Consider the following 56,314-nt stretch of genomic DNA (forward strand, 5'->3'; position numbering starts at 1 on the left):
TGCCGGGCGACAACGTGTCGATCACCGTCAAGCTGATCGCTCCGATCGCCATGGAAGAGGGCCTGCGCTTCGCCATCCGCGAAGGTGGCCGCACCGTGGGTTCGGGCGTCGTGGCCAAGATCCTCGCTTAAGTCAAGGGATCGAAGGGGTATAGCTCAATTGGCAGAGCGTCGGTCTCCAAAACCGAAGGTTGTAGGTTCGATTCCTACTGCCCCTGCCACCTGAGGGTGGCCCCAAAAACGAGCCCGTCACGCGTGACGGGCTTCGGCGTCTGAAGAAGGCGCATGGAATTGAAGGCCGAACAGGCCGCAGGAATATTTGCCCAAGATGGCTTCTACTCAAATCGAAACCGTGAGCACCACTGCAGACAAGGCCAAGCTGGCCGCGGCTGTCGTGCTGGCGGTGGGCGCCATCGTGGCGTTCTACTTGCTGTCGCGCCATGGTGGCGTGGTGCAGTGGATTGCGCTGCTGGTCGGCCTGGCTGCGGCTGTTGGCGCTTTTGCCGCGTCCGAGCATGGCCGCCAGCTGCTGGCCTTTGGGCGCGATTCGTGGCGCGAGGTCAAGAAGGTCGTGTGGCCAACCCGCAAGGAAGCCATGCAGATGACGGGCTACGTGTTCGCCTTCGTCGTCATCATGTCCATCTTCCTCTGGCTCACCGACAAAACGCTGGAATGGGTGTTTTTTGACCTCATCCTGGGCTGGAGAAAATAATGACCGACGCGGTTGAAACGACAACATCGCCGATCCTGGCGCCCGCCGCCAACCCCGACCTTCGCTGGTACGTGGTGCATGCCTATTCGGGCATGGAAAAGGCCGTGGAACGCAACATCATCGAGCGCATCAACCGCGCCGGCATGCAGGACAAGTTCGGCCGCATCCTGGTCCCGACCGAGGAAGTGGTCGAGATCAAGAATGGCCAGAAGCGCACCACGGAGCGCCGCTTCTTCCCGGGCTACGTGCTGGTCGAGATGATCATGGACGATGAGAGCTGGCACCTGGTGAAGCACACCAACAAGGTGACCGGCTTCGTCGGTGGTGCCAAGAACCGCCCGGCCCCGATCTCGCAAAAGGAAGTCGAGGACATCGTCAGCCAGATGCAGCAGGGCACCGAGAAGCCCCGCCACAAGGTGGAGTTTGTCGTCGGCGAATTCGTGCGCGTCAAGGAAGGCCCGTTCACCGACTTCAACGGCACCGTCGAGGAAGTCAATTACGAGAAGAACAAGGTGCGCGTGTCCGTGATGATCTTCGGTCGCGCCACCCCGGTCGAACTCGAGTTCGCTCAGGTCGAGAAAACCTGAGGCATTGCGGGACAGACCACGCGAAGCGTGCTCTGTCCTCAACTGATTAAGTGGGCTGCGCGTTGTCCGACTCGCGCGCGGCCTTGACAGAAGAAGAGTCGTTCAACCCCGGGGAGCCACGGCATCGTTCGTGGCGCTATCACCCGCAAGGAGTAAGTCATGGCGAAAAAAATCGTCGGCTTCATCAAGCTGCAAGTGCCAGCTGGTAAGGCCAACCCGTCCCCGCCGATCGGCCCAGCACTGGGTCAGCGCGGTCTGAACATCATGGAGTTCTGCAAGGCGTTCAACGCGCAGACCCAGGGCGTCGAGCCCGGTCTGCCGCTGCCGGTGGTCATCACCGCGTTCGCTGACAAGAGCTTCACCTTCATCATCAAGACGCCGCCGGCGATCACCTTGATCAAGAAGGCCATCAAGCTGGACAAGGGCTCGGCCCGTCCGCACACCGACAAGGTCGGCAAGATCACGCGCGCCCAGCTCGAAGAGATCGCCAAGACCAAGATGAAGGACCTGACCGCTGCCGATCTGGACGCCGCGGTTCGCACCATCGCCGGCTCGGCCCGCTCGATGGGCGTGAATGTGGAGGGCGTGTAAATGGCCAAGATCACCAAGAAGCAAAAGGCCCAGGTCGGCAAGGTCGACAGCAACAAGCTGTACCCGCTGACCGACGCCATCGGCATCGTCAAGGAAGCCGCCACCGCCAAGTTCGATGAATCCATCGACGTGGCCGTGCAGCTGGGCATCGACGCCAAGAAGTCCGACCAGGTCGTGCGTGGCGCCGTCGTGCTGCCCAACGGCACCGGCAAGACCAAGCGCGTCGCCGTGTTCGCCCAAGGCGCCAAGGCCGAGGAAGCCAAGGCTGCCGGCGCCGACATCGTCGGCATGGACGACCTGGCTGCCATGGTCAAGGCGGGCGACATGCCCTTCGACATCGTGATCGCCGCCCCCGACGCCATGCGCGTCGTCGGTACCCTGGGTCAGATCCTGGGCCCGCGCGGCCTGATGCCGAACCCGAAGGTCGGCACCGTGACCCCGGACGTGGCCACCGCCGTCAAGAACGCCAAGGCTGGCCAGGTCCAGTTCCGCGTCGACAAGGCCGGCATCATCCACGGCACGATCGGCCGTCGCTCGTTCGACACCGACAAGCTGCAAGGCAACCTGGCCGCTCTGATCGAAGCGCTGGTCAAGGCCAAGCCGGCATCGAGCAAGGGCGTGTTCCTGCGCAAGGTGGCGGTGTCGTCGACGATGGGTGTGGGCGTGCGCGTCGACATCCAGTCGATTGCCCAGGCCTGATGCAAAGAATGCACCGCACCTCGGCCGCAAGCTGAGGGGCGGTGATGTGGTGGGTCGTCGCGGCAAGCAATGCGCGACGGGCCATCCAAGACCGCTGGCGTGCAGCCTCATCGCTGCACTTAATCACCGAAAGGTGGCCAGCGCAGATGGCGACCCCACTGCAAGAGATCTCTTTTGGATTTCGAAACAGTTGGTCGCTGCATGAAGCGCGCTCTCGAGGCCTCAAAGCCGAAGAGCGCTTTTAAAGGAGTAGACCTTGAGTCTGAATCGCAGTGAGAAAGAAGCGGTCATTTCCGAAGTGACCAGCCTCGCCGCAAAAGCTCAAACGCTCGTGATGGCGGAATACCGTGGCATCACGGTGGCCGACATGACCCGTCTGCGCAACGATGCCCGTGCCAAGGGTGTGAGCCTGAGTGTTCTGAAGAACACCCTGGCCCGCCGTGCCGTGGCTGGTAGCGCATTCGAAGTCATCGGCGACCAGATGACCGGCCCGCTGATCTACGGCTTCTCCGAAGATGCTGTGGCCGCCGCCAAGGTGGTGGCCGATTTCGCGAAGACCAACGACAAGCTGGTCATTCGCGGCGGCGCCTTCGGTGGCAAGGCCCTGGACGTCGACGGCGTGAAGCAACTGGCCAACATTCCTACTAAGGAAGTTCTGCTGGCACAGCTGCTGGGCTTGATGCAGTCCCCCATTTCCCGCACCGCCCGCGTTCTCGCGGCACTCGCGGAAAAGCGTGGTGGCGGCGAAGCACAAGAAGCGGCTCCGGCCGATCAAGCCGCTTGAGCTTGAGATTACGAAATTCATCCCAATTGTTAGGAATCCAAAATGGCATTCGATAAAGACGCATTTTTGACCGCGCTGGACAGCATGACGGTCATGGAACTCAACGACCTGGTCAAGGCCATCGAAGAGAAGTTTGGCGTGAGCGCCGCAGCCATGTCCGCTCCGGCCGCCGCCGGTGGCGCCGCTGCCGCTGTGGTCGAAGAGAAGACCGAATTCAACGTCATGCTGATGGAAGCTGGCGCGAACAAGGTCGGCGCCATCAAGGCCGTCCGTGAAATCACGGGCCTGGGCCTGAAGGAAGCCAAGGACCTGGTGGAAGCCGCTCCCAAGGCCGTCAAGGAAGGCCTGTCGAAGGCTGACGCTGAAGCCGCCAAGAAGAAGCTGGAAGATGCCGGCGCGAAGGTTGAGTTGAAGTAATTCAACTCGTCCGATAGGGCTGGAGGTGCTTGTAAAAGCCCTCCAGCCTTTGCCGCTTTCAGAGCGCACCCAAAAGCCGCAGAAGTTTTGCGGTTTTTGAGTGTCTTCTGATCCCGACTGCAGAAGACCCCTTGGTTCGGGCGACGTGCAATGCGTCGCCGTCCGCCATCGGCTGGTAGTGGCCAGCCGCCAAGCAGCGCGCAAGCGCTGATGACAAGTCGCGCTAGACATCAAGCCCGGAGCTCTCATGGCCCAAACGTCCACGTACAGTTACACCGAACGCAAGCGCATCCGAAAAAGTTTCGGCAGCCGCGACAGCGTTGTTGAAATCCCCTACCTGCTGCAGATGCAGAAAGACGCGTACACCGCGTTCCTGCAAGCAGGCGTTGCGCCGAAAAAACGCACCGTAGAAGGTCTGCAGGCCGCCTTCGATGCCGCCTTCCCGATCGTCTCGCACAACGGCTTCGTGGAAATGAAGTTCCTCGAGTACAACCTGGCCAAGCCGGCCTTCGATGTGCGCGAGTGCCAGACCCGTGGCCTCACCTTCGCCTCGGCCGTGCGCGCCAAGGTGCAGCTGATCATCTATGACCGCGAGTCCTCGACGCCGCAGTCCAAGGTGGTCAAGGAAGTGAAGGAACAAGAGGTCTACATGGGCGAAGTGCCGCTCATGACGGACAAGGGCTCCTTCATCATCAACGGCACCGAGCGCGTGATCGTCTCGCAGCTGCACCGCTCGCCGGGCGTGTTCTTCGAGCACGACAAGGGCAAGACCCACAGCTCCGGGAAGCTGTTGTTCTCCGCTCGAGTGATCCCCTACCGCGGCTCCTGGCTGGACTTCGAGTTCGACCCGAAGGACATGCTGTACTTCCGCGTCGACCGCCGCCGCAAGATGCCGGTCACGATCCTGCTGAAGGCCATCGGCCTGAACCCGGAATCGATCCTGGCGAACTTCTTCGTCAACGACAACTTCCGCCTGATGGACAGCGGCGCGCAGATGGAGCTGGTCTCCGAGCGCCTGCGCGGCGAAGTCGCGCGCTTCGACATCACCGACAAGTCGGGCAAGGTGGTCGTGGCCAAGGACAAGCGCGTCACCGCGCGCCACACCCGCGACCTGGAGCAGTCGGGCACCACGCACATCAGCGTGCCGGAAGACTTCCTGGTCGGCCGCGTGCTGGCCCGCAACATCGTCGACCCGGATTCGGGCGAGATCCTGGCCAAGGCCAACGACGAGCTGACCGAGGCCCTCCTCAAGAAGCTGCGCGCCGCCGGCGTGCTCGACATCCAGTGCATCTACACGAATGAGCTGGACCAGGGCGCCTACATCTCGCAGACTCTGCGCATCGACGAAACGGTGGACGAGTTCGCCGCCCGCGTGGCCATCTACCGCATGATGCGCCCCGGCGAGCCGCCGACGGAAGACGCGGTGCAGGCCCTGTTCCAGCGCCTGTTCTACAACCCGGATACCTACGACCTGTCGCGCGTCGGCCGCATGAAGTTCAACGCCAAGGTTGGCCGCGACGAAGCGACCGGCCCGATGGTGCTGACCAACGAGGACATCCTCGCCGTGGTCAAGATCCTGGTTGACCTGCGCAATGGCCGCGGTGAAGTCGACGACATCGACCACCTGGGCAACCGCCGCGTGCGTTGCGTCGGCGAACTGGCCGAGAACCAGTACCGCACCGGCCTGGCTCGTATCGAGAAGGCCGTGAAGGAGCGTCTGGGCCAGGCCGAGCAAGAGCCGCTGATGCCGCATGACCTGATCAACAGCAAGCCGATCTCGGCTGCACTGAAGGAATTCTTCGGTGCCTCGCAGCTGTCGCAGTTCATGGACCAGACCAACCCGCTTTCGGAAATCACCCACAAGCGCCGCGTGTCGGCTCTTGGCCCGGGTGGTCTGACGCGCGAGCGCGCCGGCTTCGAAGTGCGTGACGTGCACGTGACCCACTACGGCCGCGTCTGCCCGATCGAAACGCCTGAAGGCCCGAACATCGGTCTGATCAACTCGCTGGCCCTGTACGCCCGCCTGAACGAATACGGCTTCATCGAGACGCCGTACCGCCGCGTGGTCGACAGCAAGGTCACGATGGACATCGACTACCTGTCGGCCATCGAAGAAGGCAAGTACGTCATCGCGCAGGCCAATGCGGCTCTGGACAAGGACGGCCGCCTGACCGGCGATCTGGTGTCGGCACGCGAAAAGGGCGAATCGATCCTGGTGGGTGCCGAGCGCATCCAGTACATGGACGTGTCGCCCGCGCAGATCGTGTCGGTGGCTGCCTCGCTGGTGCCCTTCCTGGAGCACGACGACGCCAACCGCGCGCTGATGGGCGCCAACATGCAGCGCCAGGCTGTGCCGGTGCTGCGTCCGGAAAAGCCTTTCGTCGGTACCGGCATCGAGCGCGTCTCGGCTGTCGACTCGGGCACCGTGGTCACCGCCACGCGCGGCGGCGTGGTCGACTATGTCGATGCCACCCGCATCGTGGTGCGCGTGAACGACGCCGAAGCGCAAGCCGGCGAAGTGGGCGTGGACATCTACAACCTGATCAAGTATCAGCGTTCCAACCAGAACACCAACATCCACCAGCGTCCGATCGTCAAGCGCGGCGACAAGATCGCCAAGGGTGACGTGGTGGCCGACGGCGCATCGACCGACCTGGGCGAACTCGCCCTGGGCCAGAACATGCTGATCGGCTTCATGCCCTGGAACGGCTACAACTTCGAAGACTCGATCCTGATCTCCGAACGCGTGGTGGCCGACGACCGCTACACCTCGATCCACATCGAGGAGCTGGTGGTGATGGCGCGCGACACCAAGCTGGGCGCCGAAGAAATCACCCGCGACATCCCGAACCTGGCCGAGCAGCAGCTCAACCGCCTGGACGAGTCCGGCATCATCTACGTCGGCGCCGAAGTGCAGCCCGGCGACACGCTGGTGGGCAAGGTCACGCCGAAGGGCGAGACCACGCTGACGCCTGAAGAGAAGCTGCTGCGCGCCATCTTCGGCGAGAAGGCTTCCGACGTGAAGGACACCTCGCTGCGTGTCGACCAGGGCTCGCAAGGCACCGTGATCGACGTGCAGGTGTTCACCCGCGAAGGCATCCAGCGCGACAAGCGCGCCCAGCAGATCATCGATGACGAGCTGAAGCGCTTCCGCCTGGACCTGAACGACCAGCTGCGCATCGTCGAGGCCGACGCCTTCGACCGTATCGAGAAGCTGCTGACCGGCAAGGTCGCCAACGGCGGCCCGAACAAGCTGGCCAAGGGCACCAAGCTGGACAAGGCCTACCTCAGCTCGATCGAGAAGTTCCACTGGTTCGACATCCGCCCGGCGGAAGACGAAGTGGCTTCGCAGCTCGAGTCGATCAAGAACTCGCTGGAGCAGACCCGCCACAGCTTCGACCTGGCTTTCGAAGAAAAGCGCAAGAAGCTCACGCAAGGCGACGAGCTGCCCGCGGGCGTGCTCAAGATGGTCAAGGTCTACCTGGCCGTCAAGCGCCGCCTGCAGCCCGGCGACAAGATGGCCGGCCGCCACGGCAACAAGGGTGTGGTGTCCAAGATCGTTCCGGTCGAAGACATGCCCCACATGGCCGACGGCACGCCGTGCGACATCTGCCTGAACCCGCTGGGCGTGCCCTCGCGGATGAACGTGGGCCAGGTTCTGGAAGTGCACCTGGGCTGGGCCGGCAAGGGCATCGGCCAGCGCATCGGCGACATGCTGCAGCAAGAGGCCAAGGCGGCCGAGCTGCGCAAGTTCTTCGACGAGTTCTACAACAGCACCGGCCGCAAGGAAGACCTGACGAAGTTCAGCGACACCGAGATCGTCGAGATGGCGCACAACCTGTCGACCGGCGTGCCCTTCGCAACGCCCGTGTTCGATGGTGCCTCGGAAGACGAAATCCGCGCCATGCTGAAGCTGGCCTTCCCGGACGACATCGCCAAGCTCAAGGGCTTGACCGACACGCGTACCCAGGCCTACCTGTTCGACGGCCGCACCGGCGAGCAGTTCGAGCGCCCCGTCACCGTCGGCTACATGCACTTCCTGAAGCTGCACCACCTGGTGGACGACAAGATGCACGCCCGCTCGACCGGACCGTACTCGCTCGTGACCCAGCAGCCGCTGGGCGGCAAGGCGCAGTTCGGCGGCCAGCGCTTCGGTGAAATGGAAGTGTGGGCGCTGGAAGCCTACGGCGCTGCCTACGTGCTGCAGGAAATGCTGACCGTGAAGTCCGACGACGTTCAGGGCCGTACCAAGGTGTACGAGTCGATCGTCAAGGGCGAACACGCCATCGAAGCCGGCATGCCGGAATCGTTCAATGTGCTGGTCAAGGAAATTCGTTCCCTGGGCCTGGACATCGAATTGGAACGTTCTTAATTCAAGGGGATAGGTTCTATGAAGTCACTACTCGACCTGTTCAAGCAATTCACGCCGGATGAGCATTTCGATGCCATCAAGATCGGCATGGCTTCGCCCGAGAAGATCCGTTCGTGGTCTTTCGGCGAAGTGAAGAAGCCCGAGACGATCAACTATCGCACCTTCAAGCCCGAACGCGACGGCCTGTTCTGCGCCAAGATCTTCGGCCCCATCAAGGACTACGAGTGCCTGTGCGGCAAGTACAAGCGCCTGAAGCACCGCGGCGTGATCTGCGAGAAGTGCGGCGTTGAAGTCACGCAGACCAAGGTGCGCCGCGAGCGCATGGGCCACATCGACCTGGCCGCGCCCTGCGCCCACATCTGGTTCCTGAAGTCGCTGCCGTCGCGTCTGGGCCTGGTGCTCGACATGACGCTGCGCGACATCGAGCGCGTGCTGTACTTCGAAGCCTACGTCGTCACCGACCCCGGCATGACCCCGCTGAAGAAGTTCAGCATCATGTCCGAGGACGATTTCGACGCCAAGCGCAAGGAATACGGCGACGAGTTCATCGCCAAGATGGGCGCTGAAGGCATCAAGGATCTGCTGGAAGGCATCGAGCTCGACACCGAGATCGAGAAGCTGCGCGGCGACCTGACCGGCTCCGAAGTCAAGGTCAAGAAGAACTCCAAGCGCCTGAAGGTGCTGGAGGCCTTCCGCAAGTCGGGCATCAAGCCCAACTGGATGGTGCTGGACGTGTTGCCCGTGCTGCCGCCGGACCTGCGTCCGCTGGTGCCGCTGGACGGCGGCCGCTTCGCGACCTCCGACCTGAACGACCTGTACCGGCGCGTCATCAACCGCAACTCGCGCCTGCGCCGCCTGCTGGAGCTGAAGGCTCCGGAAATCATCGCGCGCAATGAAAAGCGGATGCTGCAAGAGGCGGTCGACTCGCTGCTGGACAACGGCCGCCGTGGCAAGGCCATGACGGGCGCCAACAAGCGCGCGCTGAAGTCGCTGGCCGACATGATCAAGGGCAAGAGCGGCCGCTTCCGCCAGAACCTGCTGGGCAAGCGCGTCGACTACTCGGGCCGTTCGGTCATCGTGGTCGGCCCGACGCTCAAGCTGCATCAATGCGGCCTGCCCAAGCTGATGGCGCTCGAGCTGTTCAAGCCCTTCATCTTCTCGCGCCTGGAAGCCATGGGCATCGCCACCACCATCAAGGCGGCGAAGAAGGAAGTCGAATCCGGCACGCCGGTGGTGTGGGACATCCTTGAGGAAGTGATCAAGGAACACCCGGTGATGCTGAACCGTGCACCGACGCTGCACCGCCTGGGCATCCAGGCCTTCGAGCCGATCCTGATCGAAGGCAAGGCGATCCAGCTGCACCCGCTGGTTTGCGCGGCCTTCAACGCCGACTTCGACGGCGACCAGATGGCTGTTCACGTGCCGCTGTCGGTGGAAGCGCAGATGGAAGCCCGCACGCTGATGCTGGCCTCCAACAACGTGCTGTTCCCGGCCTCGGGCGAGCCTTCCATCGTTCCTTCGCAGGACGTGGTGCTGGGCCTGTACTACACGACCCGTGACCGCATCAACGGCAAGGGCGAAGGCCTGATCTTCTCCGACATCGGTGAAGTGCAGCGCGCGCTGGACGCCAGCGTGGTCGAGTTGACCTCGAAGGTCGCCGTGCGCATCACCGAGTGGAACAAGAACAAGGAAACGGGCGAATTCGAGCCCTCGACCTCGCTCGTGGACACCACCGTCGGCCGCGCCCTGCTGTCCGAGATCCTGCCCAAGGGCCTGGCCTTCTCGAACATCAACAAGGCGCTGAAGAAGAAGGAAATCTCCAAGCTCATCAACGCGTCCTTCCGCAAGTGCGGCCTGAAGGAAACGGTGGTGTTCGCCGACAAGCTGCTGCAAAACGGCTTCCGCCTGGCCACCAAGGCCGGCATCTCGATCGCCATCGACGACATGCTGGTGCCGGCCGAGAAGCACCAGATCATCGACGCCGCTTCCAAGGAAGTGAAGGAGATCGAGCAGCAGTACGTCTCCGGCCTGGTGACGTCCGGCGAACGCTACAACAAGGTGGTGGACATCTGGGGCAAGGCGGGCGACGCCGTGTCCAAGGTGATGATGGCCAAGCTGTCCAAGCAGAAGGTCATCGACCGCCACGGCAAGGAAGTGGAGCAGGAGTCCTTCAACTCCATCTACATGATGGCCGACTCGGGCGCCCGCGGTTCCGCCGCGCAGATCCGCCAGGTGGCCGGCATGCGGGGCCTGATGGCCAAGCCGGACGGCTCGATCATCGAGACGCCGATTACCGCGAACTTCCGCGAAGGTCTGAACGTGCTGGAGTACTTCATCTCCACCCACGGTGCCCGTAAGGGTCTGGCCGACACGGCGCTGAAGACCGCGAACTCGGGTTACCTGACGCGCCGTCTGGTCGACGTGACGCAGGATCTGGTCGTGACCGAGCAGGATTGCGGCACGCACGGCGGCTACTTGATGCGAGCGATCGTCGAAGGCGGCGAAGTGATCGAGTCGCTGCGCGACCGTATCCTGGGGCGTACCGCGGCCGACGACGTGCTGCACCCGGAAAACCGCTCGGTGCTGCTCAAGGCCGGCGAGATGTTCGACGAAGACAACATCGAAGAACTCGAAGCGCAAGGCGTCGACGAGGTACGCGTGCGCACCGCGCTGACCTGCGAGACGCGCTACGGCATCTGCGCCAAGTGCTATGGCCGCGACCTCGGCCGCGGTGGCCTGATCAACATCGGCGAAGCCGTCGGTGTGATCGCCGCCCAGTCGATCGGCGAGCCCGGCACGCAGCTGACCATGCGTACCTTCCACATCGGGGGTGCGGCGTCGCGTGCGGCCATCGCCTCGAGCGTTGAAGCCAAGAGCAACGGCGTGATCGGCTTCAACGCCACCATGCGCTACGTGACCAACTCCAAGGGCGAGCTGGTGGTGATCGCGCGTTCGGGCGAGATCGTCATTCATGACGAGCACGGCCGCGAGCGCGAGCGCCACAAGGTGCCTTACGGCGCGACGCTGACGGTGAAGGCCGACCAGCAGATCAAGGCTGGCCAGATCCTGGCCAACTGGGATCCGCTGACCCGCCCCATCATCACCGAGTTCGCCGGCAAGACCCTGTTCGAGAACGTCGAGGAAGGCCTCACGGTTGCCAAGCAGGTGGACGAAGTCACCGGCCTGTCGACCCTGGTCGTGATCGATCCGAAGCGCCGCGGCGCGACCAAGGTCGTGCGTCCGCAAGTGAAGCTGATCGACGCTTCGGGCAACGAAGTGAAGATCCCCGGCACCGATCACTCGGTGACGATCGGCTTCCCGATCGGTGCGCTGGTCCAGATCCGCGACGGTCAGGACGTGGGCCCCGGCGAAGTGCTGGCCCGCATCCCGGTCGAAGGCCAGAAGACGCGAGACATCACCGGCGGTCTGCCGCGTGTGGCCGAGCTCTTCGAAGCCCGTTCGCCCAAGGACAAGGGCATGCTGGCCGAAATGACCGGTACCGTGTCCTTCGGCAAGGAGACCAAGGGCAAGATCCGCCTGCAGATCACCGATCCCGAAGGCAAGGTCTGGGAAGACCTCGTGCCCAAGGAAAAGAACATCCTGGTGCACGAAGGCCAGGTGGTGAACAAGGGCGAAACCGTGGTCGACGGCCCGGCCGATCCGCAGGACATCCTGCGCCTCTTGGGCTCGGAAGAACTCGCGCGCTACATCGTCGATGAAGTGCAGGACGTGTACCGCTTGCAGGGCGTGAAGATCAACGACAAGCACATCGAGGTGATCGTTCGCCAGATGCTGCGCCGCGTCGTGGTCGAAAGCGCCGGCGAGTCGAACTACATCGTCGGCGAGCAGGTCGAGCGTTCGGAGATGCTCAACACCAACGACGCCCTGCGCAAGGACGACAAGATCCCCGCGACCTTCACCAACCTGCTGCTGGGCATCACCAAGGCCTCGCTGTCGACCGACTCGTTCATCTCCGCGGCTTCCTTCCAGGAAACCACGCGCGTGCTGACCGAAGCGGCGATCATGGGCAAGCGCGACGAGCTGCGCGGCCTGAAGGAAAACGTCATCGTCGGCCGCCTGATCCCCGCGGGCACCGGCATGGCTTACCACCAGGCACGCAAGGCCAAGGACCTGATGGACGAGGCCGAGCGCCGCGCCATCGCCGACGCCGAAGCCGCCGAATTGGGCGCCATGGCATCCGCCACCACCGATGACGCCGGTGACGGCGCCAGCACGGCGGACGCCAGCGAAGGCGCGGCGACCGAGTAAGGGCGCACGCTTCGTTGCGGCCCATGACCGGCCCCATGCGCCCCCCTGCCGCCCGCGGCCGGGGGGCGCTTTTTGTTTCCGGCGCCGCCGAGGAGGGTGCAGTTAGATGAGCACCTTGCCCGAATCGATCTCCTGGTGGATCGGCGGCGCGCTGCTGCTGTTCTGGTTTGTCGGCGCGCACAACCGCCTGGTACGGCTGCGCTCTGCGGCCCTCGTCGCCTATGCCGCGCTCGATGCGGCGCTGGGCAAGCAGCTCGACTACGTGCAGGCGCGCAGCACGCGCGCGCTGGCCATCAGCGGCGTTGCCAGGCGCGATGCCGCGGCCGAGAGCTCGCTGCTGTCCTCGGTGGCGCAGCTGTCGGCCATGCTGGCCGTGACCCGGCTGCGTCCGCTGGAGCCCTCGCGCATTGCCGCGCTGGGCACGGCCTTGCATGTCATGCTCAACGCCTGGGAGCGCGTCTATCCCGGCGAGGTGCTGAGTTTCGATGCCGAAGGCACGCTGTCGATGCCTGCGCCTTTGCCGGGCGAGGCGCCAGTGCCGGCGCTGCCGGCCGCCTCGCAATTTGCCTGGCCCGAACCCTCGGCCGCCGCGGAAATCGCGCGCGGCCAGTTCAACCAGGCGGTGCTTGCATACAACCATGCGATCGGCCAGTTCCCAGCGCTGATCGTGGCCTGGGCATTCCGCTTGCGTCGGGCCTCCGCGCTCGTCTGACTTTTTTTTCCCGCGGCCAGCCCGGCGAGAGGCTGGCCCTATCAGCCTTACCATCGCCTTCAAGTTGGCCTCTTCTTCCGATCACCATTCCCCCCCGAATTCCGACACGGTCCCGCATGAGCAGCCGCCGCTGTGGCGCCAGTTGCAGCAGTGCGCCGCCGTGCTGGCCGCGGTGCGCGCCGGCACATCCGGCGCCGTTGCCTTCGACGCGGTCGATCCGGTGCTGCGGCCGGGCGTGCAGGCCCTTGGTTTCCAGGTGCTGCGCTGGCTGGGCCGTGCCGAGGCATTGCGCCGCCAGTTGGCGCGCCGCACACCGCCGCCGGCGGCCGATGCCCTGCTTTGCAGTGCCCTGGCCCTGGCCTGGCAGCCGGAAATCGCGCCTTATGAGCCCTTCACCCTGGTCGACCAGGCAGTGGAGGCCGCCAAGCGCGACGGCGGCATGCGGGCCCAGGCCAGCTTCATCAATGCCTGCCTGCGCCGCTTCTTGCGTGAGCGCGAGGCGCTGGTGGCAGCCACCGAGCGCGAGCCCGTGTCCCAGTGGAACCATCCGCGCTGGTGGATCGAGCGGCTCAAGCACGACCATCCGCGCGCCTGGCAGAAGGTGCTGACGGCCGACAACGCGCAGGCCCCGATGACCTTGCGCGTCAATCGGCGCAGGACGAGCGTGGGCGAATACCTGCAAGCCCTCGAGCTGGCCGGCCATCCGGCGGTTGCGGTGGGTGCCAGTGGCGTGCAACTGGAACGCGCCCGCCCAGTGCGCCAGCTGCCCGGCTTCGACACCGGCGACTTCTCGGTGCAGGATGCTGCCGCCCAATTGGCGGCCCCGCTGCTGCTCGACGGCCTGGCCGCGCCCGCGGCCGGCGTTGGCCCGCTGCGGGTGCTCGACGCCTGCGCCGCCCCTGGCGGCAAGACCGCGCATTTGCTGGAACATGCCGGCCAGCAGCCGATCGAGGTGACCGCCCTGGAGGTCGATGCCGCGCGCAGCCGCCGCATCGACGAGACCTTGGCGCGCCTGGGCCTGGCGGCACAGGTGATCGTGGCCGACGCCTCGCGCCCGTCGCAGTGGTGGGACGGCCAGCCCTTCGACGCCATCCTGCTGGACGCGCCTTGCACCGCCTCGGGCATCGTGCGCCGCCATCCGGACGTGCGTTGGCTGCGGCGCGAAAGCGATGTGGAACAGCTGGCGGTGCAGCAAGCCACCCTGCTGGCAGCGCTCTGGCCACTGGTCAAAGCAGGCGGCCGCCTTCTCTATTGCACCTGCTCCGTTTTCCGGGACGAGGGAGCGCACCAGATTGATGCGTTTCTTGCACACAACACCGATGCCCGTTTGCTGCCTTCCCCGGGTCATTTGCTGCCGCAAAGCGGGCGGATTGCCGGTGGGCTCCCGGACAATCCCTTGGGTGAGCACGACGGTTTCTTCTACGCCCTGCTGGAAAAGCACCCTGGCTGAGGCTCGCCGGCCGGCTTGGCTGTCCTGGAACCTGACACTCGTCTTGGCGCTGTGGCTGGCCTGCTGGCAGCCCCCGGCGCTTGCCGATGCCGCCAACACCGAGGTCACCCAGCTCAAGCTGGAGCGCGGCGACGACGGGATCTACCTCAGCGCCATGGTCCAGTTCAATCTGCCGACCCTGGTGGAAGAGGTGCTCGAGAAGGGCATTGCCGTCTATTTCGTGGCCGAGGCCGAGGTCTACCGCGAGCGCTGGTACTGGGTCGACACCCGGGTGGCCCAGGTGGCGCGCCACATGCGGCTGGCCTACCAGCCGCTGACGCGCCGCTGGCGCCTGAACGTGTCGCCGGTGCCGATCACCAATGCCGGCTTCGGCGCCTCGGTCGTCCAGAACTTCGATTCGCTCGAGGATGCGCTCGACGCGGTCAAGCGCATCGGCCGCTTGCGCCTGGGCGATGTCTCGGAGATCGGCGACGATCCCGTGCAATCTGTGGTGTTTCGCTTCAGGTTGGATACTTCCCAGTTGCCCCGGCCCTTCCAGATTGGTGTGGTCGGCCAATCCGACTGGAACATTGCCGTCGAGCGCAGCGTGAAGCTTCCCATGGAGAAAAGCAGGTGACTGAACCCCCGCGCGGGCGCGTCCGCGCGCCGGCGACGCCGGCTGCGCGCCGCGCCAAGGCCATGCGCTGGGCCATCGGCGTGGGCGCGGCGCTGGTCACCGCCATCGGCCTGGTGCTGATGTTCCTGTTGGCCCAGGCCACCAACAACCGGGCCCTGTACGAGCGCAACTATGCGCGCCTGTTCGGCATCAACGTGGTGGTGGCGGTGCTCCTGATGCTGGTGATCGGTTGGGTCGCCTTCCGGCTGATCCAGCGGCTGCGCCAGGGCAAGTTCGGCAGCCGCCTTTTGATCAAGCTGGCCGCCATCTTCGCGCTGGTGGGGGTGGTGCCGGGGGTGCTGATTTACGTGGTGTCCTACCAGTTCGTGTCGCGTTCCATCGAAAGCTGGTTCGACGTCAAGGTCGAAGGCGCGCTGGACGCCGGCCTCAACCTGGGCCGGGCCACGCTCGATTCGCTGACGCAGGACCTGTCCAACAAGGCGCGCGCCGCCGGCGCCCAGCTCGAGAACGTGCCCGACGCCAGCGCCGGCCTGACGCTGGAGCGCCTGCGCGAGCAGATGGGCGCCAGCGACGTGGTGCTGTGGACCGGCGGCGGCCAGTTGATTGCGGGCACCGGCACCGCGCGCTTCCAGCTCAGTCCGGCCCGCCCGACGGCGCAGCAGCTGCGGCAGGCGCGCAGCGAGCGTGTGGTGGCGCACATCGAAGGCCTGGACGAGAGCGAGACCGCCCAGGTCGGCACCGGTCCGCCGGCCGCCAGCGTCCGCGCCCTGGCCCTGGTGCGCAGGCCGGGCTTCGATTTGGGCTCCGACACGCGCTTCCTGCAGATCACGGTGCCGCTGCCGCCCGCGGTGGTCGCCAATGCCCTGGCGGTGCAGGAGGCGAACCGCGAATACCAGGAGCGCGCCCTGGCGCGCGGCGGCCTGCTGCGCATGTATATCGGCACCCTGACCCTGAGCCTGTTTCTCGCGGTGTTCGGCGCCGTGCTGCTGGCGGTGCTGTTCGGCAACCAGCTGGCAAGGCCGCTGCTGGTACTGGCCGACGGCGTGCGCCAGGTGGCCGGCGGCGACCTGCGGCCCACCGCCGTGCTGCCCGGCAAGGATGAGCTGGGCGGCCTGACCCGGTCCTTTGCCATGATGACGCAGCAGCTGGCCGATGCCCGCGGCGCCGTCGAGAAGACGGTGGGCGAGCTGGACGCGGCGCGCGCCAACCTGCAGACCATCCTGGACAACCTGACATCGGGCGTGATCGTGCTGGACGAGGCCGGCACCATCATCTCGACCAACCCGGGCGCCACCCGCGTGCTGCGTGCGCCGCTGGCGGCCTACGAAGAACAGAAGCTGTCCGAGGTGCCGGGGCTGGAGGCCTTCGGTCAGAGCGTGCATCAGCAGTTTGCAGAGTTCGAGGTCGAGCACGCGCAGCACGGCCTGGACCATTGGCAGCATGCCTTCGAGCTGCATCCCGGCGGGGGCGGCGGCGGTGCCGACGACACGGTCAACATCGTGGCGCGCGGTGCGGGGCTGCCCGGGCGGGCGCGCCTCCTGGTGTTCGACGACATCTCCGAGATCGTTTCGGCCCAGCGGGCCCAAGCCTGGGGCGAGGTGGCGCGCCGGCTGGCGCACGAGATCAAGAATCCGCTCACCCCGATCCAGCTGTCGGCCGAGCGGCTGGAGCACAAGCTGTCCGGCAAGCTGGCCGGCGTCGAGCAGGCGTTGCTGGCCAAGTCGGTGAAGACCATCGTCGACCAGGTCGACGCCATGAAGCGCCTGGTCAACGAGTTCCGCGACTATGCGCGGCTGCCGGCGGCTGAGCTGAAGCCCGTCGACCTCAATGGCCTGGTGGCCGACGTGCTGCACCTGTACGACAACGAAAGCGGCCATGCGGTGAAGGTGAGCGCCGAGCTCGACCCGCGCTGCAAGCCCATCCGCGGCGACGCCCAGCAGCTGCGCCAGGTCATTCACAACCTGTTGCAGAATGCGCAGGACGCTACCGAGGCGGCGGCCGTGGCCCATCCGCAGGTGCCGCCCAGCCCGGTGCTGGTGCGCACACGCCTGTCGGATTCCGGCGAGCGGGCGCGCTTGACGGTGCAGGACGGCGGCGCCGGCTTTGCCGAGAACATCCTCAAGCGGGCCTTCGAGCCTTATGTCACCACCAAATCCAAGGGCACTGGCCTGGGTCTTGCGGTGGTCAAGAAAATAGCGGATGAGCACGGCGCCCGCATCGAACTTTCCAATCGCGTCCAAGACGGGGCTGTGGTAGGAGCACAAGTCTCGTTATCATTTGCGGTGGCGCCGGAACGGCCTGCCGTTCTCATTCCGCCTTCCGAAGAAAATACCGTCGCCTGAGCGCGCACCTATAAGCATTCATGGCAAACATACTCGTGGTCGACGATGAGCTGGGCATCCGCGACCTGCTCTTCGAAATTCTCAATGATGAGGGCCACAACGTCGAACTGGCCGAAAACGCGGCCGAGGCACGCGCCGCGCGCCAGCGTGCGCGCCCCGATCTGGTTCTGCTCGATATCTGGATGCCCGATACCGACGGCGTCACCCTGCTCAAGGAGTGGTCCACCGCCAACCTCCTGACCATGCCGGTCGTCATGATGAGCGGACACGCCACCATCGACACGGCGGTCGACGCCACCCGCATCGGTGCCTTCGCCTTCCTCGAGAAGCCGATCACCATGCAAAAGCTGCTCAAGGCCGTGGAGCAAGGGCTGGCGCGCGAAAGCGCACGCCGTGCCGCTGCGGCCGTGGTGCCCACCACCAATACCTTTTCGCCGGTGGTCACCACCACGGGCGAAAGCGCGCTGGTTCCGGCGCCGTCGATGTCGCCCCTGCCCGACCCGGGCCCGCAATCGACCCAGAGCTTCGACCTGGACCGTCCGCTGCGCGACGCGCGCGATGGCTTCGAAAAGGCGTACTTCGAGTTCCACCTTGCCATGGAGAACGGCTCCATGACCCGCGTGGCCGAGAAGACCGGCCTGGAGCGCACCCACCTGTACAGAAAGTTGAAGCAGTTGGGCGTCGATCTTTCGAGGGGGCGCAGAAGCGCTGTATAATCGTGGGCTCAACCTGATCCGTCAGGCTTGAGCGTCTCTTAAAAAAAGAAAAAGAGAGAATGGCCCGGTAGCTCAGTTGGTAGAGCAGCGGATTGAAAATCCGCGTGTCGGTGGTTCGATTCCGCCCCAGGCCACCAAATACCAAGCCCCTGATTCACGAAAGCGAGTCAGGGGCTTTTTGTTTTGAACTTTCGGATCATCTTGACGCTAAGGGCGCCTCACGGCCAGCTCGTACGCGTCCTGCAATTCCGCCAGCACAGAGCGTTTCGGGCGCCGCGCGCCCAGATGAAGATGGCGCAGTTCAGTCATGAACGCTTCCCAAAGCCGGGGGCCGCCTGCCTCCAGAAGCTCGGCGCGTATCGATAACTCGGTGCTGGGGTTCGTGTGCCGGCGGCCCCAGGCCGCCATGTTGGCCAGAAGCGGCACCAGCTGGATGGCCGCTTCGGTGAGGCTGTAGATCGCCTTTTGGCGATGTTGCGGATCAGGTTCCTTGGTCAACAGCGCGGCCTCGGTGAGGCGCTTGAGCCGGTCCGCAAGAATGTTCGAGGCGATGCCTTCTTCGCTTTCCGCCAGCAGTGCGCCATAGCTTCGTCTGTTCCCGAACATGACGTCGCGAATGACGATCAGACTCCAACGGTCGCCCAGCAGCTCAAGCGTCAGATTGATCGGGCAGCCTGAGCGCTCCGTTTGCGGCATCTCGGTTCTCTTTTCTCGGAATGAAGGACTTGCATTATGCAAGTGGTATGAGTATGGTGCTGCCACTTGCAATGTGCAATCAGTTGAACGAACAGGTGATCCCGCAATGTCTCTGGTGCTCTATGGCCATCCCTTTTCCTCGTACACGCAGAAAGCCCTGGTCGCGCTGTACGAGAACAACACGCCGTTTGAATTTCGCTGCCTGGGGCCAGACACGCCCGAGCACTCGGCCGATTGGCTGCGGCGGTGGCCGCTGGGCAAGTTCCCGCTGCTGATCGACGGTGGCCGCAGCATTGCCGAGACGAGCATCATCATCGAGTACCTGCAGCTCGCCCATCGCGGTCCGCTGGCATTGCTGCCAAGCGAAGCGATGGCGGCACTGGACGTGCGCTTCCTCGACCGCTTCTTCGACCTCCACGTGATGACTCCGATACAGCATGCTGTTGCCGGGGCGCTGACGGGCGACGCTGGGAAGCGCCAGGACGGCCTCGTGGCCGCGGTGGAGAAGCTCGAGCGCGCATACGCCTGGCTTGAAGGGCATCTGGCCGACAGGCGGCCGTGGGCGGCAGGCAAGGACTTCACGCTCGCGGACTGTGCGGCGGCGCCCTCGCTGTTCTACGCCGACTGGACGCACCGCATCTCCGATGCCTATCCCGTGCTGAAAGCGTATCGCGCGCGTCTGCTGGCGCGCCCCTCGTTCGCCCGGGCCGTCGAGGAGGCCAGACCGTATCGACCGCTCTTCCCACTCGGCGCGCCAGACCGTGATTGAGGCGGTCGTCGACCGCGCACGCCTTGTTCAGCGGCTCGACGGGAAGCTGAACACCGCCCCCTCCCGCACCCCGGCCGACGGCCAGCGCTGCGTGATGGTCTTGCGCTTGGTGTAGAAGCGCACCGCGTCCGGCCCGTACGCATGCAGATCGCCGAACAGCGATCGCTTCCAGCCGCCGAAGGAGTGGTACGCCACGGGCACCGGCAGCGGCACGTTCACGCCGACCATGCCGACCTGGATGTTGTCGCCGAACCAGCGCGCGGCCTCGCCGTCGCGGGTGAAGATGCAGGTGCCGTTGCCGTACTCGTGTGCATCGATCAGGTCCATGGCCTCTTGCAAGGTCTTCACGCGAACCACGCCGAGCACCGGGCCGAAGATCTCTTCTTGATAGATCGACATGCCAGGCTTCACGTCATCGAACAGGCAGGCGCCCAGGTAGTAGCCGCCTTCGTGGCCTTCAACCTGGATGCCGCGCCCGTCCACCACCAGCTTGGCACCAGCGGCCACGCCCGCATCCACAAAAGCCTTCACCTTTTCCCAATGCGGCTGGGTCACCAGCGGCCCCATGTCGTTGCCGTTGTCGGTGCCGGGGCCGACCTTCATCTTGGCGATCTCGGCCTTGAGGCCTTTGACCACCGCATCGGCCGTGGCGTCGCCCACGGCCACCACCAGCGGGATCGCCATGCAGCGCTCGCCGCACGAGCCGTAAGCTGCGCCCATCAGTGCGCTCACCGCGTTCGCAATGTCGGCGTCGGGCATCACCACCGCGTGGTTCTTGGCACCGCCGAGCGCCTGCACGCGCTTGCCGTTCGCGGTGCCCGTCGTGTAGATGTATTCGGCAATCGGCGTGGAGCCAACGAAGCTCACGGCCTTCACGCGCTTGTCTTTCAGCAAGGTGTCGACTGCTTCCTTGTCGCCGTTGACCACGTTCAGCACGCCCGGCGGCAGGCCGGCCTCGAGCGCGAGCTCGGCCATGAACAGGGTGGACGAAGGCGTGCGCTCCGAGGGCTTGAGCACGAAAGTGTTGCCGCAAGCCACCGCCATCGGCCACATCCACAGCGGCACCATCACCGGAAAGTTGAAGGGGGTGATGCCGGCGCACACGCCCACCGCCTGGAACTCGCTCCACGAGTCGATGGCCGGGCCGACGTTCTTGCTGTGCTCGCCCTTGAGCAGCTCGGGCACGTAGCTCGCGTATTCCACGTTCTCGATGCCGCGCTGCAGCTCGCCATGCGCGTCGGCCAGCACCTTGCCGTGCTCGGCAGTGATGAGCGCGGCGATCTTGTCGGCATTGGCTTCCAGCAAGGTCTTGAGCCGGCTCATCACCCGCGCGCGCTTGAGCGGCGGCGTGTTGCGCCAGGCCGGGAAGGCCGCCTGTGCCGAGGCGATGGCCTGCTCCACCGTGACGACGTCGGCCAGTGCGACGCTCTTGTCCGAAAAGCCGGTGGCCGGGTTGAACACCGGCTGCATGCGGGCGCCACTGCCCGCGACGCGCGCGCCGTCGATGAAGTGGCCGATGGTCTGGGTGACGTTCTTGTCGTGCTGCATGGCAAGCGATGTGTTCAGTTGGTTTCCGCCAGGGCATCGCCCAGCGCGTTGATCAGCCGGTCGATCTCGGCCTTTTCGGTGATGAAGGGCGGCGCCAGCTGGATCGTGTCGCCGCCGTAGCGCACGTAGAAGCCCTTCTTCCAGCAGTTCATGGCGATCTCGTAGGGGCGGCGTGCCGGCTCGCCGGGCAGGGCAGCAATGCTGATGCCCGCCGCCAAGCCGAAGTTGCGGATGTCGGTCACATGCTTGCTGCCCTTCAGGCTGTGCACCGCGTTCTCGAAATGCGGCGCCAGCGCCTGCACGCGGCCGATCATGTCTTCCGCTTGCAGCACATCGAGCGCCGCGATGCCGGCGGCGCAGGCCACCGGATGCGCCGAATAGGTGTAGCCGTGCGGAAACTCCAGCATGTAGTCGGGCCCGCCCGCCGCCATGAAGGTGTCGTAGATCTCCTTGCTGGCAATCACCGCGCCCAGCGGCTGCGCGCCGTTGGTGATCTGCTTGGCGCAGTTCATGATGTCCGGCGTCACACCGAAGGCGTCGGCGCCGGTCATCGCGGCGCTGCGGCCAAAGCCGCTGATGACCTCGTCGAAGATCAACAGGATGTTGTGCGCGGTGCAGATCTCGCGCAGGCGCGTGAGGTAGCCCTTGGGCGGAATCAGCACGCCGGCCGAGCCGGCAAAGGGCTCGACGATCACCGCCGCGATGTTCGATGCGTCGTGCAGCGCGATCAGGTCCAGCAGGCGGTCGGCCAGCTCGGCGCCGTTCTCGGGGATGCCGCGGGTGAAGGCGTTGGCTGCCAGTTGGGTGTGCGGCAGGTGGTCGGCCTCCACGCCCTGGCCGAAGAGCTTGCGGTTGGCGCCGATGCCGCCCACCGAGATACCGCCGAAGTTGACGCCGTGATAGCCCTTCTCGCGGCCGATCAGGCGCGTCTTGCTCGCCTGGCCCTTGGCTCGCCAGTAAGCGCGCGCCATCTTCAGCGAGGTGTCGGCGGCCTCCGAGCCCGAGCCGGTGAAAAACACGTAGTCCAGCCCGGCGGGCGTCAGCTCCTTGAGCTTGTTGGCCAGTTCGAAGGACAGCGGGTGGCCGAACTGGAATGCCGGTGAATAGTCCAGCTTGGCGATCTGGCGGCTCACCGCCTCGGTGATCTCGGGGCGGCCATGGCCCAGGCCCGTGCACCACAGGCCCGACAGGCCGTCGAAGATCTTGCGGCCTTCATGGTCGGTGAGGTAGGCGCCCTTGGCCTCGACGATGAGGCGCGGGTCGGCCTTGAACTGGCGGTTGCCGGTGTAGGGCATCCAGTGCGCATCGAGCCAGGCGGCGTCGGTGCGGATGGGGGATTGGGTGTCGAGGACGGGGAGGGTCATGGCGCTCATTGTTGGCAAGGCCATCAGTGTGGAAAATGGCGCAATATCAATGTTCACTTGACGATTCATGCAAGTAAAAGACACCCGCAGCAAAGCCGTCCTGGGCCAACTCAGCGACATGGACCTGCGCCTGCTCAAGGTGTTCAAGAGCGTGGTCGACTGCGGCGGCATGGCGGCGGCCGAGCTGGAGCTCAACATCGGCACCTCCACCGTGAGCCGGCACGTGAAAGATCTGGAAACCCGCCTGGGCCTGGTGCTGTGCCGGCGCGGCCGGGCCGGCTTCGCGCTCACCGCGGAGGGCCAGCGCGTCTATGACGAGACCTTGCGCCTGCTGGCCTCGGTCGACGCCTTTCGCGGCAGCATCGACGACATCCACAAGCGCATGGGCGGCCAATTGGAGGTGGCGCTGTTCGACAAGACGGCCACCAACCCCAAGGCGCACATCGGCGAGGCCATTGCCCGCTTCACCGAACTGGCGCCCGAGGTCGCCCTGGCGATGCATGTGGGCTCGATCACGGCCATCGAGCAGGGCGTGCTCGACGGTACCTTCCAGATCGGCATCATCCCGGCGCACCGCGCGTCCAAAAGCCTCATGTATACCGAGCTCTTCGACGAGCGCATGCTGCTGTATTGCGGCAAGGGCCATCCGCTGTTCGATGCGCCGCAAGAGCGCCTGACGTGGGCGCGCCTGCGCGAGCACCACTTTGCGGGCCTCGGCTACCACTCGCCCAACATGGAACTCAGCCACCGCGCCAAGCTGGCGCGCAAGGCCACCGGTTTCGATCAGGAGGCGATTGCCACCCTGATCCTGTCGGGGCGCTTCCTTGGCTTCCTGCCGGACCACTACGCGCAGGTGTTCGAAGCGCGCGGCCGGATGCGCGCGCTGGCGCCGGCGCGCTTCAACTACATCTGCCGCTTCGTCAGCCTGCTGCGCAGATCGCCCAAGCCTTCGCGCGCGGTCCTGGCTTTTCAGGAGTGCCTGGCGGCGGCGCATCGCGCGTGAGCGCCATTTTTCCTTTGGCGGTCCAACGATCGGTAACACATCCGTTGCATGCGGAGTCGCCGGATCGCGAGCGCCCCACGTTGTTGGGGTCTGATCACATTCAATCGCCTTCACGCGACGAGTCACATGCCATCGAGAACACGGGTAGAAGCACGCCTTGCCAGGCCGACTTCACGAGCAAGGTCACTGCTGTTTGCGTTGCCGCTCGTGGTGGTGGCGGTGCTGGCCATGCCGGGCAAGAGCGCCGCGGCCGAATTCAAGCTTTCGGGCAGCGGCACCTTCAAGCCGCCGTCGGCCGAGCAACTGGCTGCCCTGCCGGTGGACCTGGGCTTTTCCCGCGCCGATCTCGAATCCGGCAACTGGTCGTTCTCGGCGCGCTATGACGACGGCCTGCCCGACAAGAACCCGGACCATTACGCGGCGCGCTATGTCGGCGCGGTTCGCGCCTTGCGTCTGGTGATTGGCAACGCCACGGTGGACCTGCCGGCCGAGCAAGCGGAGATCGTCGTCAGCGACGGCGGTGGGGCCCATCCGAACCGCGAGTCGATCCGGCTGGAAGCCAAGGCGCCGATCCCTTCCGGCGGCACGCTGCGCCTGGCCTGGGTCCAGGCCAACCAGCAGCCCAGAACCACCGACCTGCGCGGGTCCGCGGGGGTGCTGCCAAGCGATGCGATGCCGCCGCCTGCGCTGCTCGCCCATCTGAACACGGCGAGTCCGTTCGACAGGTTCCTCGAGCTGCGGATCGACGGAACTGGCGGCGATGCGAAACCGCTGCTGTATCTCAGCGCGTCCAAGTTGTCGGTAACGGCCACGCCGGCCACGGCGCCCTGAGGGAGTCAGGATGTCCAACATGAAGGCATTTTTCTCGCGCAGCGCTTTCTGGCTGCGCAGCACCGCGGCGGTGTTGATGCTGGCCGGCCTGGCCGCTTGCGGCGGCGGTGGCGGCGGCTCGGTGGATGTGGGCGTCGGCATCGGCGTCGACGTGGTCGAACCCGCGGTGGCACCGCTGTCGATGGCGCTGACACGCGTCGGGCCGCAAGCCATCGAGGTGGATTGGAGCGACGATCCCTTTGTCGCCAGCTTTCTGGTGATCCGTGACGGCCACGTGCTGGCCGAAGTGACGACCCTTTCGCTGATCGATGCCTCGGTCTTCATCGACGAGACCTACTGCTACCAGGTGGAAGGCTACGACGCGGCCCGGATCCTGGTGGCAGCGAGCAGCATCGGCTGCATTACCGTCTTTCCCTGAGCGCTAGAAATCCACCAGCCGCAGCCCCACGCTGAACACCGTGCGCTTGCGGTTGTAGTCCACCAGCGTGTCGCCGTAGCCATTGAAGACCTGCATCACGAAGCGCAGGTTGCTCTGGCTCGGGTCGCCGATGGCGCGGGTGTATTCCAGCCGCTGCGAGCCCTTGCCGAAGGCGCGAACCGTGAGGCCGAGCGAGTTCTTGCCGTCAGGATTCCACAGGGCGGAAAACTCGGCGCGGCCGATGTAGCTGGCGATATCGGGGTTGTCGTCCTTGGTCGGGTCTTCGCTGATGCGCTTCCATGCGCGCATGTTGAGCACGAAGCGATTGTCCAGCTCCACGCCGCCCATCAGGTAGATGCGGTTCCAGCTGCGCGACAGTGGCTCGGTCTGGCCGTTGGACTGGTGCACCAGGCCCAGGCCCGCGTAGCGCCAGCGCCAACCGCCGGGCAGGTGCATGTCGGTCGGATAGACATACATCACCTCCGGCTCGTGGTCGGTGGTGCGGAAGGGCCGCGACAGCTCGGCGTTGAACACCTGCCAGGTCGATTTCTGCGTGTAGCCGAACCACAGCGAGTCCTTGCGCGTGGGGTCGGCGCCGCCGGTGAGCATGCCCTGTGCGAGCTTGGTGCGCAGCGACAGGTTCAGGCGCATCTCGCCCGGCTGGTAGTCCATCGGCGTGCCGGTGTGGTTCGGCGCGGGCGAGGTGGGTGTCTGGGGCCGGTCGGTGGCCATCGCGAAGGTGACGTCGATCGGCCGGTAGCCGCGCAGGCCGAAGACGCCGCAGTCGGTGCCGTTTTCCAGCTCCCAGAAGCGCGACAGGGCCGAGTACTGGCGGTCGCGGCAGGCATCGCCGTTCACCTCCACCACGCGGGTGGCGGGAATGGCAGCGTCGACCGGCGGCTGGGCTTGCGTGTTCTCCGCGGGCGTGCTGGGAGAAGAAGCCACCGGCGCGGCGGGCACGGTGGTCGCCGGCAGGCTTTGCTGCTGGGCCCAGCGGTCGAAGCAGGCCAGGCGCGCGTCCTTGTCGGCCGTGATGTTCTGGCATTGCTGCCAGGTGAGCAGCGAATCGGCACGCGGCGTGTTAGCGGCTGAGCCCTGCGCCTGCACCGGGCTTGCCGCAGCCAGCCAGCCCGTCGCTATGAGCAAGGTGGCCGCCAGCACGGCGCTGCTGCCCTTGGGTTTTATCTTCTTCATCATCATTTCCATGAAGCGGCCTTGTGCAGCACGAAGGCGTGGCTGCTGTCGTCGGATGACCGGCGCCAGGTGCCCTTGAATTCCTTGCCGCAGGAGCCGGATTGCAGCGTGCCCGACCAGCTGGCGCTGATCGACTTGCCGTCCTGCGATTCGTCCAGCGCAAGCTGGCCTTCGGGGTCGATGTCGCCCGCCAGCTGGGCCGGTGGCTGGCCGGCGCGCCGGATGCTGCCGCGCACGCCGTCGTACTCGGGATGCTTCTCGAGCACCACGGTGGCAATGCCGTCCTGGCCGTCGATGCGGGCCTCCCAGCTGCCGTACAGCGCCTGCACCGGCAGCGCTGTCGCGTCTGCGGGGCAGGCCGCTGCCTTCGGCGCGTCTTGTGCTGCTTGCGCCCAGGCCAGCGGTGCATTGCAGGCAGCCGCCAGCAAGCCGGCGGCCAGCAGGTGGCGCCGCATCATGGGGCGGTGGGCGCCGCGTTGGCGGCCGCAGCCGCGGTGTCGGAGGCGCGCTTGGCAAACTCGGCGCGCAGTGCCTTGAGTTTTTCGCGCGGGTCTTCTTTCGCGGTGGTCTTGTCCAGGGCCATCTCGGCGATGAAGCGGCTGGGTTGCGCCGCCACCATCTCGCGGCCCTTCTTGCGCCGCTTGGTCCAGCTCACCGCCAGGCTGCGCTGGGCGCGGGTGATGCCCACGTACATCAGGCGCCGCTCTTCCTGCAGGCGCTCCAGCGTGTTGTCGCTGACCTTTTCCTGGCGGCCCTCGTCGTCGTCCAGCTTGAAGGGCAGCAAACCTTCATTGGCGCCGATCAGCATCACGTGCGGCCACTCCAGGCCCTTGGAGGCGTGCAAGGTCGAGAGCGTGACCACGTTCTGGTCCTGCTCGCGCTCGCTGATGGTGGACAGGAGCGAGATGGTCTGCGCCACTTCCAGAAGGCTCTTCTTTTCGCCGTCGGCATCGCTGGCGCCGGCGGCATCGGCGATCTGTCCGCCGCAGCGCTGTGCCATCCAGTCGCAGAACTCCATCACGTTGGTCCAGCGGGTGGCAGCGGCCTGCTCGCTGTCTTCGCCGTCATAGAGGTGCTTCTCGTACTCGATTTCCTTCAGCCAGGTGTTGAGAAAGGCGCGTGCGTCCTCGGCGCCCAGCGTGTGGCGGGCGCGGTATTCGAGGTCGTTGATGTAGCGGCCGAACTCGTGCAGGCCGTCCAGCGCCCGCTTGTTCATCACGCTGGGCAGGGAGGAGCTGAACAGCGCCTCGAACAGGCTCAGCTTGTACTGGCTGGCGAACACGCCCAGGCTTTGCAAGGAGGTGTGGCCGATGCCGCGCTTGGGCGTGGTGATGGCGCGCAGGAAGGCTGGGTCGTCGTCGTTGTTGACCCACAGGCGAAACCAGCCGCACAGGTCCTTGATTTCGGCGCGATCGAAGAAGCTCTGGCCGCCCGAGACCTTGTAGGGAATCTGCGCGCGGCGCAATGCCTGCTCGAACACGCGGGCCTGGTGGTTGGCGCGGTAGAGCAGGGCGAAGTCGCGAAACTCCTTGTGCTGCGAGCTTTCGCGCAGGCTCTGGATGCGGGCCACTGCGCGCTCGGCCTCGTGCTGCTCGTTGTCGGCATCGACCACGCGCACCGGTTCGCCTTCGCCCAGCTCGCTGAACAGGGTCTTGGGAAAGAGCTTCGGGTTGGGCCCGATCACGTTGTTGGCGGCGCGCAGGATGGCGCTGGTGCTGCGGTAGTTCTGCTCGAGCTTCACCACCTTGAGGTTGGGGAAGTCGATCGGCAGCTTGCGCAGGTTGTCCAGGGTGGCGCCGCGCCAGCCGTAGATCGACTGGTCGTCGTCGCCCACCGCGGTGAAGCGGCCGCGCTCGCCGACCAGGGCCTTGAGCACTTCGTACTGGGTGGCGTTGGTGTCCTGGTATTCGTCCACCAGCACATGGCCCAGCGCCTGCTGCCACTTGGCGCGCACCTCTTCGTGATCCCTCAGGAGCTTGAGCGGCATGCCGATCAGGTCGTCGAAGTCCACGCTCTGGTAGGCCGTCAGGCGCTCTTCGTAGCGCGCCATGATGCGGGCGATGATGCGCTCGTTGTCGTCTGCTGCCTGGGCCTCCGCTTGATCGGAATTCAGCCCCATGTTCTTCCACTTGCTGATGGTCCACTGCCAGATGCGTGCGGTGGCGGCATCGGTGGTGCCGCCGGCATCCTTCAGGATCTTGGTGACGTCGTCGGCGTCCAGGATGCTGAACTTGGGCTTCAGGCCCAGCACCTCGCCGTCCTCGCGCATCATGCGCACGCCCAGCGCGTGGAAGGTGCACACCACCACCTTGCGGGCGTCCTTGCCGATCAGGCTCTTGGCGCGCTCGCGCATCTCGGCCGCGGCCTTGTTGGTGAAGGTGATGGCGGCAATGCGCTGCGGCTCCAGCCCGGCCTGGATCAGGCGCGCGATCTTGTGCGTGATCACCCGCGTCTTGCCCGAGCCGGCGCCCGCCAGCACCAGGCAGGGCCCGTGCATGTAGTTGACAGCTTCCTGTTGGGCGAGATTGAGACCGTGAGACATGAGGAAGGAGGCAGACAGGCGCAGGGCGGCGCCGAACGAGGCAAGGCGGCCAATGATACGGAGGGCCTATTTCGCATCGCGAAGGGCATGCGAAGGGCGCCTGCGGCGGCGCGGCGACAATCCGGCTCCTCGTGCTCCAGATCTTTCTCGTCACCATTCCCTTCTTCGCACTGGTTGCCGCCGGCTATGTGGCCGCCCGCAGCCGCGTGCTGCCGCTGGAAGCGATTCCGGGGCTCAATGCCTTCGTGCTGTTCTTCGCGCTGCCCTGCATGCTGTATCGCTTTGGCGCCAACACGCCGATCGGGCAGCTGCTGGACGGCAGCGTGGCGCTGGTCTGGGGGCTGTGTGCGCTGCTGACGGTGGGCGCGGTGGTGGCTTTCAGCCGCAACGAGCGCATCGGCTGGAACGACGCGTCCTTCGGCGCATTGGTCGCGGCCTTTCCCAACACCGGCTTCATGGGCGTGCCGCTGCTCACCGCCATCCTGGGCGTGCAGTCGGCCGGGCCGGTGATCATCACCATCATCTTCGACATGGTGCTGACCTCGTCGCTGTGCATCGCCTTGTCGCGCCTGGACGCGGCCGGCTCGCACGGCGCGGCGCAGGCCATGCGCAAGGCACTGGCTGGCGTGCTGCGCAACCCGATGCCGTGGGCGATCTTGCTGGGTGCGCTGGCCTCGGCGGCCAGCTACAGGCTGCCGGGCCCGGTGGACCGCACCATTGCCATGCTGGGCGATGCGGCCTCGCCGGCCGCCCTGTTCACCATCGGCGCCGTGCTGGCGCGCTCGGCCATGCTCGCGCACGAGGCGCGTGGCCATGCGCCGGTGCGCGACGTGCTGCCGGTGGTGCTGGTGAAGTTGATAGCGCATCCGCTGCTGGTGTGCGCAGTGGCCTGGCTGGCGCGCGCCTTGGGCCTGCCGCTCGGCGCGCCGGCCATGGTGGCGCTGGTGCTGGTGGCGGCGCTCCCCAGCGCCAGCAATGTCGCGATGCTGGCCGAACGCTTCGGCGCCGACAACGGCCGCATCGCCCGCATCATCCTGTGGACGACGGCCGCGGCCTTCTTCACCTTCCCGCTGGTGGTGGGTCAGGCCGAACGGCTGCGCTGACGTCCGCTGCTGGGGCCGGCTACTCGGTGATCACGCCCAGCTTGCGCGGGTCGGCGTCCGACAGCAGCTCGCAGCGTGTCAGATCGCGGCCCTGGGTGCCGTCGCAGTAGTAGGTGTTGTAGATGCGGCCGAACAGCGTGGGCGTGGCCATGAAGAGCACGCCGTGCTCGGGCCGCCACTTCTCCTTGGGCGTGGCGGCGTCTGCCGGGTTCACCTCGTCCTGCGCTGCGGCGGTGAATTCGGCCAGGGTCTTGTGCACCTCCTCGCCGCGCCAGCGCGAGGCCAACTCGGCGGGCTTGGGGCGGGTGCCCACCGGGATCAGCAGGGCATTGACCTGCTCGCCCTCGCCGAATCGATGCACCTTGCCGGCCAGGAAGGCATAGGCGCAAGCCGCGTGGCACTGGCCGATCACTTCGGTGCTGACCCCGGTTTCGCGGATGACTCGGGCGTAGAGGCCGGCCACTTCGGCGGTGCCGCCCAGCGAGTTCTCGAAAACGACCGTCTGCACGTTGCCGCGGCGCAGCTGCTCCAGGAAGGTTTCTACCGCGCTGCCGTCGAGCACGCCCGACACCAGCAGCCGGTTGCCTTCCAGCGTGAGCTCGGCCGGTTGCACCGCGATCGCGGTCACGATGATCAACAAGGCTGGCCAGATTCGATGCAGGGCTCGCATGCTGTGGTCCCCCGAGGCGCCGAACACAAGCGTTGCGGGCGGCCTGGCGCGAAGCTCTCAGTGCGCCACCCGAACGTCAATTGCTGTTTCACAATCTTGCGCTTCCGAGAACTTCCCCACGTTCGTCCGGGTTGTCCTAGGTCTTCCGGCTAGTGCTTAGGTTCACAAATTGGCTTAGAGTGCGGCCATGAACGGGAGCATTCGATGACGACCCTACTTCGCCTCGTTTTGTGGATCGTTTGGTGCGCTGCCATGGCTTGGCTGTGGTGGGCGCAATACCTGGGCGCCGGTTTGGCGCTCGCGTCCGGGGCCCTCGGGCTGATCCTGTTCGCCTGGCCCGGCACGACGGCGCGGCGCCGACGCGGCAGCGGCGGCGACGAACTGCGCTATGTGCAGATGACCAAGCAGCCGATGACCGTTCGCTGAGAGCGGTGCTGCCGCTGCGTCAGGTTCCGCCGTCCTTCATTCGGCGGTATTCATTGCGCTTCATGGTCAGGTAGTCCGCGCGATCCACCTCGTGCAGCTGCCGCGCGTACTGCTCGGTGGCGTCGAACCAGACGGCCAGCCGCTTGTCCAGCTGCGCCGGGACGGGCGCATCCAGGAAGCTGTCGATGGCCAGGTAGTAGCGCATGGTGTTGCGCTCCACCACGCCACGCACGCCGCCGATGTACTGCGGCTTGCCCTCCGCGTCCTTGCCGGTGCTGGTGAAGCCGACCTTGTCGCTGCCCAGGGTGGCCAGATAGGCGGACATCGCAAAGCGCGCCGCGGTGCCGTAGGCGTAGGAATAGCTCAGGTGGATGAAGGATTTGCCGCTGTCGATCGGCGTGCCGGTCAGCTCGATGCGGTAGTTGCGCGTGGACATCGGGCCTTCGTCGGCGCTCAGCCGCGCATCGAGGTAGTCCGCACTGGCCGCGGCCTGATGGAACTTGAACTTCACCGGCGTGGCCTCCGACAGGGGCTGATCGAACTTGCGCCCGAGCGCGACTGTCAGCGTCGGGTTGGCGCTGTCGGCACCCTGCACCACGCAATGCTTGGTGTTGAGGTGCAGCATCAGCACCTCGCACCAGCTGCCGGGGATCTTGAGGCCATCGCGCACCCGCTCGAAGGGATGGTCCACCACCGCGTAGATGTCGCCGGCAAGCTTGTTCGGGTTCTCGGTGGATTCCAGCGAGATGCGGCGTTTGAAGGGGTTGTTCGCCAGCTGCGGCTGGAGCGACTGGTATTTCGCGCGAAGCTGGGCCGCGCCGTTTTCGTTCGCTGCCGCCGGCTCGGCCGGCGTCTGAGCCTGCGTGCCAAGGGCGAGAAAGAGGCTGGCCAGCAGCCAGGCGCCAAGGCGCCAAATGGAGTGCGGTGCGTGCTTCATGGTGGGCGACACGATAGCCCCAAGCACTCCCTAAAGCCAGTGGGGAAACAGGCAGATCAGATCGCCTGCGGGTCGACATCCACCAGCCAGCGGATCACGCCCTTGCCTGCGGGCGACTGCCGCAGCTGATGCAAGAGCGGCAGGCTGCCCGCCAGGAACTTCTGCAATGCGGCGCGCGAGCCGCTTTCGATCAGCATCTGGGCCCGCTCCACGTTGGCCACCCGCTGGATCGGCAGCGGCACCGCCGGATAGCCGCTGACCCGGTCGGCGCCTTCCAGGGAGGCGGCCGCCTCCGATGCGGCCTGCAAAAAGGCCTGCGCGGTTTCCTGGGTGCGCGCGTCCGCTCGCAGCAGCGCCTGGAAGGCGAAGGGCGGCATGCCAGCGGCGCGGCGCTCCTCCAGTTCCTGGCTGGCGAAGGCCGGGTAGTCGTGCTGGCGCAAGGCGGTGAACAGGGGGTGCTGCGGATGGTGGGTCTGGATCCACATCTGCGCGTTGCTTTCTTGCGCGGCCAGATAGGCGGCGTCGCGCCCGGCACGGCCGGCTGCCTGCATCAGCAGGCTGAACAGGCGCTCGGGCGCGCGAAAGTCGCTGGAGAACAGGGCGCCGTCCGGATTGAGTGCGGCCACCAGGGTGATGCGGCGAAAGTCGTGGCCCTTGGCGATCATCTGCGTGCCCACCAGGATGTCGACCTCGCCGGCATGCACGGCCGCCAGCTGCTGTTCCAGCGCGCCCTGCTTGCGTGTGCTGTCGGCGTCGATGCGGGCGATGCGCACCGGCGAGCCGTCGGGGCGCCGCACGGCGTTGAACAGTTCCGCCAGGTGCTCTTCCAGCCGCTCGGTGCCGCGGCCGATCGGCGCGATGTCCAGGTTGCCGCAGGACGGGCAGGCGCGCGGCACCCGCTCGGCAAAGCCGCAGTGGTGGCAGCGCAGGCTGCGGTCGATTTTGTGGAAGACCCGGAAGGCGCTGCAATGCGGGCACTCGCTTTTCCAGCCGCAGTCGCCGCAGGCGAGCACCGGCGCATAGCCGCGCCGGTTGAGAAAGACCATGCTCTGCTCGCCGCGCGCGATGCGCTGGCCGATGGCGTCCAGCAGCGCGGCCGAGAGCACGGTCTTGGGCGGCTGCAAGTTCATGTCGACCAGGCGCACGGTGGGCAGGGCGCCTTCGCCGCCGTCCTTGGCCTGGATGCGCGAGGGCATCTCCAGCCGCACGTAGCGCCCGCCGCTATCCTCGCCCGCGGGCGGACGGCTCTGGTGCCAGCTTTCCAGCGAAGGCGTGGCCGAGCCCAGCAGCACCTTGGCGGCCTCGCGCCGGCCGCGCCACACAGCCAGGTCGCGCGCCGAGTAGCGCGCACCTTCCTGCTGCTTGTAGCTGGGGTCGTGCTCCTCGTCGACCACGACCAGGGCAAGCCGCGGCATCGAGGCGAACACCGCCATGCGCGTGCCCAGCACGATGCGGGCGTGCCCCAGGTGCGCCGCCAGCCAGCTGGCCAGGCGCTGCGGATTCGTCATGCCGCTGTGCAGCGACACCACGGCATCGGCGCCGAAGCGTTCGGCAAAGCGCGCTTCCAGCTGCGGCGTGAGGTTGATCTCGGGCACCATCACCAGCGCCTGGGCGTCGGGCTCGCGCGCCAGCAGCTCGGCCACGGCGCGCAGGTAGACCTCGGTCTTGCCGCTGCCGGTGCTGCCGAACAGCAGGAATGGCCCGGCCTCGGCGTCCAGCCGGGCCAGGGCGCGGGCCTGCTCGGGGGTGGGCGTCGGCGCGTTTGCCATTGCTGGCACCACCGGGCCCTCGCCGGCCGCCGTGCGGCGCTTGAGCCGGCGCGCCAGCTGGACCGCGCTCAAGTCGCGCAGCTGCGGCGGCAATGCCGCCAGCGCCACTTCGCCCAGCGAGCGCTGGTAGTAGCGGGCGGCAAAGCCCACCAGGTCGCGCCAGGCAGGGCTGAGCGGCGGCAGCGCGTCCAGCGCTGCCGCAACCTCGCGCAGCGCCATCGGCTCGGCGGCGTCCGCCTGCGCAGGCGTCGCAGGCCCCACCGCTTCGGCGGCCCACACCACCCCCAGCACTTCGCGCCGCCCGAGCGGCACGCGCACCAGGCTGCCGGGGGCCAATTCGGCCCCGCTGGCGTAGCTCAACAGGTCGCCCAGGGCACTGTGCGCAGGGGTTTGCACGGCAATCTCAAGGCGCCAGGTCATGAAGGGCGAGTAGCAATGTTTGTTAAAGCGGCTTGTAAGAAGTTGGACTAAGTCATTGATTTGTTTGAGCTTTGCGTATCGTCCAGAGTTTGTGTGGATAACTTTGTTGATATCGGCGCCGGATCGGCCCCGAAGCCTTGTAAATCAAGGCCTCCACTGGAATGCCCGCAAAAAGGGCAAAAATCAAAGCTTATATAAATCAACAACTTAGGAGCGCTATCGGTTTAGGAGCAGCGGGCGCAATGGGCTGGCCGGGTTTGCGCACCGCAGCATCGGCTTTGTGCATAAGTCAGTCGGTCCTTACCCTTTCGACCTTGACAAAGCCGATTCCGGCGTTCTCGCCTTACATTCGTTCACAGCGGTGAGTGATCGCTACGCGCGAAGCGCCCGCGACTGGCTGTGCACCGCTTCCACCAGCGCTGCCACGTTATCGGGCGGCGTGAACTGGCTGATGCCGTGGCCGAGATTGAAGATGTGCGTCGGGCCGCTTTGCGAGACGTCCGTGTGCGGTTTTCCGAAACTCGCCAGCACCTTGGCCACCTCGGCGGCGATCTGGCCGGGGTCGGCGAACAGCACGTTCGGATCGATGTTGCCTTGCAGCGCCTTGGGCCTGGGGCCCGCTTCGCCGACGCGCCGGCGCGCCTGGCCGAGGTTCACCGTCCAGTCCAGGCCCAGCACCTCGCAGTCGAGCGCGTGCATGTCTTCCAGCCACAGGCCGCCGCCCTTGGTGAAGACGATGCGCGGCACCGGCTGGCCGTCGGCGCCTTCGCGCGTGAGCTGCGACAGCACCCGCGCCGTGTAGGCCAGGCTGAATTCCTGGAAGGCGCCATCGGCCAGCACGCCGCCCCAGCTGTCGAAGATCATCACTGCCTGGGCGCCGGCATCGATCTGCGCATTGAGGTAGGCCGCCACCGAATCGGCATTGACCGCCAGCAGCCGGTGCATGAGGTCGGGCCGGCCGTAGTGCATGGACTTGACCAGGCGATAGTCGCTGGAGCCCGCGCCCTCGACCATGTAGCAGGCCAGGGTCCAGGGGCTGCCGGAAAAGCCGATCAGCGGCACCTGGCCGTCCAGCGCATGACGGATCGAGCGCACCGCGTCGAACACGTAGCGCAGCTTGTCCATGTCCGGCACCGCCAGCGCCGACACGGCGGCTTCGTCGCGAACCGGCCTGGCAAAGCGCGGCCCTTCGCCGGCCTCGAAAGACAGGCCCAGGCCCATGGCGTCGGGCACCGTGAGGATGTCGGAGAACAGGATGGCGGCATCCAGCGGATAGCGCGCGAGCGGCTGCAAGGTGACTTCGGTGGCGAAATCGACGTTGGTGGCCAGCCCCATGAAGCTGCCCGCCTTGGCCCGCGTGGCCACGTATTCCGGCAGGTAGCGTCCGGCCTGGCGCATCAGCCAGAGCGGCGTGTAGTCGGTGGCCTGGCGCCAGCAGGCGCGCAGGAAGGTGTCGTTCTTCAGGGGAGCAAAAGCCATCCCCTGATTGTCGCAGGCAAGAATGAGGCCCCGGGCCGCCGCCACATTGTGGGCAAAGCGGCGCCGGTGCGTCTGCGGGCTGGATCAGGCCTTGTACTTGATCGAGCAGCCGTAGGCGCGCGTGGTCGCGGCCGAGATCGCTTTGCCGCCAAAGGCTTCGCCCAGCGCCTGGTTCACGTAGTTGGTGGCGCTCTTGATGTCTTCCTGGCGCGCCGAGGCGATGCTGTCGATGCCGCCGGCATACACCAGCACGCCCTGCGGATCGATGATGAACATGTGCGGCGTGGTTCGTGCGCCGTAGGCTTGGCCGATGGTGCCGTCCGGATCCATCAGGGTGGCGGTCGGGCCGGCCTTGCGCTCTTTCAGCCAGTTGTCCAGGGCCGCCGGCTGCAGGTAGTCGGACGAGGCCCGCTCGGTCGAGTTGATCGCCAGCCAGACCACGCCCTTGGCGGTGGCGGCCTTCTGCGTGGCCGGCATGTTGCCGCTGTTGTAGTGCTTTTGCACGAAGGGACAGCCGGGGTTGGTCCACTCCAGGACCACGTACTTGCCGGCAAAGTCCGAGAGCTTGTGCGGCTGGCCCCGGGTGTCGGTGGCCACGAAATCAGGGGCCTTCTGGCCGACGGTGGGTGCAGCATGGGCGCCGCTGCCCATCAGCAGGGTGGCGCCGAGTGCCACGGCGGCCGTCATGATGGCCCGGCGGGAAGCCCGGTTGAGGGCGGCGCGGGCCTGGCGCGCGGCACGCATGGAACGGTCTGCGGAAGTGGAAAGCTTCGACATAGTGAGATTCGACTCCTCGAATATTTCAACTGCGGCGACAGCTTAGACCTGTTTGTTCAAGTCGTTGCTACAACCCGTAAGCGCCCATGGTCAAGGGCCTCGCGGACCATCATAAGGTGGCCAGCGCGGCCCCGAGTTCGTCCTTGCCGAGGATCTCGCTGAGCACCACTGGCGCCTTGCCGGGCGCCTGCAGCACATAAACCGGTACGCCGCTGCGCCCCAGGGCCGCCAGGGCGGCGGTGATGGCCGGATCGCGCCGGGTCCAGTCGGCGCGCAGCAGGGCCACGTTCTTGGCCTTGAACCCGGCCAGCACCTCGGCGTCGGCCAGAGTGGCCTTCTTGTTGTACTGGCAGGTCACGCACCAGGCGGCGGTGAAGTCCACGAAGACCGGCCGGCCCTGGGCCGACAAATCGGCCACGCGCTGCGCCGACCAGGGCTGCCAGTCAGAGTCGGCCGAAGAAGCAGCGGCTGCCACGGGCGGCGTGCCCAGAACGATGTTGTGGCCGATGCTGCCGGCCAGCACCGCGGTGCAAACCAGGAAGATCGAGGCGATCACCACCCGCGCGCGGCCGCGCAGGGTGAAGGACCAGACCACTGCCGCCAGACACACCAGCAGCGCCAGCAGCGCGCCGGCGCCATCGATGCCGCTTTGCTGCCCGAGTACCCAGACCAGCCAGGCCACGGTGGCAAACATGGGGAAGGCCAGCAGGCGCTGCAAGGTCTTCATCCAGGGCCCGGGGCGGGGCAACAGCCGCGCCACCGCCGGGATGAAGCCGGCCAGCAGGTAGGGCAGGGCCAGCCCGAAGCCCAGCGCCGCGAACAGCAACAGCGCCTGCGAGGCCGGCAAGGTGATGGCAAAGCCCAGCGAGGCGCCCATGAAGGGCGCCGTGCATGGCGAGGCGATCACCACTGCCAGCACGCCCGAAAGAAAGTCGTTGGCCAATGGCTTCCTGGCCTGGGCGCCGCAGACCGAGGCCGGCGCCATGCGGCCGAACTCGAAGACGCCCGCCAGGTTGAGGCCGATCAGGGTGAACAGCGCCGCCAGCCCCGCCACCACCGCCGGCGATTGCAGCTGGAAGCCCCAGCCCAGTTGCGATCCGGCTGCGCGCAAAGCCAGCATCAGCCCAGCCAGCGCCAGCAGGGAGCTCATCACGCCGGCGGTGTAGGCCAGCGCGGCGCGCCGGTGGCCGCCGTGGTCCTGGGTGTGGCGGGCGAAGCCCAGCACCTTGATGGCCAGCACCGGGAATACGCAGGGCATCAGATTGAGCAGCAGTCCGCCCAGCAGGGCACCGATCAAGGCCGCCACCATGCTGCCGCCTGCAATCCGCTGCGGCTGGGCTGCCTGGGATGCCGCGGCGTTGTCGGCCAGCGCCGCCTTCAGGGCTGGCGAGAGTTCGGTGCTGCGCGCGGAAGGGGCGGCCGGCCCCGGCCAGGTGCCGGAGATCGGCGATTCGACGCGCCAGGCGATCGGTTTTTCGCCGGCCCGCGGCTCGGTCAGGGCCAGAACCACCGGCATGCGGGTCGGGTCGGCGCTGCGCTGTTCGGCCAGGGGAAGGGTGGCGGTCCAGGTGCCGCCTTGCCAGTTCTGCGTCCAATCGCGGCCGGAGACCGCTGCGTTGTGGATCACCTCGCCGGTTTCCGGAAAGAACTCCAGCTGGCGGCCCTGCGCCGAGGCCGGCAAGCCGTCGATCTGCACCTTCAGCTTCTGGCCCTCGATCTCGATGCGCCCGGGCTTCGCCAGTTCGATCGGCTGGGCGTCGAAGGCGGCCTGGAAGGCGGAGCGGTGCAAGGCGGTGGCGCTTTGCAGCGGCACCTTGAGCGCAAAGCTGCCCTCTTCCGGAATGCACTCCTCCTTGCACACCAGCCAGGTGGCCTTGAGCTTGATGTCGAGCTCGCCGCCGCCCGAAGTGAGCGACAGCGGGGGCTTGAAGTCGGGCGCCACCGTCAGCTTCACCGGCAGCAGCACGGTGTTCTCGTAGCCGTAGTTGGCCAGCGAGCCGATCGGAATCTTGTGCGGGGCGGGCCAGGCGATCTCGCCGGCGGTCACGCCGGCCGGCAGGGTCCAGTTGAGCTCTGTGGGCAGGCCGGAATCGCCGGCGTTCTTCCAGTAGGTGTGCCACTGCGGCTGGTGGGCCAGCTGCAGGCCGACCCAGACTGGCGCGCCGGGCGTCACGCCCTCGGGCGCATAGGCCAACAGTTCGGCGCGCACGCGCGGCGTGCTGACCACGGACTGGGCCTGATTCGTCGTGAATTGGGCGACAGCCGGCAGGCCGGCGGCCGCGGCGGCCAGGAACAGGGTGGCTGCGAAAGCCTTGCGAAGAGTTGGAAGCATGCGAGGGGTCGGAGCGTGCACGTGGCGGCGAAGTTCCGGCGCCTTAGGCGGCCCAGCCCAATACCACCCGGCGGGTGCGGGCGCTCTTCTTCTCGATCTTGCTGACCACCACCGCCCCGATCTCGCGGGTATTGGCCACGTGGGTGCCGCCGCAGGGCTGGTAGTCGATGTGCGCCTGCTCGCTCTGACCGACGATGCGGATAGTGCGCACCTGGCCGCTGCCGCGCGGCGGCTGCACGCTCATGCTCCGGACCAGGTCCGGATTGGCGTCCAGCTCGGCTTCGCTGATGGCGCCGACCTCCAGCGCATGCGCCTCGCCGACCAGGCGCGCCAGGCCCTGGGTGAGCACGTCCTTGTCGAGCGGCTCGGTCATGTGGAAATCCAGGCGCGCGTAGTCCGGCGTGATCGAGCAGCCATCCACCGGCTGCGGCACCAGGTGGCACAGCAGATGGGTCGCCGTATGAAAGCGCATCAGCTTGTGGCGGCGCTCCCAGTCGATCTGCACGCTGACGGCGTCCCCGGGGCGCAGCACTGCCAGCGCTTCGCCCTGGCCGGGCGCCGGCACGTGCAGGATGTCAGCCGTCGCCTGGCCGTCTTCATTCTTGGCCTTGCGGGTGTCGGCAATGGCGATCCGCAGGCCACCGGGTCCGAACAGGACGCCGCTGTCGCCGGCCTGGCCGCCGCCTTGCGGATAGAAGACGGTGCGATCCAGCACGATGCAGCTTTCCTCCAGACGCAGCACGCGCGCCTCGCATTCGCGCAGGTAGGCATCGGAGCGGAACAGGTCCTGGGTCATGGGCTCGATGGTAGCGGCCTCCCTCTGTTCGGGTGCGCCGACGGCGCAAAGGGCCTCCAGCCGACAAGATCGGCCCCATTGGCGAGCAATGATGAGTGATGCGTCCAGGAGTCTTTGCCATGTCCCGATTCGCAACTCCCTTCTCCCTTGCCTGCCTGCTGCTGGCCCTGGGCCTCGCCGGCTGCGGCGAAACCGCCAAGCTGCCCTTCGAGGCCGGCGTCGGGCCCAGCCCGCAGCTGCCGCCGCCCGACAAGACGCTGATCCCGACGATGAATATCGCCGAGGCCACCGGCTGGACCGATGTCGCCGCGCCGATCCCGGCCGCCGGCTTCAAGGTGACGGCGCTGGCGCGCCAGCTGGACCATCCGCGCTGGTTGCTGGTGCTGCCCAACGGCGACGTGCTGGTGGCCGAGAGCAACAAGCCGCCCCCGCCCGAGGGCGGCGACCAGAGCCTGATGAAGCGCATCCGCGGCTCGGTGATGGGCGCCGTGATGAAGCGCGCCGGCGCTCGTGTGCCGAGTGCCAACCGCATCACTCTGCTGCGCGATGCCGATGGCGACGGCGTGGCGGAGACGCGCCAGGTGTTCCTGTCGAATCTGACCTCGCCTTTCGGCATGGCGCTGGTCGGCAACGAGCTCTTCATTGCCAATGCCGACGCACTGGTCAAGGTGCCCTACCGCAATGGCCAGACCACCGTGCCGGCGGCGCCGGTGAAGGTGACCGACCTGCCGGCCGGGCTGAACCACCACTGGACCAAGAACGTGGTCGCCAGCCGCGATGGCCGCAAGCTCTACGTGACGGTGGGCTCCAACAGCAACATCGGCGAGAACGGCATGGACATCGAGGAAGGCCGCGCCGCGATCTGGGAGGTCGACACCAGGACCGGCGCCAAGCGCCTTTATGCCAGCGGCCTGCGCAACCCCAACGGGATGGCCTGGGAGCCCGAGACCGGGGCGCTGTGGACGGTGGTGAACGAGCGCGACGAGATCGGCAGCGACCTGGTGCCCGACTACCTCACGTCGGTGAAGGACGGCGGCTTCTACGGCTGGCCCTGGAGTTATTACGGCGCCAAGGTCGACGAACGGGTGCAGCCGCAGCGTCCGGAGATGGTGGCCAAGGCGGTGGCGCCGGACTATGCGCTGGGCGCCCACGTGGCGGCGCTCGGGCTCACTTTTTCCGACAAGCGCGGCATGCCGCCCGGCTTCGCTTCGGGCGCCTTCATCGGCGAGCACGGCTCATGGAATCGCCGCCCGCACTCAGGCTACAAGGTGGTGTTCGTGCCCTTTGCCGGCGGCCGCCCGGTGGGGCAGCCGGTGGACGTGCTGACCGGCTTTCTCAGCAAGGACGGCAAGGCCCATGGCCGGCCGGTGGGCGTCACCCTGGATCGGTCGGGTGCGCTGCTGGTGGCTGACGATGTCGGCAATGCGGTCTGGCGCGTCTCGCCCGCCAGGTAGGCCGCACAGCTGATTTCTCTGCTTCACTGGACTCGCCTATAAAGCGGGGCCATGCTCCCGCTACGCACCATCGTCCTGACGGCCGCGGCCATGCTGGCCTTTGCTGCCAATTCGATCCTGTGCCGGCTGGCGCTGGCCCAGGGCGGCATCGATCCGGCGAGCTTCGGCAGCCTGCGGCTGGTGTCGGGCGCGCTCACCCTGGCGCTGGTGTTGCGCTTGCGGCCCCGGCCCATCGCCGTGCCGGCGCGGGTCGACTGGCTGGCGGCGGCCATGCTCTTCGCCTATGTCGCCTTCTTTTCCTTTGCCTACCTGAGCCTCACGGCCGGCACCGGCGCGCTGATCCTGTTTGGCGCGGTGCAGCTCACCATGCTGGCGGCGGGCTGGCGCGCGGGTGAATCCTTCGGGCGGCTGGGCGGCCTGGGCTTCGCGTTGGCAGCGGGCGGGCTGGTCTGGCTGGTGCTGCCTGGCGTGAGCGCGCCGTCGCTGCTGGGCGCCGTGCTGATGGCGCTGGCCGGCGTGGCCTGGGGCGTGTATTCGCTGCGCGGCCGCGGCGTGGTCGATCCGCTGGTGGCCACCGCCGGCAACTTCCTGCGCGCGACGCCGCTGGCCCTGATCCTGAGCCTGCTGCTGGCACTGCAAGCGCATGCCAGTCCCCAGGGCGCAGCGCTGGCGGTGGTCTCGGGCGCGATCACCTCCGGCCTGGGCTATGTCATCTGGTACGCCGCCCTGCCCGGACTGACGGCGCTGCGCGCCGCCACGGTACAGCTGTCGGTGCCGCTGATCGCCGCGCTGGGGGGCGCCTTGTTGCTGTCGGAGGCCATCAGCCTGCGCCTGGTGCTGGCGGGCGTGGCCATCCTGGGCGGGATTGCGCTGGTGTTGCTGCACAAGGGGCGTTAGCGTCTTTTTGTGCAGTTGGGCGCGGTTGGGGCACGAACACTAAGATGCGATGCATGACTTTCTTGCGCCGCTACTGGGCCGAACTCGGCACCCGCGACTTCGCCGCCCTCGATCCGGCGACGACGGTGGCCGTGCTGCCGCTGGGTGCCACCGAGCAGCACGGCCCGCATCTGCCGCTGGGCGTGGACACGGTGCTGGCCGACGGCATCGTGCAGGCCGCGCTGCCGCTGCTGCCGGCGGAGCTGCCGGTGCTGTTCCTGCCCACCCAGCAGATCGGCCTGAGCCCCGAGCACGCGCGCTTTGCCGGCACCTTGACCTTGTCGGCGGAGACGCTGATGCGCGTCTGGAAGGAGATCGGCGCCGGCGTGGCACGCGTGGGCGTGCGCAAGCTGGTGCTCTTCAACGCCCATGGCGGCCACGTTGGCGCGATGGACGTGGTGGCGCGTGAACTGCGCGAGGCGCACGACCTCATCGTCTACAGCGTGAGCTGGTTCAACCTGCCGCTGGGCGACAAGCAGCCGGACCGTTTCGACGTGCATGCCGGCGAATCGGAGACCGCCATGATGCTGGCGCTGGCGCCGCAGCTGGTCGACATGCGGGCGGCCGAGAACTTCGGCGCCAGCTCGCAGCAGCGCGCCGCCGACTATCCCCTCTTGGGCAATGGCCGCAGCGCCAAGCTGGGCTGGGCCATGCAGGACTACAACGCGAAGGGTGCGGCCGGCAACGCCGCAGCCGCCACGCGCGAGCAGGGGCAGGCCCTGGTCGATGCGGCGGCGCAGCAGCTCGCCTTGCTGCTGGCCGAGGTCTCGCGCCTGCCGCTCTCCACGCTGGTGGCCGCGCCGGGCTGGACCGATCACAAGCCGCCGCTATGATGCCCCTCGACCGGCTGCGCCGCGGCCGGTCCCAACCTGAAGGGCTGCCGCCATGAGCATTGTCTGGACCGTTCTGATTGGCTTTGTCGCGGGACTCATTGCCCGCGCGATCAAGCCGGGTGACGACTCGATGGGCATCATCATGACCACCGTGGTCGGTGTGCTGGGCGCACTGGCCGCGACCTACATCGGCCAGGCCCTGGGCTGGTACACAGCGGGCCAGGGGGCAGGCTTCATTGCCTCGGTGGTGGGCGCCATCGTGCTGCTCATCATCTGGGGCCTGGTGACCAAGAAGAAGGCCTGAGCCGGGGGGCGCGCCATGACGGCCGATTCGACGGACCGCCCCTGCGTGGTGACCACCGCGCTCGGCACTGAAGACGAGGCCGAGGCGCTGGCCGCATCGCTGGTCGAGGCGAAACTGGCCGCCTGCGTGCAGGTGATGCACGTGCGCAGCTTTTACACCTGGGAAGGCGAGTTGAAGCGCGAGCCCGAATGGGTGCTGTTCGCCAAGACCCGCAGCGCCCTTTTTGCGCAGGTGGAGGCCTTCATCCGGCAGCACCACAGCGACGAGCTGCCGGAAATCCTGCAGCTGCCCGTTGGCGGCGGCTCGGCCGACTACCTGCGCTGGCTGCTGGACGCCACCACGCCTCAGGCGTAGGTGACCCAGTCTTTCCAGGCCGGACCGTCCAGGTGCGGCAGGGTGTTGTAGGTCACCAGCATGTGGCGCTTGGGCGTGAAGGCGAATTCCGTCACCGCCGTGTTGCGGATGCGCAGGTTGAGCTCGATCGTCGTTTCCGCGCTGGTGCCCAGCACATGACCAACGGCGGTGCTGATCGGCCCGCCGCTCGACACCACCAGCACCCGCGCCCCATGGTGCTTGCCGCGCACATGGTCCAGCGCCCCAGTCACCCCCGCTAGAAATTCCAGATAGCTGGGCATGCCGGCCGGCGCCGTCTTGCCCTGCATCCAGGCGCCCAGGCCGTCGCGCAGCAGGCGGAAATGGTGCCGGTACAGCTCGGGCGTGTCGGGCTTTTGCAGCTTCTCGGGGTGGATCGCGGCGATCACCGCCTCGCTGTCGTACTCGTTGAGACCGGGCCAGGGCAGCACGTCATCCCGTGTCAGGCCCAGGCCCTTGGCGATGCCTTCCCAGGTCTGCCGGTGGCGCTTGAGCGTGCCGGTGATGACGGCGTCGAATTCCATGCCCCGCTCCCGCCAGTACTCGCCCAGCCGTTCGCTCTGGCGCTGGCCGAGCTCGCTCAGCTGGTCGTAGTCGGCGGCGCCGAATGAAGCCTGTCCGTGGCGCACGAGATAGAGGGTTCCCATGGCCGGAATTCTGGCAAAGCCGGCTGCCGCGGCCGGTCCCGTTTGCGACCCGTCACCTTTTGCCACATTTGTGAGAACTATTTAACACATTGCGGCGCCTTCGCGACATAGGTGAATACGAAACGTTTCAAATGTGACGGTTACTGCGATAGTTAGAACTTAGTTATTCGTCTTGCAATGCCGGGGGCGGTGCGCTCTCGGCGTCGACCTTGCGGACTCCAGCGAGGCCGCAGCACCGGAAAAGGTGAAGGGAATCTCGAATGAACAGGTCCTACCGCAGCATCTACAACCCCATCCTGGGCGCCTGGGTGGCTGTCTCGGAAGTCACGCGGGCGCGCGGAAAACGTGTGGGAGGCTCCTGCGCCCTGGCGATGCTCCTGAGCGCAATGAGCGCCGGTCCGGCAGGGGCCCAGAGCGCGCTCTATTGGGATATTGACGGTGCCACCAGCGCCGGCGCCGGCGGCAGCGCGCCGGCCGGCACCTGGGTGGCAGGCGGTGGCGGCTGGAGCACGTCCGCGCTGGGCGACATTGCCGGGACGACCTGGCTGCAGGGGGACAACGCCATCTTCGCCGCTGGCAGCAACGCCATCGACAGCTACACGGTCAGCTTGTCCGGCACCGTGTCGGCTGCCGGGCTGCGCTACGAGGACGGCGCGCCCGGCAGCACGCTCACGTTGGCGGCCGGCGGCACGCTGGAGCTGACCGGCGTGTCATCCGAAATCCAGGTGGCGGCCGGCAGCACCCTGCGCGTGGAGGCGCCGGTCGCGGGCACGTCGGGCTTGCGCAAGACCGGGGCCGGCACGCTCGCGCTGGCGGGAGCCAACAGCTATTCCGGCGGCACATCGGTCGAGGCCGGGGTGCTGGAGATTGCCGGCGACGCCCAGCTCGGCGTTGCCAGCGGCTCGCTGACATTGGCCGATGGCGGCACGCTGCGCCTGGGTGCCAGCCACATCGGAAGCGCGCGCAACATCACCCTGCTGGGCACCGGCGGCGTCATCGACGTCAACGGCACGCAGAACGGCGTGTTCGCCGGCACCATTTCGGGCGTTGGCGCGCTGGCGCTGGTGAACGGGGGCGCCAACCCGCCCATCGACCTGCACATCACGCTCAGCGGCAGCAGCAATTACAGCGGCGGCACGCAGGTGGGGATCGAGGGCGGCGGCAATGGCGGCCGGGTCAATGCGCAGGTCACCGGCAGCAGCAGCCTGGGCACCGGCGATGTCGACATCTACCTCAACAGCGAGCTGATGTTTCGTGGTGCCGGCGCCAGTGCCGGCGGCCTGACCATCACCACCCGGGAGTCCAGCAACCAGCTGGGCAGCAACTCGGGCATCCAATTTTCCGCCGGCGCCAACGCGGGCACGGCGCAGCTGGCAAACGAGGGCAAGGGCAGCTACATCATCTTCGACGGGGCTGGCAGCGGCGCTGGCGCCAGCGCGGCCGCTTCGCAGATCCGCAACGACGGCGGGCGCGTCCATTTCTGGGGCGCTAGCTTTGGCGGCACCGCCACCATCGACAACAACGCCTCCGTCGACGGCGACGGTGGCCTGATCGACGTGGGAGGCGATGCCGATCTGTCGGGCACCACCGTACGCAACAACGCCGGAACGCTCTTCATCAGCAATTCGAACAGCGGCGTGGCCATCGGTTCGCTCAGCGGTGCCGGCAACGTGGCGCTGGGCGGCAAGCAACTGCGGCTGGGCGGGCTGGACCAGGACGACGTCATCAGCGGCGCCATCGCCGACACGGGCGCGGGCTACACGGACAACGGCGGCGGGCAGTACGTGATGCCAGCCACGGCCGTCGGCGGCTCGCTGGTCAAGGAAGGGGCCGGCACGCTGACCCTGGCCGGCAACAACAGCTATTCGGGCAGCACCACGGTCAACGCCGGCACCTTGCGCATCGAGGGCGACCAGTCGCTGGCCACCGGCGCAGTCACCGTCAATGCCGGTGCCACGCTCAGCAGCAGCGCCAGCGGCCTGCTCGTGAGCGCGATCGACGTGCAGTCGGGCGGCACGCTGGCCGGCAACGGCACCCTGTCGGGCATGGTCAACATCGCGAGCGGCGGCCGGCTGGCGCCGGGCAACAGTCCCGGCACGCTGACCGTGGGCACGCTGGCCTTGTCCAGCGGCTCGCAGCTCGACTACGAGCTAGGCCAGCCAGGCACGCCGGGCGGTCCGCTGAACGACCTGGTCAACGTGACCGGCAATCTCACCCTGGCCGGCACGCTCAACATCTCGGTGCCGACCGGCGGCAGCTTCGGCCCCGGCCTCTACCGCCTGATGAACTACGGTGGCGGCTTGACGAACAACGGCCTGGCCTTCGGCAGCGTGCCGGGTTCGGCCGCCGATCTCTATCTGCAGACCTCGGTGGCGCAGCAGGTCAACCTCGTCAACCGTGCCGGCCTCGCCCTGAACTTCTGGGATGGCGGCAGCGCCGGCGGCATCAACAACAACGCGGTCGATGGCGGCTCGGGCGTGATGCGCATGGGCTCCGCCGACGACCGCTGGACCGACGCCAGCGGCGCCATGAACGCCGCCTGGACACCCAACGGCTTCGCCATCTTCCAGGGCGCGCCCGGCACCGTCACGGTGAGCAATGCCAATGGCACCGTCACCTTCAGTGGCGCCCAGTTCGCCGTCGATGGCTACACCGTCACGGGCGACGCCTTGACCACCGACAACGCGAACACCATCGTCCGCGTGGGCGACGGCACCGCGGCCGGCGCCGGCTACACCGCCACCGTGAACGCCGCCATCGTCGGCAGCGGCGCGTTGGTGAAGGAAGACCTGGGCACGCTGGTGCTGGCCGGCGCCAACAGCTATGCCGGGGGCACGCGCCTAAGCGGCGGCACCCTCTTGGCCAACAATGACGCGGCGCTGGGCAGCGGCGTGCTGACCATCCAGGGCGGCACCCTGGGCAGCCAGACCAGCGCCCAACTGGCCAACGACATCGTGGTCGCCGGCGACTTTGCGCTGGCTGCATCGCCGACGCTCACGCTGTCCGGCGACGTCACCCTGGCGAGCACGGCGCGCCTCACTCAGACCACGGCCGGCACGGTGGACTTGCGCGGCGCGGTGGTCGGCGCCAACGGCCTGACGCTGGACGCGACGGCCACGGCGGCGCCCGGGCGCTACCTGTTCTCGGGCAACAAGTCCAACAGCTACAGCGGCGCCACCACGGTGCAAGGGAACGCACTGCTCGAACTGGCGCGCGGCGGCGGTGCGCTGGCCATCCCCGCCGACCTGACCGTGGCCGGCCAGGGGGCAGTGCTGCTGCAGGCCGGCGAGCAGATCGCCGACGGCGCCACGCTCACCTTGACCAGCAGCGGCCAGGGCGGCATCGACGCGCTGCAGTTTGGCGGCGCCGGCATGACCGAAACGGTGGGCACCCTCGTGGGCTCTGGCACCGTGGGCCTGGCCGGCAGCACGCTGGCGGTGGGCGCGGGCGACTTCAGTGGTCAGATCCGCGACAACGGTGCCGCCGGTGGCCGGCTCGAGAAGACCGGCAGCGGCACGCTGAGGCTGTCCGGCGCCAATAGCTACAGCGGCCCCACCACCGTCAGCGCCGGCACCTTGCAAGCCGGCACGGCACAGGCCTTCAGCCCGAACTCGGCGCACAGCGTTGCCGCCGGCGCCACCCTGGACACCGGCGGCTTCAACCAGAGCATGGCGGCGCTGACGAACAGCGGCACGGTCTCCCTGATTGGCAGCGCGCCAGGCTCCGCGCTCACCGTGCGTGGCGCCTACGTGGGCAACAACGGCCTGCTTCGCCTCAGCACCGTGCTCAATGCCGCCGGCCCCTCCGACCGGCTGGTGCTGGACGGCCCGGCCGCATCCGCCAGCGGCCGCACCAGCGTTCAGATCGCCAATGTCGGCGGGCTGGGTGCGCTGACCACCGGGGCGGGCATCGAAGTGATCGCGGCGCGCAACGGCGCCACCACCACCGCGCAGTCGTCGCGCGATGCCTTCGCGCTGGCCGGCGGGCATGTCGATGCGGGGGCCTACGAATATCTTCTGCTGCCCACCGACGAGAACGGCGCCGGCGAAAGCTGGTACCTGCGCTCGCATTCGACGACAACGGTGCCGCCGTCCGATGTGCCGGAACCCCCAAAGCCCGGCGCGGACCCTTCCTCGGCCCCGCAGGAGCAGCCGCGCTACCGCGCCGAGGTGCCGCTGTTCGCCGCGCTGCCGGCCCAGCTGCGCCAGTCGGATGCCGCCATGCTGAGCAATCTGCATCGGCGCATCGGCGACGATGATGTGCGTGTGCCGGGCGCCAGCGGCAACGGCACCGGTGAGCGGCGCGCCTGGGGCCGGCTGATCGGTGCCGATCTCGATGTGCGGCAGGACGGCACCGTGTCGCCGGCCAGCAGCGGCCACATGGAGGGCCTGCAGGTCGGCACCGACCTGTTCGCACAGCCAGCGGCCAACTGGCGCGCCGGCATCTATGTCGGCCAGATCGACAGCGACTCCAGGGTCAGCGGGCTGGCCCGCGATGGCTGGGGCCGGGTCGGTACTGCCGATCTGCGCTCGCAGTACCTTGGCGCCTACGCCACCTATGCCACGCCTTCGGGGCTGTATGCCGATGCGGTGCTGCAGGTGGCACGCCACAAATACACGCTGAACCCCGACGGCAACGCGCCGGTCGCCGGCAAGGGCGATGGCCTGCAGGCTTCGATCGAAGTGGGGCAGTCCTTCGGCCTGGGCGGCGGCTGGTTCATCGAGCCGCAACTGCAGCTGGTGCACGAGCGCGTCGACCTGGACGACGTCGACCTGGCGGGCACGCGCGTGCGCAACGACGCCGACAGCGGCTGGCTGGCGCGTGCCGGCGTGCGCATCAAGGGCGAGCTGTCCACCGGCTTGGGCAGCCTGCAGCCCTATGCGCGCTTCAACGTCTACCGAGCCTCCAGCGGGCAGGACCAGGTCCGCTTCTCGGCGGCGGCCGGCAGCGCCACCATCAGCAGCGCGGCCGGCTACACCTCGGCCGAGTTGGCCGGCGGCTTCACCTGGCGCGTGAGCCCTGCGGTGAGTGTCTACGGCGAACTGGGCCGGGTGTTCGACATCGGCGGCGATGCGCGGGTGAAGTCTTCGATTGAAGGCTCCGCCGGATTGCGCGTGCGCTGGTAGGACCCGCTGCTAGAGGCCCTGCGATTCCAGCGTGACCAGCCCGCGCGGCGTGCGCAGGCTGGCCACCAGGTTCGGGGGGCCGCTCTGCACGTCGACGCCGGCCAGGCCGATGCGGCCGAAGGCATCGCGCAGCAGGTCGGCGCGCGGATGGCTGGCCGCCAGCGAGACCAGCTCCAGCGCCGCTGGCGCCATGCCGTCGGTCGGATGCACGGGGCCCCACTGGATCAGGGTGGGAAGGGCGCCGTACAACAGCCGCTGGCCGTCATCGCGCACCGTGATGCGCCACTCGAGCCGCCCGGCAGCGGTGTCGCGCGAGGCCTCGATCACCGCGCCGCGGTCGATCGGCGGGCTTCCGCTGGCCAGGGCGCGCACCGCCTGCAGCGCATCCGGCACGCGGGCCACGAAATGGATGAGGCGCGGGCCCTGGCGCTGCAACGTGGCTTGCAGGGCTTCGTCGTCCAGGTCGAACCAGCGCTTCAGCCCTGCGGCGCGCGTCGGGCGCTTGCCGCGCTCGATGGCGATCAGCTCCAGGTAGCTGCGCGCAAAGCCCTTGCCGGAACAGGCCAGCAGCCGGTTGTGCGTGCCCATCAGCGGATGGGCGCCGCCTGGGCCGGGCGCGAGGCCCAGGGTGGCTTCGCACCACTGCACGCACTCGTCCAGCGTGCGGCCCGCGACCACCAGGTGATCGACTTCTGTGGAAGGAACGGCGGCAGCAGCTTTGGGCATGGCGACGATTCTGGCAGCGCCGCGCTTGCGTTGTGTCAGCTGTCCTGCAGGACCTTGGCAAATACCGGGGCATCCACGTTGCCACCGCTGACGGCGATGCCCACCGTGCAGCCCTGCCAGTGCGCGCGCTGCTGCCAGGCTGCGGCCAGCGCGGCGGCGCCCGCGCCTTCGGCCAGGTTGTGGGTGTCGGTGTAGAGCGCGCGCATGGCATGGGCCACTTCGGCATCGGTCACGGCGATCACCGCGTCGGCTTCGCGCCGCAGGATCGCCAGCGCATCGGCGTCCGGCGAGCGGCAGGCCATGCCGTCGGCCAGCACGGTGCTGGCGGGCGCCGCCACCACATGGCCGGCGCGCCAGGAGTCGAGGTAGGCAGTGGCGTGGGCGGACACCACGCCGACCAGGTGGGTGTCGACGCCGCAATGCGCGCGCGCCGCGGCCGCCGCCGCAAAGCCCGAGCCCATGCCCACCGGCACGAACACCACATCGGGCAGTGCCTCTTCGCGCTTCAGGTGCTCGAAGAATTCAACCCAGTAGGTGCAAACGCCCAGCACCAGTTCGCGCGCGAAGGAGGGGATCATGTGCAGCCCCTGCTCGGCCGCCAGTGCCCGGGCGTGATCGGCGGCCGCCTGGAAGTCGGTGCCGTGCTCGATCAATTGCACGCCCAGCGCGCGCATGGCGGCGTTCTTTTCCACCGAGTTGCCGTGCGGCACCACGATGGTGGCTTGCAGGCCGTGGCGCGCCGCCGCGATGCCGATCGACTGGCCATGGTTGCCGCGGGTGGCGCTGATCACATGGCGCACCTTTGGCTGCTGGCGCCGCAGCGCATCCATGTAGGTGAGGCCGCCACGCATCTTGAAGGCGCCGGCCGGCGTGTGGTTCTCGTGCTTGGCCCACACCCGGCAGCCCAGCCGCTGGGCCAGCAGCGGCCAGGCGTACTGCGGCGTGGGCGGCATCACCGCGTAGACCGTGCGCTGGGCGCCGGCAATTTCTTCGGGAGTGAAGCGCATGCGAGTAGAGCCTTCAGAGAGTGACGTTGCCGTCGATGCAGATGACCGAGTTGCCGCCGACCCAGACCTGCCCGCCGGCATCACGCGCGATGCGCACCCGCCCGTCGCGGCCCATGCATTGGCCCTGGGCCGCCACGTAGCGTTCGGGCATGCGGTCGTCGGCGATGAGCCATTGCGCCAGGCTGGCGTTGAGGCTGCCGGTGACGGGGTCTTCGTCGACGCCGGTGGCGGCGGCAAAGCCGCGCACTTCGAGGTCTGCCGTGCACATAGCCGGCATCAGGCTCTTGTGCTCGGACTTGGCAAAGGCGCGCGCTTCCCGGTTCGAGCGGCCGATCAGGGCCGGCGCTTCATGGGCCGCAGGCAGGCCGGCCACGCCGACCTTGAGGCCGATGTCCTTGAGCACCCGGTGATCGGGCGACAGCGCCAGCACGGTGTCGGCGTCGTCCAGCAGCAGGCCCAGCCAGGTGGTGCCGTTGTCCAGGATCTGCGCGGCCAGCACCTGGTGTGCCTTCAGGCCCAGGGCCGCGGCCACCTTGGCCAGCACGGTGGGGCTGGGCGAGCTGCGGCGCAGCGGCGGCGCCTGGAAGGCCAGGCTGCCCGGCTGCACCGTGTCGTCGCGCCGGATGCGCACCAGGCCGGCGGCGCACTGCTGCACCACCACCTCGCCCTGCCGTGGCGCATTGCCCGCGGCCAGCCAGGCATGGCAGGTGCCCAGCGTGGGATGGCCGGCGAAGCCCAGCTCGCCGCCCGGCGTGAAGATGCGCACCCGGTAGTCGGCGCCGGCCTCGGTGGGTGGCAGCACGAAGGTGGTTTCCGACAGGTTGGTCCAGCGCGCGAAGCGCTGCATGGCGTCATCGGAAAGGCCGCTGCCGTCCAGCACCACGGCCAGCGGATTGCCGAAATAGGGGGTGTCGGTGAAGACGTCGAGTTGCTTGAAGGGGCGGGCGTGGGCCATCGCGCTACTCCAGCGCCAGGTCGAGCACGCCGCGCGCGCCCGAGCGTGTGCGCAGCTGGCCGAACCAGCGCTCCACGTGAGGCCAGGACGGGCGGGCGTAGTCGATGGCTGGCAGGCCGAACCAGCGGTGCGCTTCGCAGCCCAGCGGGATGTCGGCCATGGTGAATTCATCGCCCAGCATGAATTCGCGCGTGGCCAGGTGCGCATCGAGGATCTGGAACAGTGGCTCGGTGGCGGCGACGGACCTGCCGATCACCGCCGGGTCGCGCTCGCCCGCCGGCGTGCGGACGAGCTGGCGGAAGGCCGGCCCGCTGGCCGGGTTGAAGGTGGTCTGCTGCCAGTCCATCCAGCGCTCGGCGTCGAAGCGCTCGGCCAGCTCCAGGGGATAGAGCGTACCGGCGGCGTACTTGGCGCACAGGTAGCGCACGATCACGTTCGACTCCCACAGCAGCACGCGCTGCGCGCCCTCGCCGTCCTCGATGGCGGGCACCAGGGCATTGGGGTTCAGGCGCCGGTATTCCTCGGTCTGCACCACGCCGAACTTGCCGCCGGCCTCGGTGCGCTGGAAACTGAGCGCCAGCTCCTGCGCGCACCAGACGACCTTGCGCACGTTGATCGAACTGATGCGGCCCCAGATGTTCAGCATGATGTCATTGCCTTTCTTCGAAAGTGAGTGGTCAAGGCGTGGCGGCGGAAGCCAGCAATTGTTCGGTCTTGGCGGCGAGCTGGTGCGCCAGCTGCTCGCGCACGGTTGCGGCCAGCGCGGCAATGGCCTTCTCGATCTCTTCCACGCTGGCGGTGACGAAGGACAGGCGCAGGGTGCGCGAGTCGCTTTCGCCGGCATAGAAGGGCGCGCCCGGCACGAAGGCCACGCCGCGCTCCACCGCCTTGGGCAGCAACGCCACGGTGTCGATGCCCGCGGGCATGCGCAGCCACAGGAACATGCCGCCGGCGGGCGTGTTGAACTCGACGTCCAGGCCCTTCATCTCGCGCTGCAGGGCGGCCACCATGGCGTCGCGCTGGCGCTTGTAGAGCGCGCGGATGGTCGGCACGTGGCGATCGAGGAAGCCGTCCTTCATCACTTCGAAAACCATGCGCTGGTTGAAGATCGGGCTGTGCAGGTCGGCCGCCTGCTTGGCCTGCAGCAGCTTCGGGAAGATCGCCTTGGGCGCCACCAGGAAGCCCAGGCGCAGCCCGGGCGCCAGCACCTTGGAGAAGGAGCCCAGGTAGATGCAGCCCTCGGGGTTGCGCGCCGTCAGCGGCAGCGGCGGCGCTTCGTCGAACCACAGTTCGCCATAGGGGTTGTCTTCCACGATCGGCAGGCCGGCGCTCTTGGCCGCGGCACTGACGGCGGCGCGGCGTGCCTCGCTCATGGTGCGGCCGGTCGGGTTCTGGAAATTGGGCAGCAGGTAGGCGAAGCGTGCGCCGGGCGCCTTGGCCAGCAGGTCTTCCGCCAGCACGCCTTGCGCGTCGCTGGCCACGCCCACCGGCACCGGCTCCATCGGCGCGAAGGCCTGCAGGGCGCCCAGGTAGGTCGGCGTTTCCACCAGCACGCGGCTGCCCGGGTCCAGCAGCACCTTGGCGACCAGGTCCAGGCCCTGCTGCGAGCCGGTGGTGATCAGCACCTGCGCCGGATCCACCTTCCAGGGCAGCATGTCGGCCACCGCCTGGCACAGCGGAGCGAAGCCTTCGCTCGCCGAGTACTGCAGCGCCGCCTCGCCCTGGGTGCTCAGCACCTGCGCGCAGGCCTCGGCAAAGGCGCTGATCGGAAAGGTTTTGGGGGAAGGCAGGCCGCCGGCCAGGCTGATGATGCCGGGGCGTTCGGTGACCTTGAGAATTTCACGCAGCACCGAGGGGTTCATCTTTTCGGCGCGCGCGGCGAGTTTCCAGTTCATGCTTTTTCCTAGGGTGTTGCGTTCGGGAGCGGGGAGGGGGCGAGCGGCGCCGGGCGCGCCTGCGACAGTTTCTTGCCGGCGATCACGGTGCCCACCACCGCGGCGGCAAAGCCGATGGTGAGTGTGTCGATCGATTCACCCAGCAGCGGCACGGCCGCCAGGATCGAAAGAAAGGGCTGCAGCAGCTGCGTCTGGCTCACGCGCAGGGCGCCGCCCAGGGCCAGGCCGCGGTACCAGGCGAAGAAGCCGATCCACATGGAGAAGATGCCGACATAGCCGAAGCCGACCCAGGCCGACGTGGCGACCGGCTGTTGCGGCCACAGCCAGATGGCGCCGGGGAGCGTGAAAGGCAGCGCCAGCACGCAGACCCAGCAGATCACCCGCTCGGCGCCCAGTGCCGGCGTGACCTGGGCGCCGTAGATGTAGCCGAAGGAAGCCGCCAGCACGGCGCCGACCAGCAGCACGTCGGCCCATTCGAAGCCGAAGGCACTGCCGCCCTGGTGCGCCCGCAGCATCGAGAACGCGATCACCAGCACGCTGCCGGCCATGGCGCACAGCCAGAAGCCCAGGCGCGCCCGCTGGTGCAGCACCCAGGCGGCCACCGCGGCGGTGCCGAGCGGCAGCAGCGCCGTGACCACGGCCGCATGGCCGGCACTGACGACGCGCAGCGCGAAGGCCAGCAGCAGCGGATAACCCAGCGCATTGCCCAGCACGGCAAAGGCCAGTGGCTTCCAGTGCGCGGCCTTGGGCAAGGGCGAGCGGGTGGCCAGCAGGAAGATGAGCGACAGCACCCCCGCCAGCGCCGCGCGGCCCAGGGTGACGAACCAGGGCGAGAGCTGCGGCGCCGCCTGCGTGCCGGTGGCCAGGCGGGTCATCGGCAAGGTGAGGGCAAAGATGGCGACGCCCAGAACGCCCAGCCACATGCCCAGCGTTTCGTCGCGCAGGCCCATGTTTCGCCTCATACCCGCGCCATCCAGTAGGCGGTGAGCACCAGCACCAGCGCCATCAGGCGGTTGAACCAGAGCAGGCGGCGGCCCTGTGCCAGCCAGTTGCGCAGCAGGGCGCCGGCCAGCGCATAGGCAAAGTTGCTGCTGAAGGCATAGACCAGCATCACCGGCGCCACGATGGCGAAGCGGTGCAGCGCGTCGGCCTGGCCGGCGATCCAGCCGGCCACGATGGTCAGGGCCAGCAGCCAGGCCTTGATGTTGAGGAACTGCAAGGCCACGCCCTGCCAGAAGCCGACCTTCAGGGGCGCGTCGTTCGCCGAGGCCAGCGCACCGTTGCTGGCCAGCTTCCAGGCCAGGAACAGCAGGTAGCCGATGCCCAGCGTCTGGACCGCCATGCGCAGGCCCGGCGCGGCCAGCATCAGCGCGCCTACGCCCGCGGCGCACAGCGCCAGCAGCAGGGTCCAGCCCACCGGCACTGCAAGAATGAAGCGCATGGCGCGCGGCAGGCCGCCATTGGCCGCCAGCGCGGTCGACAAGGTCGTATTGGGACCTGGCGAGAAGCTCATCGCCGTGGCCAGCACCAGCAGTGCGGTGAATTCTTGCCAGTTCATGGGACACACTTTAAACTGGGGACCATTACAGTACCGATACAGATATGCATACAACACTCCAATCTGTATCGGTTCTGCGCTCGACACAGGTGGTTCTATGCTGACACGAACCTCCGGCCTTTCGCTCACCGACCAGCTTTCCGCCCGCTTTGCCGAGCGCATCCGCACGCGGCTGCTGGCGCCCGGTGCCCGGCTGCCCTCGGTGCGCGAATGTGCGCGCCAGCAAGGCGTGAGCCCGCACACCGTGGTGGCCGCCTACGACCAGTTGCTGGCGCAGGGACTGATCGAGGCACGGCGCCAGCGTGGCTTCTACGTGCGCGACGTGTCGCCTGAACCGTCGCCGGTGGCGCGCGCCAGCGCCGGAGCGTCGATCGTGCCGGCCGATGCCAGCTCGCTGATCCGCAGCATGTTCCACCGGCAAAGCGACAAGCCGCAGCCCGGCATGGGCGTGTTCCCGCCGGACTGGATGGAGTCGACCTTCATGCCGGCGGCGGTGCGCCGTGTCACCAGCGGGCCGATGCTGCAGGAGCTGTCGCTGCAGTACGGCGACCCGGCCGGCGACCTGGCGCTGCGCAAGAGCCTGTCGCAAAAGCTGATGGGCATCAACGTGCCGGCAGCGCCGGAGCAGATCATCACCACCGTGGGCGCCACCCACGCGCTGGACATCGTCAGCCGCACCTTGCTGCGCGCCGGCGATCCGGTGATGGTGGAGGAGCCGGGCTGGGCCATCGAGTTCGCCCGCCTCGAATCGTTGGGCATGCGCATCCTGCCGGTGCCGCGCCGCGCCGACGGATCCGACCTGGAAGTGATGGCCAAGTACTGCCAGGCCGGGGAGGAGCACCGCCCCAAGCTCTTTGTCAGCGTCAGCGTGCTGCACAACCCAACGGGCTACAGCCTGGCGCCAGGCAGTGCGCACCGGCTGCTGCAACTGGCCAACCAGCACGACTTTCATATCGTCGAAGATGACACCTACAGCCATCTGGCACCCGACCACGCCACGCGGCTGTGTGCGCTCGACGGCCTTTCGCGCACCATCTACGTGAGCGGCTTCGCCAAGATCCTGGCGCCCAACTGGCGCATCGGCTTCCTGGCGGCGCCCCCGGCTCTTTTCAATCGCCTGCTGGAAACCAAGCTGCTGGCCACCTTGACGACGCCAGCCCT

Annotated in this window: 48 protein-coding genes and 2 tRNA genes (1 of these 50 cut by a window edge); 29 read left to right on the forward strand and 21 right to left on the reverse strand. The window is 67.4% G+C overall.

All coding sequences use genetic code 11. From position 1 onward, the window contains the following. The 16 genes from ACIPRI_RS25610 to ACIPRI_RS25685 form a co-directional block, all read left to right on the forward strand. On the forward strand, positions 1-131 hold a 131-nt coding region (locus ACIPRI_RS25610), incomplete at its 5' end, for an EF-Tu C-terminal domain-related protein (RefSeq protein WP_446624325.1). Positions 132-144: 13 nt separating this feature from the next. Further along, positions 145-220: transfer RNA gene (locus ACIPRI_RS25615), tRNA-Trp, on the forward strand. Positions 221-327: 107 nt separating this feature from the next. Further along, positions 328-711: a preprotein translocase subunit SecE gene (gene secE / locus ACIPRI_RS25620; protein WP_446624329.1), complete on the forward strand. Its 384-nt coding sequence runs from the start codon at positions 328-330 to the stop codon at positions 709-711. After that, complete coding sequence (gene nusG, locus ACIPRI_RS25625) at positions 711-1,298, forward strand: transcription termination/antitermination protein NusG (protein ID WP_446624330.1); 588 nt, start codon at positions 711-713, stop codon at positions 1,296-1,298. The genes secE and nusG overlap by 1 nt, the downstream gene beginning before the upstream one ends. A 159-nt stretch (positions 1,299-1,457) precedes the next feature. Continuing rightward, entirely contained in the window at positions 1,458-1,889 is a 432-nt protein-coding gene (rplK, locus tag ACIPRI_RS25630) for a 50S ribosomal protein L11 (RefSeq protein WP_119557817.1), read from the forward strand. Next, entirely contained in the window at positions 1,890-2,588 is a 699-nt protein-coding gene (rplA, locus tag ACIPRI_RS25635) for a 50S ribosomal protein L1 (protein WP_446624331.1), read from the forward strand. Between the two features lie 256 nt (positions 2,589-2,844). Further along, entirely contained in the window at positions 2,845-3,372 is a 528-nt protein-coding gene (gene rplJ, locus ACIPRI_RS25640; RefSeq protein ID WP_446624332.1) for a 50S ribosomal protein L10, read from the forward strand. 42 nt (positions 3,373-3,414) lie between these two features. Continuing rightward, positions 3,415-3,789: a 50S ribosomal protein L7/L12 gene (rplL, locus tag ACIPRI_RS25645; protein ID WP_446624333.1), complete on the forward strand. Its 375-nt coding sequence runs from the start codon at positions 3,415-3,417 to the stop codon at positions 3,787-3,789. A gap of 247 nt (positions 3,790-4,036) precedes the next feature. Continuing rightward, the gene (rpoB, locus tag ACIPRI_RS25650) at positions 4,037-8,161 is read left to right on the forward strand and encodes a DNA-directed RNA polymerase subunit beta (protein WP_446624334.1); all 4,125 of its coding nucleotides are present in this window, start codon (positions 4,037-4,039) and stop codon (positions 8,159-8,161) included. 18 nt (positions 8,162-8,179) lie between these two features. Continuing rightward, positions 8,180-12,430, forward strand: coding sequence for a DNA-directed RNA polymerase subunit beta' (gene rpoC, locus ACIPRI_RS25655; protein ID WP_446624335.1), 4,251 nt, complete (start codon positions 8,180-8,182; stop codon positions 12,428-12,430). Between the two features lie 106 nt (positions 12,431-12,536). Then, a complete protein-coding gene (locus ACIPRI_RS25660) occupies positions 12,537-13,142 on the forward strand; it encodes a lema family protein (RefSeq protein ID WP_446624336.1) in 606 nt (201 codons plus the stop codon). A gap of 64 nt (positions 13,143-13,206) precedes the next feature. After that, positions 13,207-14,592, forward strand: a complete 1,386-nt coding sequence (gene rsmB / locus ACIPRI_RS25665) for a 16S rRNA (cytosine(967)-C(5))-methyltransferase RsmB (RefSeq protein WP_446624337.1) — start codon at positions 13,207-13,209, stop codon at positions 14,590-14,592. Between the two features lie 43 nt (positions 14,593-14,635). Then, positions 14,636-15,208, forward strand: a complete 573-nt coding sequence (locus ACIPRI_RS25670) for a DUF4390 domain-containing protein (RefSeq protein ID WP_446624338.1) — start codon at positions 14,636-14,638, stop codon at positions 15,206-15,208. Positions 15,209-15,270: 62 nt separating this feature from the next. Beyond that, positions 15,271-17,550 carry an ATP-binding protein gene (locus ACIPRI_RS25675; protein ID WP_446624375.1) on the forward strand — a complete coding sequence of 760 codons (2,280 nt, stop codon included), beginning with the start codon at positions 15,271-15,273 and terminating at the stop codon, positions 17,548-17,550. A 20-nt stretch (positions 17,551-17,570) separates the two neighbouring features. Next, complete coding sequence (locus tag ACIPRI_RS25680; protein WP_446624339.1) at positions 17,571-18,266, forward strand: response regulator; 696 nt, start codon at positions 17,571-17,573, stop codon at positions 18,264-18,266. Between the two features lie 61 nt (positions 18,267-18,327). Continuing rightward, positions 18,328-18,403: transfer RNA gene (locus tag ACIPRI_RS25685), tRNA-Phe, on the forward strand. A 70-nt stretch (positions 18,404-18,473) separates the two neighbouring features. Here ACIPRI_RS25685 and ACIPRI_RS25690 read toward each other — a convergent pair. Further along, the gene (locus ACIPRI_RS25690) at positions 18,474-18,962 is read right to left on the reverse strand and encodes a winged helix-turn-helix transcriptional regulator (RefSeq protein WP_446624340.1); all 489 of its coding nucleotides are present in this window, start codon (positions 18,960-18,962) and stop codon (positions 18,474-18,476) included. A 106-nt stretch (positions 18,963-19,068) separates the two neighbouring features. Here ACIPRI_RS25690 and ACIPRI_RS25695 point away from each other — a divergent pair, with 106 nt between their 5' ends. Beyond that, a complete protein-coding gene (locus ACIPRI_RS25695; RefSeq protein ID WP_446624341.1) occupies positions 19,069-19,731 on the forward strand; it encodes a glutathione S-transferase family protein in 663 nt (220 codons plus the stop codon). A gap of 27 nt (positions 19,732-19,758) precedes the next feature. On the opposite strand, the gene ACIPRI_RS25700 is transcribed toward ACIPRI_RS25695, so the two are convergent. Together ACIPRI_RS25700 and ACIPRI_RS25705 are read right to left on the reverse strand one after the other, a co-directional pair. Then, entirely contained in the window at positions 19,759-21,279 is a 1,521-nt protein-coding gene (locus ACIPRI_RS25700; RefSeq protein ID WP_446624342.1) for a CoA-acylating methylmalonate-semialdehyde dehydrogenase, read from the reverse strand. A gap of 14 nt (positions 21,280-21,293) precedes the next feature. Beyond that, positions 21,294-22,643: an aminotransferase class III-fold pyridoxal phosphate-dependent enzyme gene (locus ACIPRI_RS25705; protein WP_446624343.1), complete on the reverse strand. Its 1,350-nt coding sequence runs from the start codon at positions 22,641-22,643 to the stop codon at positions 21,294-21,296. Positions 22,644-22,710: 67 nt separating this feature from the next. On the opposite strand from ACIPRI_RS25705, the gene ACIPRI_RS25710 reads away from it, so the two are divergent. The 3 genes from ACIPRI_RS25710 to ACIPRI_RS25720 all read left to right on the forward strand — a co-directional run bounded on the left by ACIPRI_RS25710 (position 22,711) and on the right by ACIPRI_RS25720 (position 24,895). Then, positions 22,711-23,646, forward strand: coding sequence for a LysR family transcriptional regulator (locus ACIPRI_RS25710; protein ID WP_446624344.1), 936 nt, complete (start codon positions 22,711-22,713; stop codon positions 23,644-23,646). Between the two features lie 198 nt (positions 23,647-23,844). Then, positions 23,845-24,477 (forward strand): hypothetical protein, encoded by a 633-nt coding sequence (locus ACIPRI_RS25715; protein WP_446624345.1) that lies wholly within the window; start codon positions 23,845-23,847, stop codon positions 24,475-24,477. A 19-nt stretch (positions 24,478-24,496) separates the two neighbouring features. Next, positions 24,497-24,895 (forward strand): hypothetical protein, encoded by a 399-nt coding sequence (locus ACIPRI_RS25720; RefSeq protein WP_446624346.1) that lies wholly within the window; start codon positions 24,497-24,499, stop codon positions 24,893-24,895. 3 nt (positions 24,896-24,898) lie between these two features. On the opposite strand, the gene ACIPRI_RS25725 is transcribed toward ACIPRI_RS25720, so the two are convergent. The 3 genes from ACIPRI_RS25725 to ACIPRI_RS25735 are packed head-to-tail and all read right to left on the reverse strand — an operon-like array spanning position 24,899 to position 28,631. Then, positions 24,899-26,095, reverse strand: a complete 1,197-nt coding sequence (locus ACIPRI_RS25725; RefSeq protein WP_446624376.1) for a phospholipase A — start codon at positions 26,093-26,095, stop codon at positions 24,899-24,901. Further along, positions 26,092-26,547, reverse strand: a complete 456-nt coding sequence (locus ACIPRI_RS25730; protein ID WP_446624347.1) for a hypothetical protein — start codon at positions 26,545-26,547, stop codon at positions 26,092-26,094. Before ACIPRI_RS25730 ends, ACIPRI_RS25725 begins: the two co-directional genes overlap by 4 nt. Continuing rightward, positions 26,544-28,631: an ATP-dependent helicase gene (locus ACIPRI_RS25735; protein ID WP_446624348.1), complete on the reverse strand. Its 2,088-nt coding sequence runs from the start codon at positions 28,629-28,631 to the stop codon at positions 26,544-26,546. The genes ACIPRI_RS25730 and ACIPRI_RS25735 overlap by 4 nt, the downstream gene beginning before the upstream one ends. Positions 28,632-28,762: 131 nt before the next feature. Between ACIPRI_RS25735 and ACIPRI_RS25740 the strand changes: the two genes are divergently transcribed. Continuing rightward, positions 28,763-29,734 (forward strand): AEC family transporter, encoded by a 972-nt coding sequence (locus tag ACIPRI_RS25740; RefSeq protein WP_446624349.1) that lies wholly within the window; start codon positions 28,763-28,765, stop codon positions 29,732-29,734. Between the two features lie 19 nt (positions 29,735-29,753). Here the strand turns inward: ACIPRI_RS25740 and ACIPRI_RS25745 are convergent, their stop codons facing one another. Then, entirely contained in the window at positions 29,754-30,374 is a 621-nt protein-coding gene (locus ACIPRI_RS25745) for a hypothetical protein (protein WP_446624350.1), read from the reverse strand. Positions 30,375-30,608: 234 nt separating this feature from the next. Here ACIPRI_RS25745 and ACIPRI_RS25750 point away from each other — a divergent pair, with 234 nt between their 5' ends. Then, a complete protein-coding gene (locus ACIPRI_RS25750; protein ID WP_446624351.1) occupies positions 30,609-30,830 on the forward strand; it encodes a hypothetical protein in 222 nt (73 codons plus the stop codon). Positions 30,831-30,849: 19 nt separating this feature from the next. Here ACIPRI_RS25750 and ACIPRI_RS25755 read toward each other — a convergent pair whose 3' ends face one another. The 6 genes from ACIPRI_RS25755 to ACIPRI_RS25780 all read right to left on the reverse strand — a co-directional run bounded on the left by ACIPRI_RS25755 (position 30,850) and on the right by ACIPRI_RS25780 (position 39,340). Then, the gene (locus tag ACIPRI_RS25755) at positions 30,850-31,767 is read right to left on the reverse strand and encodes a hypothetical protein (protein WP_446624352.1); all 918 of its coding nucleotides are present in this window, start codon (positions 31,765-31,767) and stop codon (positions 30,850-30,852) included. A gap of 56 nt (positions 31,768-31,823) precedes the next feature. Next, entirely contained in the window at positions 31,824-33,956 is a 2,133-nt protein-coding gene (gene priA, locus ACIPRI_RS25760; protein ID WP_446624353.1) for a replication restart helicase PriA, read from the reverse strand. A gap of 372 nt (positions 33,957-34,328) precedes the next feature. Then, entirely contained in the window at positions 34,329-35,435 is a 1,107-nt protein-coding gene (gene hemE / locus ACIPRI_RS25765; RefSeq protein ID WP_446624354.1) for a uroporphyrinogen decarboxylase, read from the reverse strand. 84 nt (positions 35,436-35,519) lie between these two features. Beyond that, entirely contained in the window at positions 35,520-36,179 is a 660-nt protein-coding gene (locus ACIPRI_RS25770) for a thioredoxin family protein (RefSeq protein WP_446624355.1), read from the reverse strand. A 142-nt stretch (positions 36,180-36,321) separates the two neighbouring features. Further along, entirely contained in the window at positions 36,322-38,544 is a 2,223-nt protein-coding gene (locus tag ACIPRI_RS25775; protein WP_446624356.1) for a protein-disulfide reductase DsbD family protein, read from the reverse strand. A gap of 43 nt (positions 38,545-38,587) precedes the next feature. After that, positions 38,588-39,340: an alanyl-tRNA editing protein gene (locus ACIPRI_RS25780; protein ID WP_446624357.1), complete on the reverse strand. Its 753-nt coding sequence runs from the start codon at positions 39,338-39,340 to the stop codon at positions 38,588-38,590. Between the two features lie 119 nt (positions 39,341-39,459). Here ACIPRI_RS25780 and ACIPRI_RS25785 point away from each other — a divergent pair, with 119 nt between their 5' ends. Genes ACIPRI_RS25785 through cutA form a run of 5 tightly spaced genes read left to right on the forward strand, consistent with a single transcriptional unit; the run spans position 39,460 to position 43,221 of the window. Then, positions 39,460-40,794: a PQQ-dependent sugar dehydrogenase gene (locus ACIPRI_RS25785; RefSeq protein WP_446624358.1), complete on the forward strand. Its 1,335-nt coding sequence runs from the start codon at positions 39,460-39,462 to the stop codon at positions 40,792-40,794. A gap of 51 nt (positions 40,795-40,845) precedes the next feature. Beyond that, positions 40,846-41,691 carry a DMT family transporter gene (locus ACIPRI_RS25790; protein ID WP_446624359.1) on the forward strand — a complete coding sequence of 282 codons (846 nt, stop codon included), beginning with the start codon at positions 40,846-40,848 and terminating at the stop codon, positions 41,689-41,691. A 53-nt stretch (positions 41,692-41,744) separates the two neighbouring features. Next, on the forward strand, positions 41,745-42,563 hold the full coding sequence (locus ACIPRI_RS25795; protein ID WP_446624360.1) for a creatininase family protein: 819 nt from the start codon (positions 41,745-41,747) through the stop codon (positions 42,561-42,563). A gap of 52 nt (positions 42,564-42,615) precedes the next feature. Beyond that, positions 42,616-42,867, forward strand: a complete 252-nt coding sequence (locus tag ACIPRI_RS25800) for a GlsB/YeaQ/YmgE family stress response membrane protein (RefSeq protein ID WP_446624361.1) — start codon at positions 42,616-42,618, stop codon at positions 42,865-42,867. 15 nt (positions 42,868-42,882) lie between these two features. Continuing rightward, a complete protein-coding gene (gene cutA / locus ACIPRI_RS25805; RefSeq protein ID WP_446624362.1) occupies positions 42,883-43,221 on the forward strand; it encodes a divalent-cation tolerance protein CutA in 339 nt (112 codons plus the stop codon). On the opposite strand, the gene ACIPRI_RS25810 is transcribed toward cutA, so the two are convergent. Continuing rightward, entirely contained in the window at positions 43,212-43,886 is a 675-nt protein-coding gene (locus ACIPRI_RS25810; protein ID WP_446624363.1) for a histidine phosphatase family protein, read from the reverse strand. The two genes, cutA and ACIPRI_RS25810, sit on opposite strands and share 10 nt — an antisense overlap. Positions 43,887-44,146: 260 nt before the next feature. Here ACIPRI_RS25810 and ACIPRI_RS25815 point away from each other — a divergent pair, with 260 nt between their 5' ends. Next, complete coding sequence (locus tag ACIPRI_RS25815) at positions 44,147-49,012, forward strand: autotransporter outer membrane beta-barrel domain-containing protein (RefSeq protein WP_446624364.1); 4,866 nt, start codon at positions 44,147-44,149, stop codon at positions 49,010-49,012. 9 nt (positions 49,013-49,021) lie between these two features. Here ACIPRI_RS25815 and ACIPRI_RS25820 read toward each other — a convergent pair whose 3' ends face one another. Genes ACIPRI_RS25820 through ACIPRI_RS25850 form a run of 7 tightly spaced genes read right to left on the reverse strand, consistent with a single transcriptional unit; the run spans position 49,022 to position 55,153 of the window. Further along, a complete protein-coding gene (locus ACIPRI_RS25820) occupies positions 49,022-49,738 on the reverse strand; it encodes a VOC family protein (RefSeq protein WP_446624365.1) in 717 nt (238 codons plus the stop codon). A 35-nt stretch (positions 49,739-49,773) separates the two neighbouring features. After that, a complete protein-coding gene (locus tag ACIPRI_RS25825; RefSeq protein ID WP_446624366.1) occupies positions 49,774-50,745 on the reverse strand; it encodes a threonine dehydratase in 972 nt (323 codons plus the stop codon). Positions 50,746-50,758: 13 nt separating this feature from the next. Continuing rightward, entirely contained in the window at positions 50,759-51,700 is a 942-nt protein-coding gene (locus tag ACIPRI_RS25830) for a PhzF family phenazine biosynthesis protein (protein WP_446624367.1), read from the reverse strand. Positions 51,701-51,704: 4 nt separating this feature from the next. Next, positions 51,705-52,346, reverse strand: a complete 642-nt coding sequence (locus ACIPRI_RS25835) for a glutathione S-transferase (protein ID WP_446624368.1) — start codon at positions 52,344-52,346, stop codon at positions 51,705-51,707. Between the two features lie 31 nt (positions 52,347-52,377). Beyond that, positions 52,378-53,595, reverse strand: a complete 1,218-nt coding sequence (locus ACIPRI_RS25840; RefSeq protein ID WP_446624369.1) for an aminotransferase-like domain-containing protein — start codon at positions 53,593-53,595, stop codon at positions 52,378-52,380. A gap of 8 nt (positions 53,596-53,603) precedes the next feature. Further along, positions 53,604-54,557 (reverse strand): DMT family transporter, encoded by a 954-nt coding sequence (locus ACIPRI_RS25845; protein ID WP_446624370.1) that lies wholly within the window; start codon positions 54,555-54,557, stop codon positions 53,604-53,606. Next, a complete protein-coding gene (locus ACIPRI_RS25850) occupies positions 54,554-55,153 on the reverse strand; it encodes a LysE family translocator (RefSeq protein ID WP_446624371.1) in 600 nt (199 codons plus the stop codon). Before ACIPRI_RS25850 ends, ACIPRI_RS25845 begins: the two co-directional genes overlap by 4 nt. 97 nt (positions 55,154-55,250) lie before the next feature. Between ACIPRI_RS25850 and ACIPRI_RS25855 the strand changes: the two genes are divergently transcribed. Then, a protein-coding gene (locus tag ACIPRI_RS25855) for an aminotransferase-like domain-containing protein (protein WP_446624372.1) crosses the window boundary here: on the forward strand, positions 55,251-56,314 show its 5' portion. Its footprint extends 343 nt past the window's final position; 1,064 of the gene's 1,407 nt are visible here — the first part of the coding sequence; the start codon lies at positions 55,251-55,253; the stop codon falls past the right edge of the window.

The organism is Variovorax sp. LARHSF232 (assembly GCF_052871435.1).

What these genes read in the sequence shown, in the direction of transcription:
- secE (WP_446624329.1), top strand. Translation starts at nt 328, where the DNA reads ATGGCTTCTACTCAAATCGAAACCGTGAGCACCACTGCAGACAAGGCC.
- nusG (WP_446624330.1), top strand. Translation starts at nt 711, where the DNA reads ATGACCGACGCGGTTGAAACGACAACATCGCCGATCCTGGCGCCCGCC.
- rplK (WP_119557817.1), top strand. Translation starts at nt 1,458, where the DNA reads ATGGCGAAAAAAATCGTCGGCTTCATCAAGCTGCAAGTGCCAGCTGGT.
- rplA (WP_446624331.1), top strand. Translation starts at nt 1,890, where the DNA reads ATGGCCAAGATCACCAAGAAGCAAAAGGCCCAGGTCGGCAAGGTCGAC.
- rplL (WP_446624333.1), top strand. Translation starts at nt 3,415, where the DNA reads ATGGCATTCGATAAAGACGCATTTTTGACCGCGCTGGACAGCATGACG.
- rpoB (WP_446624334.1), top strand. Translation starts at nt 4,037, where the DNA reads ATGGCCCAAACGTCCACGTACAGTTACACCGAACGCAAGCGCATCCGA.
- rpoC (WP_446624335.1), top strand. Translation starts at nt 8,180, where the DNA reads ATGAAGTCACTACTCGACCTGTTCAAGCAATTCACGCCGGATGAGCAT.
- ACIPRI_RS25660 (WP_446624336.1), top strand. Translation starts at nt 12,537, where the DNA reads ATGAGCACCTTGCCCGAATCGATCTCCTGGTGGATCGGCGGCGCGCTG.
- ACIPRI_RS25675 (WP_446624375.1), top strand. Translation starts at nt 15,271, where the DNA reads ATGCGCTGGGCCATCGGCGTGGGCGCGGCGCTGGTCACCGCCATCGGC.
- ACIPRI_RS25680 (WP_446624339.1), top strand. Translation starts at nt 17,571, where the DNA reads ATGGCAAACATACTCGTGGTCGACGATGAGCTGGGCATCCGCGACCTG.
- ACIPRI_RS25690 (WP_446624340.1), bottom strand. Translation starts at nt 18,962, where the DNA reads ATGCCGCAAACGGAGCGCTCAGGCTGCCCGATCAATCTGACGCTTGAG.
- ACIPRI_RS25695 (WP_446624341.1), top strand. Translation starts at nt 19,069, where the DNA reads ATGTCTCTGGTGCTCTATGGCCATCCCTTTTCCTCGTACACGCAGAAA.
- ACIPRI_RS25700 (WP_446624342.1), bottom strand. Translation starts at nt 21,279, where the DNA reads ATGCAGCACGACAAGAACGTCACCCAGACCATCGGCCACTTCATCGAC.
- ACIPRI_RS25705 (WP_446624343.1), bottom strand. Translation starts at nt 22,643, where the DNA reads ATGACCCTCCCCGTCCTCGACACCCAATCCCCCATCCGCACCGACGCC.
- ACIPRI_RS25710 (WP_446624344.1), top strand. Translation starts at nt 22,711, where the DNA reads ATGCAAGTAAAAGACACCCGCAGCAAAGCCGTCCTGGGCCAACTCAGC.
- ACIPRI_RS25720 (WP_446624346.1), top strand. Translation starts at nt 24,497, where the DNA reads ATGAAGGCATTTTTCTCGCGCAGCGCTTTCTGGCTGCGCAGCACCGCG.
- ACIPRI_RS25725 (WP_446624376.1), bottom strand. Translation starts at nt 26,095, where the DNA reads ATGATGATGAAGAAGATAAAACCCAAGGGCAGCAGCGCCGTGCTGGCG.
- ACIPRI_RS25730 (WP_446624347.1), bottom strand. Translation starts at nt 26,547, where the DNA reads ATGATGCGGCGCCACCTGCTGGCCGCCGGCTTGCTGGCGGCTGCCTGC.
- ACIPRI_RS25735 (WP_446624348.1), bottom strand. Translation starts at nt 28,631, where the DNA reads ATGTCTCACGGTCTCAATCTCGCCCAACAGGAAGCTGTCAACTACATG.
- ACIPRI_RS25750 (WP_446624351.1), top strand. Translation starts at nt 30,609, where the DNA reads ATGACGACCCTACTTCGCCTCGTTTTGTGGATCGTTTGGTGCGCTGCC.
- ACIPRI_RS25755 (WP_446624352.1), bottom strand. Translation starts at nt 31,767, where the DNA reads ATGAAGCACGCACCGCACTCCATTTGGCGCCTTGGCGCCTGGCTGCTG.
- priA (WP_446624353.1), bottom strand. Translation starts at nt 33,956, where the DNA reads ATGACCTGGCGCCTTGAGATTGCCGTGCAAACCCCTGCGCACAGTGCC.
- hemE (WP_446624354.1), bottom strand. Translation starts at nt 35,435, where the DNA reads ATGGCTTTTGCTCCCCTGAAGAACGACACCTTCCTGCGCGCCTGCTGG.
- ACIPRI_RS25770 (WP_446624355.1), bottom strand. Translation starts at nt 36,179, where the DNA reads ATGCGTGCCGCGCGCCAGGCCCGCGCCGCCCTCAACCGGGCTTCCCGC.
- ACIPRI_RS25775 (WP_446624356.1), bottom strand. Translation starts at nt 38,544, where the DNA reads ATGCTTCCAACTCTTCGCAAGGCTTTCGCAGCCACCCTGTTCCTGGCC.
- ACIPRI_RS25780 (WP_446624357.1), bottom strand. Translation starts at nt 39,340, where the DNA reads ATGACCCAGGACCTGTTCCGCTCCGATGCCTACCTGCGCGAATGCGAG.
- ACIPRI_RS25785 (WP_446624358.1), top strand. Translation starts at nt 39,460, where the DNA reads ATGTCCCGATTCGCAACTCCCTTCTCCCTTGCCTGCCTGCTGCTGGCC.
- ACIPRI_RS25790 (WP_446624359.1), top strand. Translation starts at nt 40,846, where the DNA reads ATGCTCCCGCTACGCACCATCGTCCTGACGGCCGCGGCCATGCTGGCC.
- ACIPRI_RS25795 (WP_446624360.1), top strand. Translation starts at nt 41,745, where the DNA reads ATGACTTTCTTGCGCCGCTACTGGGCCGAACTCGGCACCCGCGACTTC.
- ACIPRI_RS25800 (WP_446624361.1), top strand. Translation starts at nt 42,616, where the DNA reads ATGAGCATTGTCTGGACCGTTCTGATTGGCTTTGTCGCGGGACTCATT.
- cutA (WP_446624362.1), top strand. Translation starts at nt 42,883, where the DNA reads ATGACGGCCGATTCGACGGACCGCCCCTGCGTGGTGACCACCGCGCTC.
- ACIPRI_RS25810 (WP_446624363.1), bottom strand. Translation starts at nt 43,886, where the DNA reads ATGGGAACCCTCTATCTCGTGCGCCACGGACAGGCTTCATTCGGCGCC.
- ACIPRI_RS25815 (WP_446624364.1), top strand. Translation starts at nt 44,147, where the DNA reads ATGAACAGGTCCTACCGCAGCATCTACAACCCCATCCTGGGCGCCTGG.
- ACIPRI_RS25820 (WP_446624365.1), bottom strand. Translation starts at nt 49,738, where the DNA reads ATGCCCAAAGCTGCTGCCGCCGTTCCTTCCACAGAAGTCGATCACCTG.
- ACIPRI_RS25825 (WP_446624366.1), bottom strand. Translation starts at nt 50,745, where the DNA reads ATGCGCTTCACTCCCGAAGAAATTGCCGGCGCCCAGCGCACGGTCTAC.
- ACIPRI_RS25830 (WP_446624367.1), bottom strand. Translation starts at nt 51,700, where the DNA reads ATGGCCCACGCCCGCCCCTTCAAGCAACTCGACGTCTTCACCGACACC.
- ACIPRI_RS25835 (WP_446624368.1), bottom strand. Translation starts at nt 52,346, where the DNA reads ATGCTGAACATCTGGGGCCGCATCAGTTCGATCAACGTGCGCAAGGTC.
- ACIPRI_RS25840 (WP_446624369.1), bottom strand. Translation starts at nt 53,595, where the DNA reads ATGAACTGGAAACTCGCCGCGCGCGCCGAAAAGATGAACCCCTCGGTG.
- ACIPRI_RS25845 (WP_446624370.1), bottom strand. Translation starts at nt 54,557, where the DNA reads ATGAGGCGAAACATGGGCCTGCGCGACGAAACGCTGGGCATGTGGCTG.
- ACIPRI_RS25850 (WP_446624371.1), bottom strand. Translation starts at nt 55,153, where the DNA reads ATGAACTGGCAAGAATTCACCGCACTGCTGGTGCTGGCCACGGCGATG.